The organism is Limnoraphis robusta CS-951 (assembly GCF_000972705.2).
In genome coordinates this window covers 1-54,546 of the sequence record NZ_LATL02000252.1, presented here as the reverse complement: position 1 = coordinate 54,546, position 54,546 = coordinate 1, and the positions used below count along the sequence as shown (strand labels likewise).

The window sequence follows — 54,546 nt, the reverse complement described above, 5'->3', positions numbered from 1 at the left end:
ATCGTCTGTGTTTCAATCCCTAATAGGGATTCTTGTTAATTGTAACGATGTGATCTTACAATTTAGCGATCGCCAGGGGAACTCAGTTTCAATCCCTAATAGGGATTCTTGTTAATTGTAACCACTTCGTTAGTTCCTTTAGTTCGTTCAATAATTAGTTTCAATCCCTAATAGGGATTCTTGTTAATTGTAACGTATAGGTAAGGAAACTAACTGGCTAGACAATCTGTTTCAATCCCTAATAGGGATTCTTGTTAATTGTAACTCTGATACAGTTGCGATCGCACCTTATCGAGTTCCCCTGTTTCAATCCCTAATAGGGATTCTTGTTAATTGTAACAAGAAGCTGAGGAAGATCTCTCACCTTATGCCGATATTGTTTCAATCCCTAATAGGGATTCTTGTTAATTGTAACTTAAATATTGGTTTTGATGTAGAAGGGAACCTTAGTTTCAATCCCTAATAGGGATTCTTGTTAATTGTAACTCAGAATAATACTCCCGATACCCTAATGCAAGGTGTACGTTTCAATCCCTAATAGGGATTCTTGTTAATTGTAACAATTTTGTGTAATGGTTCTAAAAGTGGTATACTCAAGTTTCAATCCCTAATAGGGATTCTTGTTAATTGTAACATGGAAGCGCATGAGTTTAATGGTTATCGATGGAGTTTCAATCCCTAATAGGGATTCTTGTTAATTGTAACAACAACAGGATTATTAACAAACTCAGAAGGAAGTTGTTTCAATCCCTAATAGGGATTCTTGTTAATTGTAACAATTTCCTTTTCAAGTAGGATGTGCTAATTGGCGAGTTTCAATCCCTAATAGGGATTCTTGTTAATTGTAACAGTTCCTGTTTTTCTCTATTTAGCGTTCAATTTAGTTTCAATCCCTAATAGGGATTCTTGTTAATTGTAACTTTCTGAAGTGATTCTCTGCTCTGGCAGAACTACCGGGTTTCAATCCCTAATAGGGATTCTTGTTAATTGTAACGGACTGCTTGCAACAGTTTCCCCTCACTCTCCCTCGTTTCAATCCCTAATAGGGATTCTTGTTAATTGTAACCTTAGAAAATGCAACTGCTTTACTTGCATATTTAGTTTCAATCCCTAATAGGGATTCTTGTTAATTGTAACAGAGAATCAGGGTTTTAGCCTTCCTATTTTCCCTGTTTCAATCCCTAATAGGGATTCTTGTTAATTGTAACTTGCGATCGCTTCCCTTACAAGAAATAGTACGAGTTTCAATCCCTAATAGGGATTCTTGTTAATTGTAACCATCCAAGCGGTCTACTCCCACGAGGTTGCTACTGTTTCAATCCCTAATAGGGATTCTTGTTAATTGTAACCTGAGATTGGAAAGTCCGCGATCGCTAGAGCAAAGTTTCAATCCCTAATAGGGATTCTTGTTAATTGTAACTCGCTTCTGTATCGTTAACCCTCCCAGTTGCTTTGTTTCAATCCCTAATAGGGATTCTTGTTAATTGTAACATGAGTTGCTGTTCAAAACTAGAGAAGAAACTAGGTTTAGTTTCAATCCCTAATAGGGATTCTTGTTAATTGTAACACCGGTATCGCCCTTGTCTCCCTTAACTCCCGGTAGGTTTCAATCCCTAATAGGGATTCTTGTTAATTGTAACAGATATTATCTTAGCGAAGCTAATGGAAGCTGCGTTTCAATCCCTAATAGGGATTCTTGTTAATTGTAACCTTTTTCGTTGGTTGGAGTGATTCAACTTGCTCTCCGTTTCAATCCCTAATAGGGATTCTTGTTAATTGTAACCCGTATTTCTTCCCCAACGACCAAGAAAGAGTAAGGAGTTTCAATCCCTAATAGGGATTCTTGTTAATTGTAACTTTGATGTATTTAGCGTATACATACTGGGTTACTTCGTTTCAATCCCTAATAGGGATTCTTGTTAATTGTAACCTTTGAGCTAGGTGGGTTAGGCTTGCGCCGCTTTGGCTTTGGTTTCAATCCCTAATAGGGATTCTTGTTAATTGTAACTGTTGGGACTCCTTCCGATATGATGGCATATTCTCGTTTCAATCCCTAATAGGGATTCTTGTTAATTGTAACTCTTTCTATAGCGCCCACCTGTTAGAGCTTGCTGGTTTCAATCCCTAATAGGGATTCTTGTTAATTGTAACCAACCCAGCCTTTACCTTCACTTGCCAAACGTTTAGTTTCAATCCCTAATAGGGATTCTTGTTAATTGTAACCCAATTCTGTCAAAGGCGTTTTATCGTGATTTTGTTTCAATCCCTAATAGGGATTCTTGTTAATTGTAACTTTTATTCAATACGGGAAATCTCTGGAATTACTTAGTTTCAATCCCTAATAGGGATTCTTGTTAATTGTAACGGTTTGTGGGTGGCGTGCAGAGAGTCTGGAATTTCGTTTCAATCCCTAATAGGGATTCTTGTTAATTGTAACAAATTGCATCAAGCGGTGAATTGATAGGCGTTCCGTTTCAATCCCTAATAGGGATTCTTGTTAATTGTAACAATCGGCTAAAAAATATAATCCCGGTAATTTTGGCGTGTTTCAATCCCTAATAGGGATTCTTGTTAATTGTAACCCACATTCGCCAACATAATAATCCTTCTGAGTCCGGTTTCAATCCCTAATAGGGATTCTTGTTAATTGTAACGATACCTTTTTAGTTGAAAATCATGTATAATGTTATTGTTTCAATCCCTAATAGGGATTCTTGTTAATTGTAACTGCGTATTTCCACGTTTTACACACGACTATAGTAGTTTCAATCCCTAATAGGGATTCTTGTTAATTGTAACCACAACCTCCACTACTACGGATATTGTTGTAAAAGTTTCAATCCCTAATAGGGATTCTTGTTAATTGTAACATTTGATTATGATCCATCAAACTTTCGATGGGAAGTTTCAATCCCTAATAGGGATTCTTGTTAATTGTAACTAGATCTTTCAGTAGGATCGCCGATAATTATCTGGTTTCAATCCCTAATAGGGATTCTTGTTAATTGTAACGTGTCGTTATAGGGAGTGCCTGGCTTTTTAGCGTTTCAATCCCTAATAGGGATTCTTGTTAATTGTAACTTCGACAACTGTTCCACCGGGGAGGATTTCAGGGGTTTCAATCCCTAATAGGGATTCTTGTTAATTGTAACTAATTTTACTCCTGATTACGCCACAGGAAGTCACGTTTCAATCCCTAATAGGGATTCTTGTTAATTGTAACTTCTCGAGTTCAAACTGATGCTCAGAATGTAGTTGGTTTCAATCCCTAATAGGGATTCTTGTTAATTGTAACCTTAGACATCTATTGGCATCGCTTTGAGTTGCAATTAAAAGTTTCAATCCCTAATAGGGATTCTTGTTAATTGTAACCCTTCTGGTACGGCGGCGGGCAAACGCAAGCCTAAGTTTCAATCCCTAATAGGGATTCTTGTTAATTGTAACTCGTTCGTCAGGATGTGGCGATTAGTTACAAGTGTTTCAATCCCTAATAGGGATTCTTGTTAATTGTAACCGGTTCAGCAACGATCTACTGTCAAGTTTCCTTGCGTTTCAATCCCTAATAGGGATTCTTGTTAATTGTAACTTTCCGGTTGTTTGCGATTTTTACCAAAACGGCGTTTCAATCCCTAATAGGGATTCTTGTTAATTGTAACTGTCTAGAGCGGGTTTCAGCGTCTGCTATTGTCGGTTTCAATCCCTAATAGGGATTCTTGTTAATTGTAACTGGGGAAGCGTTCCCCGTTCCTCCTAGTTACTTTGGTGTTGTTTCAATCCCTAATAGGGATTCTTGTTAATTGTAACCAATATAGTTTCCCCATGTCGTAGCGCTCGTTTGAGTTTCAATCCCTAATAGGGATTCTTGTTAATTGTAACAAAAACAGGGCAAGAATCTCGCTACAACGGTTATGTTTCAATCCCTAATAGGGATTCTTGTTAATTGTAACTGCCAAGTTTGATAAACGCGCGTTCATAGCCTATAGTTTCAATCCCTAATAGGGATTCTTGTTAATTGTAACCGGATTGCTTCGGGTGATTGACTGGCCGCAAACTGTTTCAATCCCTAATAGGGATTCTTGTTAATTGTAACATGATCTAATAAACTGGGAGCAAATATTCTTGAGTTTCAATCCCTAATAGGGATTCTTGTTAATTGTAACTGGAGCGCCGCGAAGGAACTGGACTATCTGAATTGTTTCAATCCCTAATAGGGATTCTTGTTAATTGTAACAAAATTAAGTTTTTTTACTAGAGAGTAAACTGGAGTGTTTCAATCCCTAATAGGGATTCTTGTTAATTGTAACTTTATTCATTGCCAAACAGTGGCTTATATTGATGTTTCAATCCCTAATAGGGATTCTTGTTAATTGTAACTTTACGTCCTGCGGTGTCTCTCTCAAACAAGTCGTTTCAATCCCTAATAGGGATTCTTGTTAATTGTAACCATCCCGAAAAATAGGGTGAGAGACTCGCTACAAGGGTGATGTTTCAATCCCTAATAGGGATTCTTGTTAATTGTAACTGTCCAGTTTCAGAGATCACCCCTACCATGTCTTTGTTTCAATCCCTAATAGGGATTCTTGTTAATTGTAACTTGGGAATTGCCTATATTCTCGTCAATCAAACCGTTTCAATCCCTAATAGGGATTCTTGTTAATTGTAACGGTGACTTTTCTCTGGCAAAATCAGCTTTTTTCTCGTTTCAATCCCTAATAGGGATTCTTGTTAATTGTAACATTAAATAATGGAAGTCACGCAAGTTGAAAAGAGTTTCAATCCCTAATAGGGATTCTTGTTAATTGTAACTTGGTGAGCCTGTTCCTAAAATGATAAATATAAAGTTTCAATCCCTAATAGGGATTCTTGTTAATTGTAACCTTTCCCGGGTTAACCATCCTGCTCAACACAGTCCCGTTTCAATCCCTAATAGGGATTCTTGTTAATTGTAACAATTATTTACCTAGTAGTCATTTTGGCTGGTAGTGTTTCAATCCCTAATAGGGATTCTTGTTAATTGTAACCCTTGAATGGATTCAAAGCCGCAAGAAATCCTTTCGTTTCAATCCCTAATAGGGATTCTTGTTAATTGTAACTCCGATTTGGCGGCGAGATGAATTGCGAGTCAAAGTTTCAATCCCTAATAGGGATTCTTGTTAATTGTAACCTTGTCCTCAAGACTTAGGAATGATTGGTCAACTCCCAGTTTCAATCCCTAATAGGGATTCTTGTTAATTGTAACAGTTGTGCAACTTTGAATCCCTGAAAGGGATTGAGTTTCAATCCCTAATAGGGATTCTTGTTAATTGTAACTAGGAAGCCTGGTGAGCAGTTCACACCGGGAGCAAAGTTTCAATCCCTAATAGGGATTCTTGTTAATTGTAACTCAAGAATTGATATCGCCAAATAAGAAAGCATAAGTTTCAATCCCTAATAGGGATTCTTGTTAATTGTAACCCCTATTCGGTGGATTCGCCAAATGCTCGGTGGTTTCAATCCCTAATAGGGATTCTTGTTAATTGTAACCCAAGATTGACAAACTCACCCGCCGTTAATTTTACGCTGTTTCAATCCCTAATAGGGATTCTTGTTAATTGTAACGGTGTTGGCGGCCCTAATCTATCTCTTTTCACTGTTTCAATCCCTAATAGGGATTCTTGTTAATTGTAACCGAAAGTTCAGCAGAGAAACCCGAGTCTAGCACCCGCGTTAGTTTCAATCCCTAATAGGGATTCTTGTTAATTGTAACTGTTTATAATCAGGCTTTAAAAGCTATTTGTAAGTTTCAATCCCTAATAGGGATTCTTGTTAATTGTAACGTTTATACGAACCCGCCGGGGAATTCCTTGGCAGTTTCAATCCCTAATAGGGATTCTTGTTAATTGTAACTATTTAGGAGGGTTCCAAATGGGACTGAACTTTTAAAGTTTCAATCCCTAATAGGGATTCTTGTTAATTGTAACATGGATGAATCTAATAAACTATCTACATAATATTTACAAGTTTCAATCCCTAATAGGGATTCTTGTTAATTGTAACATTGGGCAGCTCCCGAACCTTGCAGCAAAGCTCATAGAGGGTTTCAATCCCTAATAGGGATTCTTGTTAATTGTAACTATCCTGGGTTTAGTCTTCACATTAATTCCTCAGCTGTTTCAATCCCTAATAGGGATTCTTGTTAATTGTAACCTTTTACCTCTTTCCTTGTCTCTACATTCATTATGTTTCAATCCCTAATAGGGATTCTTGTTAATTGTAACATACTGGCGCTCTGGAGTTGGTCGGCACTTTTATGTTTCAATCCCTAATAGGGATTCTTGTTAATTGTAACTTTTGCATTAGCCATGATAATTAAAATTATCAAAGTTTCAATCCCTAATAGGGATTCTTGTTAATTGTAACTGGGTAGAAGTTTTAATGTTTGTCTGAGTGGATAATCAAGTTTCAATCCCTAATAGGGATTCTTGTTAATTGTAACAATTGGAGATTTTGTTATTTGTGCATGGAGAATGCCAAGTTTCAATCCCTAATAGGGATTCTTGTTAATTGTAACATTCAGCCCCTTCCTATTCCTGGTCAATATTGGCGTTTCAATCCCTAATAGGGATTCTTGTTAATTGTAACCAAAGAGCGAGAGAAGAAGCCGAGGGAATTCAAAGTTTCAATCCCTAATAGGGATTCTTGTTAATTGTAACAAATGCCATCGCCTCTGCATTTCTCGCCGTGAAAAATCTCGTTTCAATCCCTAATAGGGATTCTTGTTAATTGTAACCTTCCTGATAACGTACCGGATGAAGCTTGGGATACTATCCGTTTCAATCCCTAATAGGGATTCTTGTTAATTGTAACACTTTCTGTAAGAATAAAACCGCTCCCCAAACTTGTTTCAATCCCTAATAGGGATTCTTGTTAATTGTAACTGTGAATCTAAAGAGTATTTTTTAATATCACGAAGGTTTCAATCCCTAATAGGGATTCTTGTTAATTGTAACTTGTCGTCGTTGGTTCTGCATTTACTAAACTTCCGTTTCAATCCCTAATAGGGATTCTTGTTAATTGTAACTTGAATTCAGTTGGGAACCCATCCCCCAGAAACCAGAACCCAAGTTTCAATCCCTAATAGGGATTCTTGTTAATTGTAACCTGCTGCAAAAGTGTTCAAAACTCTCGTTCTTTTCGTTTCAATCCCTAATAGGGATTCTTGTTAATTGTAACTCTGAAGATTCTAATCCTGATTTTATTGGTCGTAGTTTCAATCCCTAATAGGGATTCTTGTTAATTGTAACCTTTCTATAATCTTGGATTTGTTCTAGCTTTTCTTCAGGGTTTCAATCCCTAATAGGGATTCTTGTTAATTGTAACTAAGCAGCATTATTTGTTTAAACGAAATAAATATGTTTCAATCCCTAATAGGGATTCTTGTTAATTGTAACTCTAGTTCAATGCGTTGCTCTATCTCACGTTCAAGTGTTTCAATCCCTAATAGGGATTCTTGTTAATTGTAACACTGCTTATGATCACGTTCCGGTTTTGTCAGAGCAGTTTCAATCCCTAATAGGGATTCTTGTTAATTGTAACAGAATTTAATTATATTTCTGGCTTGTATGAATATCGAATGTTTCAATCCCTAATAGGGATTCTTGTTAATTGTAACAATAAATAAATGATAAACTCTGCTACAACTCCCCGTTTCAATCCCTAATAGGGATTCTTGTTAATTGTAACAATATTGCTGTATCTTCCGAATGTCCCAAGTTGTTTCAATCCCTAATAGGGATTCTTGTTAATTGTAACTCAATGCAGACAGGCTTTCCCCCGTAAACGATCCGTTTCAATCCCTAATAGGGATTCTTGTTAATTGTAACATAAGAGGAAATTCTGATGGGACTGTGTACGATACGTTTCAATCCCTAATAGGGATTCTTGTTAATTGTAACGAGAACAGAAAGATACCTAGACGAATGCCGATAGCTGTTTCAATCCCTAATAGGGATTCTTGTTAATTGTAACCCGATTGAATGATTCAATCCGATGGAGAAGTTCTCTTGTTTCAATCCCTAATAGGGATTCTTGTTAATTGTAACCATTTAGTTTACTTCCCCCTTCTAGCTGGAGGTTTAGGTTTCAATCCCTAATAGGGATTCTTGTTAATTGTAACGGGGAAGTTTCTCCTACTTTCCTGGAAGACTTAAGTTTCAATCCCTAATAGGGATTCTTGTTAATTGTAACCTTGCTTGTTTCTCGGGTTGGCGTGGAAAGCATTGTTTCAATCCCTAATAGGGATTCTTGTTAATTGTAACGTTATCAGAATAAAGTCGCTTGCTGTCTCTATCTGGTTTCAATCCCTAATAGGGATTCTTGTTAATTGTAACAATTGATGAGATCGAACGAGCAATAGAATCACTCGGTTTCAATCCCTAATAGGGATTCTTGTTAATTGTAACTTGGATAATTTCGTAAGCAATCGCAGGGATAAATGAAGCTGCGTTTCAATCCCTAATAGGGATTCTTGTTAATTGTAACGATTGTGTTCCATATCTTTTAATCTGTCAGATAAGGTTTCAATCCCTAATAGGGATTCTTGTTAATTGTAACAATGAACTCAAAACCCTATTATTACCACTTCTACGATGAGGTTTCAATCCCTAATAGGGATTCTTGTTAATTGTAACTATCGCTTCCACTAGCATCATCAAGATTTATGTTGTTTCAATCCCTAATAGGGATTCTTGTTAATTGTAACTTAAATGATGACTGCATTATCAGTGCTTTCAGAAAGTTTCAATCCCTAATAGGGATTCTTGTTAATTGTAACAACAAATCTTGCCAATAAACTCAATCTAACTGTCGTTTCAATCCCTAATAGGGATTCTTGTTAATTGTAACTGAGTACAGTTTTGAGCAATTCCAAACCGGAATCAGTTTCAATCCCTAATAGGGATTCTTGTTAATTGTAACCTTCGGCGGTCAAATTATTTCTGAAAAAATCATCGCGTTTCAATCCCTAATAGGGATTCTTGTTAATTGTAACGTTGCGATCGCTGTAAGCTGTTCTCCAATTGCCCGTTTCAATCCCTAATAGGGATTCTTGTTAATTGTAACTGTTGCGGCAAAAATGAACGTCAGGGAAAATGAAGTTTCAATCCCTAATAGGGATTCTTGTTAATTGTAACGTTGCCCGGTGCGGTTTACATTGATCTCTACGATGTTTCAATCCCTAATAGGGATTCTTGTTAATTGTAACACCAAAAGAGCTTTACCAAGTCTGGCAACAAGGCTTGTTTCAATCCCTAATAGGGATTCTTGTTAATTGTAACCTGGCGTTCAATGACACCCGAGTACCAGCGCGAAGAAGATGTTTCAATCCCTAATAGGGATTCTTGTTAATTGTAACTCTGCTCAGAGATTGAGCTATTTTAACTATCTTAAAGTTTCAATCCCTAATAGGGATTCTTGTTAATTGTAACCATTCCTGCCGCTACACTACCAAAAATTTTTGTAAGTTTCAATCCCTAATAGGGATTCTTGTTAATTGTAACCTGGGACAAATGCGAGGCACGACAGCCATCCACGTTTCAATCCCTAATAGGGATTCTTGTTAATTGTAACTCTCACTCGCTATCGGACTGGGTGCTTACTTTCTCAGAGGTTTCAATCCCTAATAGGGATTCTTGTTAATTGTAACTGGGCTTTCCATCTAACCCACGTTCTTTTTCATAGTTTCAATCCCTAATAGGGATTCTTGTTAATTGTAACACGGAGACAAGATTATCGCTGTCGTTCCATACAGAAATGTTTCAATCCCTAATAGGGATTCTTGTTAATTGTAACAATAGAGCTAGCCAAGAAAGTGCTGGAAGTTCAAGTTTCAATCCCTAATAGGGATTCTTGTTAATTGTAACGGATGATCGACCCATCCCCCACACTCACCGACTCGTTTCAATCCCTAATAGGGATTCTTGTTAATTGTAACGGGGAATACTTTCTTTTGAATTCAATAGCTTTATTTTGTTTCAATCCCTAATAGGGATTCTTGTTAATTGTAACTTATTTCCTGTTCCGCCACCTTTGTAAGCCCCGCGAACTTCCAAGTTTCAATCCCTAATAGGGATTCTTGTTAATTGTAACCTCACCTCCGGTTTCTAGTTTGTAAGTAATCGCCACATCTTGTTTCAATCCCTAATAGGGATTCTTGTTAATTGTAACAACTGATCGCGAATTACTTTCACCCAATCTTTCTGGTTTCAATCCCTAATAGGGATTCTTGTTAATTGTAACACTTACTCCTTAATTTTACACACAGGAAATACTTGTTTCAATCCCTAATAGGGATTCTTGTTAATTGTAACTTTGGTTGCGGTGTAACTCTGGAGTTACAGGTCGGGGTTTCAATCCCTAATAGGGATTCTTGTTAATTGTAACGCAACTGTCGGGATATTGTGCCACTGAGGTTTTTTCGTTTCAATCCCTAATAGGGATTCTTGTTAATTGTAACCTGAGGTGCCTTCTAGTACCTGTTGGATGGACGTGTTTCAATCCCTAATAGGGATTCTTGTTAATTGTAACATCAGGTATCGGCGATCAGAATATCTTATAAGTTGTTTCAATCCCTAATAGGGATTCTTGTTAATTGTAACAATTAATAGTTGGGGCAGTACAACACAAAACCCCGTTTCAATCCCTAATAGGGATTCTTGTTAATTGTAACATATATGAATCATCCATTTTTAGGGTATATTGTGTTTCAATCCCTAATAGGGATTCTTGTTAATTGTAACCGATTTCTCAGGTTCAATCGCTGAAAATTAACTTCAACTGTTTCAATCCCTAATAGGGATTCTTGTTAATTGTAACTTATCTCGAACTTGTATAAAGGCGGGTTTGGGACGTTTCAATCCCTAATAGGGATTCTTGTTAATTGTAACATTTCATGGTTGAAGGAAGGGGGAAAATTCCCCCGTTTCAATCCCTAATAGGGATTCTTGTTAATTGTAACTTAAGCCCTTTGTCGATGGTTCTGTGTGCATGATTTTAGTTTCAATCCCTAATAGGGATTCTTGTTAATTGTAACATAAATCCTGCGGTTGTTGATGCCCAGTTCTTGGTTTCAATCCCTAATAGGGATTCTTGTTAATTGTAACTTCTCACAGTTGGATCAACCTGGCGGAAGCATTTGTTTCAATCCCTAATAGGGATTCTTGTTAATTGTAACGACAAATGGAATGCTCTTTGGAGAGAATTGCAAAATGTTTCAATCCCTAATAGGGATTCTTGTTAATTGTAACTTCCATGTCCTCAACGCAGGTCGGCACGTAGTCAGGTTTCAATCCCTAATAGGGATTCTTGTTAATTGTAACAGATTTTATGGCAGTGGAGAATACAGCCCGAAAGGTTTCAATCCCTAATAGGGATTCTTGTTAATTGTAACATGGTTTTTCCGAAAAACTTTAGCCTAAAAATTCCCCGTTTCAATCCCTAATAGGGATTCTTGTTAATTGTAACAAACCCCCTTTTTATGTTAGCTAATCAGACTTAGTTTCAATCCCTAATAGGGATTCTTGTTAATTGTAACACACCAGCAGAAACAACGAGGCAAATTCAAATCAGTTTCAATCCCTAATAGGGATTCTTGTTAATTGTAACCTGTGCTGGTGTATAATCCCATTGGGACAAAGCTAAGTTTCAATCCCTAATAGGGATTCTTGTTAATTGTAACATGAAAATATTCGAGAGGAATTGGTTGATGCCATGTTTCAATCCCTAATAGGGATTCTTGTTAATTGTAACCCGTCTTTGCCCAAATGTTGCTGTCGGAATCCCCAGTTTCAATCCCTAATAGGGATTCTTGTTAATTGTAACAAAAATTGCCGTCGCCGTTTCGAAATCTACCTCGTCTTTTGGTTTCAATCCCTAATAGGGATTCTTGTTAATTGTAACCTGCATACCAAATTTGATGCCGAAGCAACCGCACGTTTCAATCCCTAATAGGGATTCTTGTTAATTGTAACTTGAGTAAAGGCGATACCCAATCGGGTAAAAGTTGTTTCAATCCCTAATAGGGATTCTTGTTAATTGTAACCTAAATAAATCTCTATCTGCGCAAATCAAAGGTTTCAATCCCTAATAGGGATTCTTGTTAATTGTAACCTAAGCGGATTCACGACGAGGATGAAAGGGCAAGTGTTTCAATCCCTAATAGGGATTCTTGTTAATTGTAACTAAATTTCTTCGTGCGGTCTGAGATTAGATCGAGGTTTCAATCCCTAATAGGGATTCTTGTTAATTGTAACAATCAGTTTGTTGATCGCTGATTAAAATTTTGATGTTTCAATCCCTAATAGGGATTCTTGTTAATTGTAACCCACGTACTCCCCGCATTGGTCGAGGAGTTCTTGGTTTCAATCCCTAATAGGGATTCTTGTTAATTGTAACATTTTAACAATGCTGCCATTCCTACACCAATAGCCCCGTTTCAATCCCTAATAGGGATTCTTGTTAATTGTAACTATTGAGAAGGTGTACTCGGCATCAGTATTATGATTCGAGTTTCAATCCCTAATAGGGATTCTTGTTAATTGTAACCATTTATAAATATTCCAACGTCCTGAATCCCATCGGTTTCAATCCCTAATAGGGATTCTTGTTAATTGTAACTTCGTGTAGTTTATCTGTCGAAGATCAACGAATAGCTGTAGGTTTCAATCCCTAATAGGGATTCTTGTTAATTGTAACAAGCCTACAGCCAGCGCTACTTAATAGCTATGAAAGTTTCAATCCCTAATAGGGATTCTTGTTAATTGTAACAGCTTGATTTTGATATCAGAGTTAGTGGAGGAAGTTTCAATCCCTAATAGGGATTCTTGTTAATTGTAACTCGGCAGTGTCCAAGAGGGGGGAATTCTTGAATGTTAGGTTGTTTCAATCCCTAATAGGGATTCTTGTTAATTGTAACAAGGTTATTTCTGCCTTTGTAGGGGGTGTTACGGTATTGCGTTTCAATCCCTAATAGGGATTCTTGTTAATTGTAACCTTAAAACTGAATAATTAAGGTGTAAATTTATTTTGTTTCAATCCCTAATAGGGATTCTTGTTAATTGTAACTATGGCTATGGTCTCGATTTCCCAGGTTTTCCGTTCCCTGTGTTTCAATCCCTAATAGGGATTCTTGTTAATTGTAACGCTTGAATCTATTTATAGTTGGATTAAGTTTGGGTTTCAATCCCTAATAGGGATTCTTGTTAATTGTAACTCTGGATTTTGGCGACTTCCCCTGGGTTGCCTGCGCCAATGTTTCAATCCCTAATAGGGATTCTTGTTAATTGTAACTATGGCTATCCTTGCTCCGAGGCTTGTGATAGTATGTTTCAATCCCTAATAGGGATTCTTGTTAATTGTAACCTTCGAGAATTGTCCCTCGCCCCAGTCTCATTTTAGTTTCAATCCCTAATAGGGATTCTTGTTAATTGTAACGTGATCATCAACATCGACGATATCGAACTGAGAGTTTCAATCCCTAATAGGGATTCTTGTTAATTGTAACCTTTCTGACCTGCTCTATGATAAGGTTCTGCTTCCTGTTTCAATCCCTAATAGGGATTCTTGTTAATTGTAACCAGTTAAAGGTTTAGAGTCAGTTAAGTCTGTTTTGTTTCAATCCCTAATAGGGATTCTTGTTAATTGTAACCATCGGTACTGGTGAGATGAAATTCTCACTAATAAGTTTCAATCCCTAATAGGGATTCTTGTTAATTGTAACCAGCTTTCCGATCAAAAATCTGTGACAGTTTTGCGACTTCTGTTTCAATCCCTAATAGGGATTCTTGTTAATTGTAACGTGAAGGAGGATAGACGGCTATCCTCAAAACCTTGTTTCAATCCCTAATAGGGATTCTTGTTAATTGTAACCTGGTAAAACAAAAATCAACTATCTTTTCAACTTGTTTCAATCCCTAATAGGGATTCTTGTTAATTGTAACCTGGTTTTCGGAGTGGAAGATTTATCGGGTCTTCGTTTCAATCCCTAATAGGGATTCTTGTTAATTGTAACACTATACAGATGAAAAAGGAAATCGTTGGCGCGGGTTTCAATCCCTAATAGGGATTCTTGTTAATTGTAACAATACAATCAGTTGGCTGAAGAAATTAGCTGTTTTCGTTTCAATCCCTAATAGGGATTCTTGTTAATTGTAACGCTAGGGGCTGTTTGCTTGGTTTGTATTCGTTAAGTTTCAATCCCTAATAGGGATTCTTGTTAATTGTAACTTGAGTAGTTTAATGTCATGCTCAGGACTGAGTTGTTGTTTCAATCCCTAATAGGGATTCTTGTTAATTGTAACCATCGAAGGCTTACTGTTCCGAGAGAGAAGTTAAGTTTCAATCCCTAATAGGGATTCTTGTTAATTGTAACGCTTGCTAGGTGTTAGAAATAACGGCTATCGAAGTTTCAATCCCTAATAGGGATTCTTGTTAATTGTAACTGGTCAGCTATTCACGAAAGAGCGCTCGGAAGGTGGCGTTTCAATCCCTAATAGGGATTCTTGTTAATTGTAACTCGGTTTACTACCTTTGGTATTACAGTTATACTGTTTCAATCCCTAATAGGGATTCTTGTTAATTGTAACAAGACCCAAGCAGAATGGGCTAGGCAATCTGGAATGAGTTTCAATCCCTAATAGGGATTCTTGTTAATTGTAACGAGTATCAATAAAGGTAAAGGTTTGCTAGGAATCAGAAGTGTTTCAATCCCTAATAGGGATTCTTGTTAATTGTAACATTGCGCCACATCCTTAAACATTCGCTGCCTTCAAAATTTGGTTTCAATCCCTAATAGGGATTCTTGTTAATTGTAACTACACAGAGCGGGTTTGAGCAGTTGCAATTGGTGGTTTCAATCCCTAATAGGGATTCTTGTTAATTGTAACTTTAGATCGTTATGATTCTACCCAAACTGAATGTGTTTCAATCCCTAATAGGGATTCTTGTTAATTGTAACTCTTCCATAGCCACAGAATTGTCTGTAGATTTTGTTTCAATCCCTAATAGGGATTCTTGTTAATTGTAACGCGAGAGCGCCCAACAGACTTAATAAATGCAATTGATTTGTTTCAATCCCTAATAGGGATTCTTGTTAATTGTAACACTATTAATAGTATTAGCACTTTGGTCATGAGTAGTTTCAATCCCTAATAGGGATTCTTGTTAATTGTAACAATGCCCTGCGTAGACATAGTAATAAAGATGAGGTTTCAATCCCTAATAGGGATTCTTGTTAATTGTAACCTTTGTCGATGTTTCTGTGTGCATGATTTTAGTTTCAATCCCTAATAGGGATTCTTGTTAATTGTAACAAGAGAAGAAAAGTTAATCAAAACTCTTTTTGACGTTTCAATCCCTAATAGGGATTCTTGTTAATTGTAACTTAGAAGTTCAACTGTATCTATCCTTAAGTCGGATGTTTCAATCCCTAATAGGGATTCTTGTTAATTGTAACTCTCTCACCAATCGGTCTAATCCAGCGTTGAACCTGTTTCAATCCCTAATAGGGATTCTTGTTAATTGTAACGCATTTATTATTGATCGTAAAATCCCCTACAGTGCAGTTTCAATCCCTAATAGGGATTCTTGTTAATTGTAACTCGAATGGCAGACCCGCTACCAGACTGTTCTTGGGTTTCAATCCCTAATAGGGATTCTTGTTAATTGTAACAATTATCTAATTGTGCAAGTATGTCTAGAAGGTACTGGTTTCAATCCCTAATAGGGATTCTTGTTAATTGTAACAATTAGAGGCGGATCTTCGGGAGGTGGGCAAGGATCAGGTTTCAATCCCTAATAGGGATTCTTGTTAATTGTAACCCTTCAAGAAAGGTTAAAAATAGTTGTTTAGTTGTTTCAATCCCTAATAGGGATTCTTGTTAATTGTAACATCCTCGATCTGCTTACTCACAGCTTGGATCATTGTTTCAATCCCTAATAGGGATTCTTGTTAATTGTAACAGCGCTGCAATCTGAAGCAATATTGCTGATTCAAGTTTCAATCCCTAATAGGGATTCTTGTTAATTGTAACTTCTCACAATGCGACTTTTGATTTTAGCTTTGCCGTTTCAATCCCTAATAGGGATTCTTGTTAATTGTAACACGGAAATTTGTGCGGCGAAGCCCTCCCAAGACGTTTCAATCCCTAATAGGGATTCTTGTTAATTGTAACCGAACTGGCTTACTATCAATATCAGGTTTTTAAAGTTTCAATCCCTAATAGGGATTCTTGTTAATTGTAACCGGTGGGATTCAGGACGGTGGAATATTTACAAATGGTTTCAATCCCTAATAGGGATTCTTGTTAATTGTAACAATCACAATACGTTATATTCAACCCTTTCTCATAATCACGTTTCAATCCCTAATAGGGATTCTTGTTAATTGTAACTTATTTATAATTTTGAATGGCAAGAAAGCGATATTTCTATCGTTTCAATCCCTAATAGGGATTCTTGTTAATTGTAACTGTTTATAGATCCTCTGTGATAGAATATACAGAGAGTTTCAATCCCTAATAGGGATTCTTGTTAATTGTAACCCTGAGCAGCTCCCAGCAAAGCTATCTGCTGTTAATCTTCCGTTTCAATCCCTAATAGGGATTCTTGTTAATTGTAACGTAACAAGAATCAACGAAGCCAAGTCTATTCCAGAGTTTCAATCCCTAATAGGGATTCTTGTTAATTGTAACCTTCGTAAATAGTCTTTTCTGTTTGAACTTCTTGGTTTCAATCCCTAATAGGGATTCTTGTTAATTGTAACAATAGAATATTTATTGGCAGTGACAAATCTAATAAAGTGTTTCAATCCCTAATAGGGATTCTTGTTAATTGTAACCAGTTACCAAATTTAGCGGAGAAACTTATCGAAGGTTTCAATCCCTAATAGGGATTCTTGTTAATTGTAACCTTGAAAGGCGAGTTCGCCATCGTTCATCCCCCGGTTTCAATCCCTAATAGGGATTCTTGTTAATTGTAACCTGATAGGTGTAACTCGTTTCACCTTCTAATCTGTTTCAATCCCTAATAGGGATTCTTGTTAATTGTAACTCTATCGCAATTTCCCCATCATTTCCCCAATCCTTGTTTCAATCCCTAATAGGGATTCTTGTTAATTGTAACACTTGGGGTCTGAAGATGTTGCAACAGCTCCGTAAACAGTAACTCCAGTTTCAATCCCTAATAGGGATTCTTGTTAATTGTAACATTCCCCCAACGGGACTGGGATTAATTCCCTTAGGTTTCAATCCCTAATAGGGATTCTTGTTAATTGTAACAAGTTGAGTTATCATCTGGAGGTGCAATCCAGTAGTTTCAATCCCTAATAGGGATTCTTGTTAATTGTAACGATCTGCTAATAGCATAGGTCGAGCGTTTCAAATCCGTTTCAATCCCTAATAGGGATTCTTGTTAATTGTAACGCTAGACGAACGAGCGATCCAAAATCCCCGGCTGAAAAGTTTCAATCCCTAATAGGGATTCTTGTTAATTGTAACCATGGAAGTTTTGTCAAAAAGAATAGAGGAAATTCCTGAAGTTTCAATCCCTAATAGGGATTCTTGTTAATTGTAACTATTTACACCCGCAACTGGGATGGTTGGGAACTAGTTTCAATCCCTAATAGGGATTCTTGTTAATTGTAACTGTGCGATCGCATTCCGATCTCAGTTACTCCCTCGTTTCAATCCCTAATAGGGATTCTTGTTAATTGTAACCTTGCAAAAATGCGGTTAACTTATGATACCAAGTCTTGTTTCAATCCCTAATAGGGATTCTTGTTAATTGTAACTGGGGTTTCCCGAGATTGAATATGAGTCCTGATGTTTCAATCCCTAATAGGGATTCTTGTTAATTGTAACTATAAACACTTTGCCACGAAAAATGAATGAACCAAAGTTTCAATCCCTAATAGGGATTCTTGTTAATTGTAACAAGACTGGGAGAAGTTTGTCGAGTGGCTCAAAACCGTTTCAATCCCTAATAGGGATTCTTGTTAATTGTAACTAGAAACGCTTTTGATTATGAACCAGTGATAATTGTTTCAATCCCTAATAGGGATTCTTGTTAATTGTAACTAGGACTTGCTCAATAATGCAAGGCGGATGGGTTATACCTAGTTTCAATCCCTAATAGGGATTCTTGTTAATTGTAACCATAATAGGGTATCGATTGAGGTTATATTATGAATGTTTCAATCCCTAATAGGGATTCTTGTTAATTGTAACGTTGAACGATATGATCGCCGTTTCTGGATCAAGGATCGTAGCGAGTTTCAATCCCTAATAGGGATTCTTGTTAATTGTAACTAATATAAACATTGCCTGAATCCGTCGTTGAACTGTTTCAATCCCTAATAGGGATTCTTGTTAATTGTAACGTGAGTTAGTTGTTGGGTGGGATCGTGACTCCCGTTTCAATCCCTAATAGGGATTCTTGTTAATTGTAACGTTATCCAAAAGTTGGGCTAAAACTTCTGCGAAGTTTCAATCCCTAATAGGGATTCTTGTTAATTGTAACCATCGCATAACTTGTTACATTACACGCGCCTGTTGGGTTAGTTTCAATCCCTAATAGGGATTCTTGTTAATTGTAACGAGAATTACCTGACGGACAAACTCAAACGGCATCACCTTGTTTCAATCCCTAATAGGGATTCTTGTTAATTGTAACAGGATAAGCAATTTAGCTTAGTGAATGGTCAGTTTGTTTCAATCCCTAATAGGGATTCTTGTTAATTGTAACTTTATGAGCGGATGAAATTTCTAAGAATTACTCCGTTTCAATCCCTAATAGGGATTCTTGTTAATTGTAACTTGTGGGGGAATAAATCCCCCTATTCAACTAAATTTAAGTTTCAATCCCTAATAGGGATTCTTGTTAATTGTAACCAACCCGAAGCTGTGCAACCTAATACGTTCCCTCGTTTCAATCCCTAATAGGGATTCTTGTTAATTGTAACGTCGCTGCCTTGCGGTAATTGTTGCTGTTTAGCGGAAGGTTCAAGTTTCAATCCCTAATAGGGATTCTTGTTAATTGTAACTCGGGAGATTTTCCGCGCTAAGGGCTGATACTGGAACTTATGTTTCAATCCCTAATAGGGATTCTTGTTAATTGTAACATGATGGAATTTGTCGGCGAACATTGTTGCTTTGTGATGCGTTTCAATCCCTAATAGGGATTCTTGTTAATTGTAACGTGTATGTCGAATCAATTGAGCCATCATCCTAATTTCTGTTTCAATCCCTAATAGGGATTCTTGTTAATTGTAACTCCACTCGCTCAAAATTCTAAATCTCGATTTTTCCTCGTTTCAATCCCTAATAGGGATTCTTGTTAATTGTAACAAGAGATGCCAATGCACGCGGATGGAAGCTAAACGTTTCAATCCCTAATAGGGATTCTTGTTAATTGTAACGTAAGCTTCTAGGGCTAATGGAAATGCCTATTTTGTGTTTCAATCCCTAATAGGGATTCTTGTTAATTGTAACGATAACGAATTAAAATCCACCTTGAAAATATGGTGGTTTCAATCCCTAATAGGGATTCTTGTTAATTGTAACTGATGATTGAACAGGCTGAAAAAATCGTCTCATTGTTTCAATCCCTAATAGGGATTCTTGTTAATTGTAACATCAACTGGTGGACAAAACCCACCAAAGTGCTGTGTTTCAATCCCTAATAGGGATTCTTGTTAATTGTAACCTTAGACAAATTCTTGCAATCCTTTGGGATACTCAGTTTCAATCCCTAATAGGGATTCTTGTTAATTGTAACCAAGGATAACTACATCGGGTTCTAATGCTAAGAGCATTTTTGTTTCAATCCCTAATAGGGATTCTTGTTAATTGTAACCATCACCTTGAAATACTCCCTTGGCGATCAATTGGTTTCAATCCCTAATAGGGATTCTTGTTAATTGTAACGGGGATCAAGGCTATTTCTACCTTGGTTCCTGTAAGTTTCAATCCCTAATAGGGATTCTTGTTAATTGTAACTCGTAAGGGTGTGAACTACAAAGGTGAAGAGATTGTTTCAATCCCTAATAGGGATTCTTGTTAATTGTAACGGTGAACGGCATATTATCACAGGATATCTAGTGTTTCAATCCCTAATAGGGATTCTTGTTAATTGTAACAATGGGAGCTTGAGTAGCGAATTCAGTCATTACGTTTCAATCCCTAATAGGGATTCTTGTTAATTGTAACCGGAAATTTGTGACAAAGTTGAGACGAATGTGTTATTGTAGTTTCAATCCCTAATAGGGATTCTTGTTAATTGTAACATTTGCTCGTCATTATAATAAGCTCGCTCAAACTGGTTTCAATCCCTAATAGGGATTCTTGTTAATTGTAACAGTTTGGTTGTTCTAAGTAATACGGTTCTGAAGTTTCAATCCCTAATAGGGATTCTTGTTAATTGTAACCCCAACTTCTAATCGAATTCTAGTGTTACTATCGTTTCAATCCCTAATAGGGATTCTTGTTAATTGTAACCAAACCCGACTAATCCCGATTGCTTCAGGAATTCCCGGTTTCAATCCCTAATAGGGATTCTTGTTAATTGTAACTATTTCTGATGTCCTTGTGGCCCATCAGCTTTTGGTTTCAATCCCTAATAGGGATTCTTGTTAATTGTAACGATCGACAAATATCAAGAGTCTATGAAAGTATTTATTGTTTCAATCCCTAATAGGGATTCTTGTTAATTGTAACACCCTTCTTGTTCAGCTCCCAACAGTTACCCGTAACCTGTTTCAATCCCTAATAGGGATTCTTGTTAATTGTAACTCGATTGAATGGGGTGTTGAAGATCGTAAGGATAATAAGTTTCAATCCCTAATAGGGATTCTTGTTAATTGTAACAGTATCAGATAATAGGGCTTCTAGTCGGGCAACTTGTTTCAATCCCTAATAGGGATTCTTGTTAATTGTAACCAGGTTTGCCAGATGAATTTAAGCAAAAGCTTCTCGTTTCAATCCCTAATAGGGATTCTTGTTAATTGTAACTCGACTGGTAAAACATTTAATGGAAGTGCTAATGTTTCTTGGTTTCAATCCCTAATAGGGATTCTTGTTAATTGTAACCTCAACGGCAAACCTCTTTACCCGATAGAAATTGGTTTCAATCCCTAATAGGGATTCTTGTTAATTGTAACTGCTGAGTTGTTCCCGCTTCATCTTCTTACTAAGGTTTCAATCCCTAATAGGGATTCTTGTTAATTGTAACATGGTACAATAAGATTGAATGGTGTCTTCTGTGTTGATTGTTTCAATCCCTAATAGGGATTCTTGTTAATTGTAACCTAACTTTTGCCTTAGCCGGAAACTCATAGCTTAGGCGTTGTTTGTTTCAATCCCTAATAGGGATTCTTGTTAATTGTAACAATCAGGCACAGCGCGATCACTGCGGCGTTGGATGTTTCAATCCCTAATAGGGATTCTTGTTAATTGTAACCAGTTGTCAGAGAAGTTAGACGAGATTAAATCTGAGTTTCAATCCCTAATAGGGATTCTTGTTAATTGTAACTCCTATACAACTTTGAATGGCAGGAAACGGATCAGGTTTCAATCCCTAATAGGGATTCTTGTTAATTGTAACTCCTTTACCTCCCCCTCCCCGGTGAGGGGGATTCTAATCAGTTTCAATCCCTAATAGGGATTCTTGTTAATTGTAACAGATGAAAGAAGCGATCGCCAGAGCAGAAATCCGAGTTTCAATCCCTAATAGGGATTCTTGTTAATTGTAACAGAGCCTATGATCCATATTGCGATCGCTGAGTTGTTTCAATCCCTAATAGGGATTCTTGTTAATTGTAACTTGGCGATCTCTAAACAGCAATTTTCAGAGGTTCATCTGTTGTTTCAATCCCTAATAGGGATTCTTGTTAATTGTAACAGTCGGGACTTCGTGAGAAGTAAGCGCGATCGCTTTAAAGAGTTTCAATCCCTAATAGGGATTCTTGTTAATTGTAACAATGCTCGTTTGATATTCAATCTTTTTTCGTTGGTTTCAATCCCTAATAGGGATTCTTGTTAATTGTAACCTGACTAAATTAACAACCGCCCACTTCTTACCTTTGGTTTCAATCCCTAATAGGGATTCTTGTTAATTGTAACGAGGCAATCAAAGTGATCGGTCAACAATGGAGTTGTTTCAATCCCTAATAGGGATTCTTGTTAATTGTAACTTTCGTTTGATGGCTTGGGGATTATCAGGCAATCGTTTCAATCCCTAATAGGGATTCTTGTTAATTGTAACATTAAATGAGTTGAATATTGCTTTGTCTCTAGCGAGTTTCAATCCCTAATAGGGATTCTTGTTAATTGTAACGGGTGCAATTCCCCCCAACGGGACTGGGTTAAACACCCTTAGGTTTCAATCCCTAATAGGGATTCTTGTTAATTGTAACCGCAGTAGCCCAAAGTGCTTGAATTATTTGGTTTTCGAGGTTCAGTTGCGCGGATGAGAGTAAGTATACCATAGAAACTGAAAGAGATGTCAAGTTGCTCAATCCTATTTTTGGCTAAAACCCTTATCCAGTAAGCTTTTCAGAAGTTGCGCGGAAGAAGTAAGCCGATCAGATGTTCAGAAGCATTGCTGATAGAGGTATTCAGCCTGTTTTTGGGAGATGCTCTGCTATGATACCTACCCTACCGCGCAGAAGTCCAAGGTTAGACAAAGAAAATCGAGTAGTCGCAGGGCATTTCACCGCCAATGCGTTCTATCTTACCGTGACAGCAGGCGCAGAGAAAATAGAAGCGGATGCTATCGGCTTGGTTATTTATCAGTTTAGCAAGTCGGCGACGCAATTTAGCATATTGAGTTGCAGTCAGGTCACATTCAAACACACTATATTGTACCCATTGACCGTAGGATTTGAGAATATTGTGTATTTTGGTGCGGCGTTTGTCTTCAGAAATATCGTAGCTGATGATTACAAACATTGAAAACTCCTGTTGAGTCTGATTGACAAGTTCTGAATTTTTATCTCAAAACTAACGGGGGATATTGGTTGGTTTCTTCCATCAAATATTTTGCTAGGAGTCGCGCCTGAATTTCAAAGGATTCTTGATAAGTACACTGACGCTTGAGAACAGGATGCGTGAATTTTGATTGTTTTTTATGTTCGTACAGTTGCAAGAATATTTTCAAACCTTCGGGTGTGAGAGAGACAGCATGACTTAAGGGTTCAGTGATAAAATGTTCGGGGTTCAATAGCTTTTTGTTCAGGGTACTGAGAACAACTGAATCAACAATTAAGGGACGAAATTCTTCCATTAAATCTAATGCTAAAGAAGGACGACCATAGCGTTCAACATGAAGATAACCCAAGTAAGGATCAAAACCCACAATATTGACTGCACTCTGAACATCATTTCGTAATAAAGCATAACCCAAACTCAGTAGAGAATTGACGGGATCGAGAGGCGGACGACGGTTGCGAGTTTGAAAGAAAAATGCACTGTTATTAATTAATTCATTGAAACATCCGAAATAAGCAGCACTTCCTGCCCCTTCTAAACCTCGTAAACTGTTGATGTTTTCGGTCTTATTAATGGGGGCGATCGCTTGTTCGATTTGGGTGATTTTTGTTTGTAAATCGAGTTCGGAATATTCTCGACTTCGGCGGAGTAGAGTATTGCGATAGTTCTTCAGTTTTCCGCGTACAAAACCTCGAACGGCATGAACCGCTTGGGGAGATTCTCCGGCGGCTAACCATTGGGATTTTCGCACAAAAATATTTTTAGTTACTTCGGGTTCTAAGCGACCGAGATAGCGTCCAGTTTTCGTTAAGAATGTGATGGGGATATGACGTTGTAGGAGTTCAGCGACAACAGCCGGAGAAACAGTTGCACGACCTAAAATAACAATTCCTTCGACTTTGATTAATGGAACATCAATGTGTTTTTCTTTGCCGACTTTTACGATCAGGCGTTCGTCTGTTTTACCAATGAAAGCGTCTTCTTGAATGATGTAGATAGTACCCATTTTAGTTTCCTTATTTGAGTTGAATAGATTGAAATTTTGCCCAGATTTTTAGTGTGTTAATCGCTTTCTTTATATCCTCCTACTTTTTTAGAAGCTTGGGGTAAACAGCGAGAATAAAGACTGCAACCTTTGCAGCGTTGGGTGTAAACTGGTTTTGGCATTATTCCCGTATTAAATAACAGTTGAACCGCTTCTATTGTGGCGATCGCATTTTGGCGTAATGTTGTGGAAATTTCGACGGGTTGGCGTTGATGAGAATGGGCATAATAAATATAACCAATATCTACAGTTTTTCCCATCATTTCTTCCAAACACAAAGCTTGGGCGCAGACTTGCAACTCATCATTATCCCATTCTCCCCGTTTTCCACGCTTATATTCAACCGGATAAACTTGTCCTGATTCTAATTCAATTAAATCTGATTTTCCGATGAGTTGATAGCGTTCGGATTTTAACCAAATAGCGCGAATTTGTTCAAGTTCTACCCGCAGTTCTTGACTAACAGTATGAACACGTTCATGTAAACTTGTTCCTTCAATGGTGTATTCATTATCCTCAAATTCACCTGCACAAAACATTCGCCAACAGCGATGAGAACAATAAGCATATTGGTTCAGTGCAGCAATTGGAATGTAATCGCTAGGTGACAGGTGACAGGTTACAGGGGACAGATAATTGTTCATAGTAGGTGAGAAATTCATTGATTTTTACTTTGAAGAATTCGGTTTTGAAGCGTGGTTAGCATTTTGCTGATTTCAGTAATTAGAGATAAAGTTTCATGGGTTTGATTTGCAGATAAATAACTTAATCGAATAGCCAACATTAAAAAAGTTTCTGTTTTCATCAGTGATCCTTTAGCAATTGCTAAAAAATGAGCATAATCTTTACCTATTTCTCGTGCATGACCTTCTGCAATATTGGCTGGAACTGACGCTGCTGACCTTGTAATTTGCGCTGTGAGTCGATAGATTTCTGTACTGGAAAAATGTGCTGACAATTTATAAATTTGCACAACCATATCATCGACTTTTGCCAAACAATTAAATCTCGATGTGATTGAATTCCAGTCATATTTCCTCCCCTAAAATCTATCCCCTATAACCTTCTTAAACTTTCTGTCCCCTCCTTATGTAACCTTCTTAACATTCCCATTCCCATCGGTGTTTTCCGCCCAACCCCACAATAAAATGCAAAGTCAGCGAGGGTATTAATTTGTTGAATGATCTCCGGTTCAACGTCTCCAAATAACCGATAATTTACTTTTCCAACACAGCCAATAAATTTACTGCGGGAGTCAGCAATCATTTCAGTTTGGATATTGAAAAAACTGGGAAAAAGAGAACTGAGGGGGAGTTCTTTAAATTCAATCCCACTGTGTTTATTCCACCGACTTAAAAGGCTGTTAAAAATTAATTCACCAGTGGGGAGAGAAGTGTCAAATTTTCCTTGACGAAAGGCTGCGGGAGTCGCAAAAATCAGCGTAAATGAGCGATCGCTATTAGAGGCTTGCTGGTATAATTGAGAGTAGGAAGAAGTATTCGCCCAAGGTTGCGTTGATTGTGGTGTTGCCAGAATACTGGTAATCTTTAAATTAGCCGATCCTAAATGCCAGGGTTGATCAGAATTGAGGTTTAACCACAGTTGAGTCAGCTTGCTAAATAAACTTTCATCCAGTAAAGAAATACGCCACCAACAGGGTGTTCCCACAGAAATTTGTTGAGAATGTTCCCATTGCAAAGTTTGTCTAAAGTGTTGGTTTTTGGCACAAGTTTGTAGGGGACTTAGCGTGAAGGATTTTTCTGATTGAGACTGATGTAAATAATCCCCTAATGGTTTATCAACCGAACTAACAAGGGTTAGAAATAAGGCGTGTAAATGTCTTCCACTTAGAAAGTTTGGGGAGATGGGAGACAGAGGAATAAGGTTCAAAACAAGGCTATAAGGCATGGTAAATACACTCTTTAAGAAAAGCCTAAAATTGAGCTTAATTATTGCTAGTTGACTCTAAAGTGATATTCCATCTTGGCTGGAATTTTAAGTTTTATCGGTTCGTTAATTTGATAATATTCTCCTTGCAATTTTACATTTTTAATCAGGCTAACAGGCGGCATATTAACCACATCGTAGCTAATCACTTGATGAGTAAACATCACATCCAAAGGGTTCAGTGGATAGGGGAAAGTTAATAAACCTTCTGCTTTTTTGGGTTTAGCTAATTCTTGAACCCTTAACTCAGCTTTACTCGCCCATTTTCCTAAACGAATCCATTTGGGAAGTTTTAGAGATTTTTCCGAGAGGATGAAGAATTCAAAAATACTCTCCGGTGAAATCTCTTTTGTACGTCCAAAACTAGGAATATTTTTCTGGGTTTTCTCCATTTCTACATGATAGTTATTATTGGCATATTTCCAAGTATTGAGAACCGCAGCATGGGAAACTGCACGGGCGGGAGTTACATAAATTCCCTGTTGGTTTAAGGGCGTTAAATGGGCTTCGTATTGGGGAACTTGTTCGGCACAAAAATAGCGATAGGAATGTTCTTCTGAAACCGTTGTTGCATGAGTTTCACTATCAATTAAACCCAGTGCGTAACAAAGGGCGTAGTTATGAATGATGGGTTCTGTTTCATAAAGCCGCCCAATTTCACGAGTCGCAAAATACAGACTATCATGCAGTTCAATTTGACATTGATAGATCGTTTTCATGGATTACAATTACTTCGACTTGCTAGATGATTTATTTTTTTGGGTGCTAGGTTCCGATTTTTTCTTGATGTGTTTACCCGCATAATCTTTTGCGTCTGTATCCGCTTGTCGCAAGATTTGTAAAATACCATCTTCGGTGCGAGTCAGGGCTTTAACTTCAGTTAATAAGGGTGTAAATCCATCCCCAATAAAGTCAGTATGAACGATAAATTCTTCAGTCATTAGCATTTGAATTGTACTTGTTGCAGCTTCTATTACATCATTTTCATCCAAAGGATCAAGAGAACCAAGCTTATTTTCAGTTTTTAATTGATCATAAATAGCTTGAGTCCAACGCAGATTACTCACAATTTCACCATCGGCAAAAACAACCCCAATCAGTTCATTTCTTAAGCGTCCCGTGCGGGTAGTTTGTGCGCCATAGTGACGGGTTCTCATAATATTATTAAAGACATACAGAAAACTCGCTTCTGTTGGATCTTTTAAGGTGACAATACTCGGAAAGAAAACTTGAGGTTTGATGTGATCTTGTTGGTTAATTCGGCTTGTAACTTCACCCGGTTTTGAACCTTTCTCACCTTTAGAAGCCATTGTTCCATTTTCAAAGGGAGCATTAAGGGTAAATGTTTCGTGAGATTCATCAAAAGCGGTAATCGAAAATGCTGTATCTACAACAACTTTTGATTTTTCTGAACCCGAATCACCAATCGCAAAACCATAAATAATACAGTCGGGATTATCCATTGCAAAAGAGACATTATATTCACATTCTTCTGCGGTCATAAACTCATATTTTCTCAACAGTTCTCGACCTGCTAAACGTTCAGGGGTTGATTGTTTACGCTTAAACATAGTCAACCGACTGATGGGAGTTCGGTCTTGAATACCTGCACGAATTCGGGCTTTATTGAGTTCGCTATCGGTTTGAAATAGGGGATAGGATTCGGTGACTCGAATGGTTAGAAAGTGAACATATTTTCCCATCGGTTTGTAGGGAATTTCGGTGTGAAAGTGTTTAGCATCAACTGTTTTCAGAATAGACATGGTAGTTTCTCCAAAGTAATAGTAAGGTGGATAAATTGAAAGCGAGTTTGAGGGTGAAAAGATTTATTCTTCTTCAGTTTTAGCAGGTTTATCAGTAGATTCATTCGCAGATTGTTTGTTTTCTTTGTCATCTTCTAAGCGATAAAGAAACTCACAAGTATCTCGAATCAGGTTAATTTGACGCCCTGCTAAACGTGCGCGATCGCCTTTAAAAGAACCATAAAAAACATCCTCAACAAAATATCGTGCAAACTCTAAAACCGCTTGACGTTCTTCTTCTCGTTTGCTGAAAACCCAGCGTCCTTCTGCGGTTGAAGCATGAACCCGATCCATTAATTTAAAGATTTCTGCTGCAACAGCATTCACTAAAGCTTCACCGTGAAAAACACTAGATTCAGCTTTTAAAATTGTCTCCGCAGAAATATCAATCGGTTTCAAAACAGCATTTGATTTAGGATTATATCGCTTACTGGCTCGATAAAACTTGCGATAAAGTTCTGTTAGTTTTTTCGGATGATTCAAGGGTGATTTTTCTTCCACAATTAAGTCCTCCAAGTCGGGTTTATAAGTAACATAAGGGTCGAAACAAGGATAAAAATCATAGGCATAGAGTTTAATTTTTTCTATTCTTGCTGTTTCCACTCCCTGACGGCGAATCCATTCTTTCAGTGAACTAAATACCGACAACGAACTCGTTTCAATATTATTAGCTAATTCGGTTAATTTTCCCCAGTTGGCATCATAACCGGATTTTCCTTGTCTGGCATTAACATCAAGATGAATCGCATAAGCTGCGGTTAAAACATTTAAGGGTGCAGAATAAGATTGACCGGACTCGATCCAACCTTCTAAGATATAGTCTAACCGAAATCTATCCCGTTTTGTGAGTATTCTAAAAGCTTGAGGCGCACTATCTAAAAATACAGTTTCTTCAAATTCTGCACCATCATTAAATGGGGGAATAGGCGACTCAGAAACAACCGTTTTTACATCTAAAATCATCGGAAATGCAAAGGCTAACCAAGTCGGCATTACCCAAGATTCCGTATCTGTTCCGTCTCGTCCTGGCGGTAAAGCCATAAAGTAAAACGTTAACGGTTGGTCTTCTGGATAAGAGAGTTTGAAGGTTCGATCTATCTTTCGATTTGGGTCATCTTCGGGTAAATTTTTCTTTGTTTGTAAGTCTTCATCAATGATGAAACTATCTACACTTTGATACTTTTCTCGTTCAAAATTGGCTTTTAAATCCTCACTAATAAAATGATTCCGAATACCTGCATTAAACCGAGTTTGGGCAATATTACTATAAGCCTTTTGTAAAAACTTGTTTGTTTCCGGCGTAAAGTAATAGGTCGGATAAAAGTAAATATAGCGGTATTTACCATCCTCAAATCGTTTCCCAACTGCTTGAGTTTGATTCATTAAAATTTGCCTCAACATCATTTCTGTTCCCGCAATGCTGGAAATATTTCGTTTCGCGTTTGAACCCCCTAACATTTGTTTATTGGTGTAAACTTGCGGCGTAAATAAAACAGCAGATTCCATTTGTTCGGTGACGGTATAAGCTGAATGAGAAATCGAACAAATAAGCTGTCGTCCTCGTCCTGACTTTTTCGCCAGTTGATAGCGTTCCAGTTCATCTAAAAAGATTTGAGTTTGTTGAGAGTTAACTTGATTTTCTTCTGTTGTTTTTTCGGGTAACATCACCACTCGGTTAACCCAGAGTTTTAAATCCTCCCAACCATCAGAAAGTTGATACTTTTCGACTATTGGTTGAATCAATTCTGCGATATATTGAATAAGTTCTTCACAGTTTTCTCGCACATCTTCAATTCCGGGATTTTTCTGGATGTATTTTGCAGCCAAATAATACCATTCATAGGGAACACCGCCTGTATTTCCTTTCAGTTTCTTCTCTTTGAGACTTTCGTTAATTCGTTGAATTTCTCGAACTTGGCGTAAATATTCCGTGAGGTTCCAATATTCAGCAACTTTGATCACTAAGTCGTCTGGTTTTAACGTTACCGCAGGAAGTACAGGAAGATCTTTATTTTTCTTGCATTCAAGATTTCTTTCTTTAATCAAATCCTCAATCTGATTTACTTTCTCTCCCCAAACCTTGCGGCTAATAACATCACAAAATTCAGCAATTTGATCGATACGAATATCATCTGCAAAGCTAAAATCATAATCTTGAGAGAGAACTTCCCGACGCTGAAATTGAATTAAATTCTCACTGCGACTTTTAGCAACAGAAGCTTTCTTGGGGTGTAAAATACGCAGAGTAGCTTTCAAAGCAACTTTCATTAACCCAACTTCATCAAAAAACTGTTCATAATATTCTGCATATTTCATTCCTTTTCCATCTCGACCAAAACCTGTTTGTGTGTCTAATAGTCGTTGAGAACACAGCTTTTTAATATTATCAACAATTCGGTTTGATAATTCTTTAATAGAAACAGGGGGTGCTTCTCGATGTTTGAGATAAATGACACCTGTGGGAAGATACAACAGAGGTTCATAGTAAATAATATCCTCTGTATTTAAGTTTTTATGAATTTCCATCAGTGCATTATTAACAACATTGGTGAGAACGCCTCGGTTTTCAGAAATGCTGTGGTAGGTAAACTTAAGTTGTCCATCACTAAGGCTATGAAGCAGTTCATTTAGTTTAGTATGTTCTGCGTCTTGGGGATGTTTAATCACCGAAGCTAACAAGTCTGCTAAACGGGTTAAATCAATGAGTTGTCTAAGTTTTCTGTCACTCAAAATGACATTTAATCCATGTTCTGACAGATTTAAATTTGTATCATTTCGTTCTTGAGCGTTATAGGCGATAAACAGTAAATCATCAATATATTCACGCCAACTTTCGGGGTTTTCTGGACAGATAAACCGATCTAATCTTAACTCTAATACAATCACCTCAATAATTTCTCGATGATCTTCAACCGATAATTTTCTAATATCTTTATCGAAATCTTGACGAATTTCTTGATATTTTTCGGGCATTGATGGAAATAGCCGATAATTAAACTTCTCAAAATCATGGAGAATAAACCCCGCCACACCTAAGCGACGTTCTTTTTCTTTGATAACTCGCTTAACGGTTGTATCGAGTTTTTCTAGTCGTTGTTCGATTAAATTTGCGGGAAATAAACCATTTAAAAGATGAGTATTTAAAGACTGATCGCCTGCATTATCTCGACGAACATTTTCCCGTCCTCTGCGGCGATCTAGTTCATCAAAAAATTTCCCTCCTTTAGCGGTTACTCCGATTGCAACCCGCAACAAATTCGGAAGAACATATTCAGCAAAATCTCCCATGACAACATCATCTGAATTTTGCGCTTGTATGGCTTCTTTCAGTAGCTTTAGAGATAGAAGTTCTGAAGTGATTTCAATTGTGCGATCTGAAAATTCAAAGTTTAAACCAAATTCTTCATTTTCCAACCAGCTATCATCTTCATCTATTTCTGTATTGATAACTTGCGGTTGATCAAATAGAGAAAGTTGTTGTCCTTCGGGATCTGATTTTTGACGTTTTTTAGCCATGACTTACTTCCTAATAGAGTTCATAAATTATGTGACTTGTTGAATATACAGCTAAAATGATTCTTAAGTTTACAGAAGGAAAGGAAGACTAAAATTAAATTGGCTTTTTTAGGCTTTGTTCTCAGTAATAGAGACTTAACCAACCGTTTACTCATTTTTGAGCGTTCGGGGGTGAAGACGACCTACGTTTGAACTTAATACCGAAAGCTACTTAGTAGTCTTTCTACTCCTTCCGTCTAGGGAGTTTCTAAGGTTAAAAAAACTCCCTACAAAAGCTATCGGGTATGTTACGCTGCTAATCGGTACTCATATTGGTTATGACCTACTTTTCGCTTTTGAATTTCGTAGCCTTTTTTTCGGGCTTCATAGACTGTATGCCCAAAACGCCAGCTTACCTTCCCAGCCAGTTCATCAGCAGAATGCCATTGATGATCCCGGAGAACTGCCAGCAATTTTTCAAGGTTGGTTACTTTCAGATACATTTTGGCCTCCTTGGGCAATTAAAGGATATAGGCATATCGCTTTCATATTCTAGGTTTCAGCGATCTGCACACTCTTATGCTATTGATTGCGATAGCTTGAGTCAATACATAATCATGGCATTTAAGATCAGACTATATTCAACAGTTATTAGTATCTGAGCTATTCAACCCAAAGTTTTATGTGATACCCTAAAGTATGTGGAACAATAAAGCTTGGCGTTCGTTACCGAATCCCTATGAGGGATTGAAACGAATAGGTCTGTACTTAATGCCGCAAGCTGCTTCCTCATCACCAGATTGAAAACTCCCAAAATCCCTATGAGGGATCGAAACGCTAAACCATCCATATCTCACCCCCCTGGCTTTTCACCCAACCTGTTAACGTGTCGAGTAACAAAGCCGACTGTCCAAAAGCAATAGAATAGGGCGCTGGTGCGTGAACAGCATCCGACTCGCTGATCGGATAAATTTGAAAGTGCATGGGTAAACGCAACCGCATTCGCGCCTCAGCAACGGGAAGCCGCAACACATAACACACCAAAACTTGTTTTTTCAGACGTTTATTAATCTCTTTGATCCACAGATTTTCCGGTTGCCAAACTTCTATTTCTGCTAATATTTGCACATTCCAACTATCAACAAAAGACTGTAAATTGGGATGAATAAACCGCCAGTTTAAGCGTTCTTCTCGGTAGCAATGCAATTTCATAAACCCCAAACAATATTCAAATCTGCCTTTAGCAATAGGAGTATTGGTTTGAGTTGCTGTTTCTTTGAGCGATCGCATAAACCCTACTTTAGTCATCGGTTCAATCTCTAAATTGCTTAAAATTCCCGGTAAATCGTAGGTTTTGAAGCGTTCGACTTCGTTGGGTTCAGTTAAATCATATAACCCACATTGCAACGGACTTGAACCCCGAAAACTTGTTGCTTCTTCTACGATAGGATTTCCCTGATTTTTTCCTGAAAATTCTTGCCAATCTTTCTGATAGTCTTTAATTCTTCTTATTACTGTTCCAAAATGGGTTTCAAAGACTTTTTGACAATCTTGTTTAAAAGCTTCTTGACTTCCTTGATATTGTTGTTTAAGTTGACCTAAATTCCAAGATAACATCACAGACTGCATCGCACCCCAATGGCGATAATATCCGCGAAAATCGTTAATCTTTCGATATTGTTCAAAGATCTGATTTTGCAGAAATACCCGGTTATAAACTCCCTCAGATTCTAGAACGGGTGAATCTCCGTGAAATAATCGTTCAATCAGGAAGTTGGGAACCAACGAATAAGCGATAAACTGTTGAAATTTAATCTGTTTTCCCTCCTGTTCATAACCTTCATGTCTTCCCAATCTTCCCAAGCGTTGAATAAAGTTTCCCGCATCGGAAGATTCAAAAATCAGCAAGTTAATTTTGAAGTCTACCCCAACATCAATCGTACTGGTTCCCAACACTAAATCGGCTAAGAGAGATTGTGCTTTTTCTATCTTCCCCGATAAGCCTGTATTCTCCCCCACTGTTAACCCCTGCGGTTCAAAAATACTGCGGAAAAATGGCACTAATCGCTTGACAGATGCGATAGAATTGAGAATAATCGCGCCTTTACTGCCGGGGTTTTCTTGAAAGAACTTTAAAAGGCGCTCGCTATTTTCTTTTAACCAAATTTCAGATGTCCCCGAAGTCGTTTCTAGGGGAACAAAATTAAGTTTAACGGTTCGCGTAACTTGTCGCCATCCTTGAAACTCTAACTGTTGACATTCCGCTACTGTTTCGGGGAATTTATATTTATTTTCGGCAACCGGATCGATTATTTTTATGTTAAAATTAGCTTGATCTAATCTTTCAATTAACTGATTGTCTTGAGTCGCCGAGAGAAATACAAACTTTTTCTGGCGATTTGTCTGTTTGATTAACAGTGAAGTATTGATAAGACTGGCAAACTGAGGCGCAGAAAAAATATGAGTTTCATCCATAATAAACAGGTTAAAATCTTTATCAATCCGTCCCCAAAGCAGATCGGGGTTATCATGTTTCCGTAAATAAGCACCCCGATGAAGATAATGAAAAATATCGGGGTTTGTGACTAATATTTCCGATTGACTTGCACGAGTTAAAATAGCGGCAGATTTTTTAATTTGTTCATTTTCGGCATAAATTTCTAATTCTTGTCCGCTCAAACGCACGATGCGAGGTTCACTTTCTGGTTTAAAATATTCAATATAATGGCGAATTTGGATTTCTTGATCTCGCGCTAGTTCATTGGTTGGATACAAACCCATTGCCGAGGTTTCTGACTCAAAGGTTTCTATATAAGCAGGTAAGGTTTTACCATCTCCGGTTAACGCACTATTAGCAACAATATCAATTTTAGAATTACGAATAGCTTTAATCGTTTCTGCTTGATGCCAAGACAGTCGCCAACCGGGAGGAAGTTTGATATCGGGGGGGTTCTCATCTGCGGGACAAGAATAAACAGGTTTAAGTATAATACTGTAATTGGACTTATCCATATTTTGTGTCCGTGTATCGTTGATATTATCCATATTACTCTGCAAAATAGAGAGAATGAAAAAGTATACAGATAAAGTGTCCGTACATTTATGAGTCGCAAAGGCCAATCGATCACCCTGTCTCTGTCAGAACGAGAGAAAACCGAATTAGAAGTCCTAGCGTTGGACTTGGGGATGACCTGGGGAGAGCGCCCCAATATTTCTAAACTGGTGAAAGCGATCGCCCGTCGTCAGCTTCAGATCGCCCCCAATAATAATTGGTCGGATGCTCGGATCGAAGTTTTGGAACGAATACGAAACTATTTAATTGATGGGGGAAAAATGGAAGAAGCCATTGCGATCGCCCATTTATTGCAAGAACGCAGCGAATTGTCTATCCCTCTGCGGGGTAAAATTGAAGAATTTTTAGACAATCCTCCTCCCGCTTGGCGATTAGAAATTAACCGACTGATTAAACGTCAGCAACCGTTTCAACTATTCTATCAAGATGCAACCGGACGTCCGTGGGAATTTACTGTGCGTTATGCCGAGTTTGCCACTCATGAAGAAAGGGAATATTTAGACTGTTGGTGTGAAGAAACCGCAGGTAATCTTGATATTGAACCCCTGCAACATAACTGGAGTTTACGTCTAGATCGAATTCCTGAAGCTGCGGTGATACCGATTAAACAACTATGGGTTTCAGGCTTTGATCGAGTCCCCGTTGAAATACACTTATTCAACCGTTTAGCTTTTGCTTATCAAATCAAAACCAATGAAGATGAAATCGTAGAATGGTTAACAGATCAACCCAGAGTGAAACGTGTTATTCGGTCAATTTATAATACTTATTGGTTTGGGCGAGAAGTTCTCCAAAATGCACCCGATATCGTTGTGATTTCGCCTCAAAATATTCGTCAAAGACTGCGGGAAAAACTGCTATTAGCCTGTGAGAAATTTGATTAACAATGGTTATTCAAAACCTAATCTTCTAAATCTTTTTTTTCGCTTTCCAAGTTCCCCCATAAACATAATTAGCGATTTTTTGACTCTTCGACCGCAATTAGAACAGTCTTGAGAAGTATAGTTAGGAGCAACAGCTACGACTTGCTTTTCAAAGAGTTGAGCGAAATATTCTAAACATTCTCGAAACTGAGTCCAACCTGCATCAGATATTGACTTTGCTAAACAGTGGTGTACAGCATCACTGTTCACTTGGTCTTTGTTACAAAATATCGACGCCAAATCCTCAATGAAGCTATGATACAGAGGTTGGGGGAAGTTTTTAGATCAGTCGCACAAAAATGGGATTCTCAGCTTATAGAATTTAACGGGGAATCAGACCATGTTCATTTACTACTTAGCTATCCTCCACACAAACCCGCGACGCAACTTAATCGCTAATCTAAAAGCCACAGCATCTAAAACACTGTGGCGAGAGTTTGAAGCTGAACTTGCTCAAACTTACGGGAAACGAGTTCTATGGACAGGTTCTTATTTTGTTGCGAGTTGTGGTGGCGTTACAATTGAACAACTTAAAGTCTATGTTCAAAATCAAGATTGTCCGGATTCATCCCATCATTAAAAGTGAGGGTCTTCTCCGGACGGCAGATAATTGTTTAGCGAGGCTCAGGAAAAATGGCTGTATTGACGGAATTTCGTTGGGAGCCTCGATAGAACATTCCGTAAGGATTTCAGCGATTTACTTGGGCGAACGTGAGGCAAAAATTCTCTTGATTTTCTTCAGCCTCGTAAACCCCCTCTAGACATCCGACTGAATAAGGGTTTTAATAGAGAGGAGTCGCTATTCTTCGGAATAGTGGAATTAATGGAAACAGATCCGTAATATCGTGATCTTGACTCATTTCTTCTAAGTCGCTATTCTTCGGAATAGTGGAATTAATGGAAACATGGCTAACATGAGAGCTTCTATTTTTCGCACATCTGGTCGCTATTCTTCGGAGTAGTGGAATTAATGGAAACCTGATTTCTGATTTGATGAACCGACTCCCTCCTGGGAACTTGTCGCTATTCTTCGGAGTAGTGGAATTAATGGAAACGGGAAAAGATCGGCGTTAGATGCCGATCTAGCTTAGTCGCTATTCTTCGGAGTAGTGGAATTAATGGAAACAAAATACCCTGTCTCATCAACCAATTTACGACTCGTGTCGCTATTCTTCGGAGTAGTGGAATTAATGGAAACTTGTTGGCGTTCATGTTGCTTTGATCTGTGACATACCTAGTCGCTATTCTTCGGAGTAGTGGAATTAATGGAAACGAGAAATAAGCCGAATGTCAATATTCAAGAAGCTTGAGATGTCGCTATTCTTCGGAGTAGTGGAATTAATGGAAACTAGAATCGTAAAACCCAGCCAATCAAACTTTACTTTTTTCTCGTCGCTATTCTTCGGAGTAGTGGAATTAATGGAAACATCATAAAGAAGATGAAGCCAGTCAGGGTGATTTTCTTTGTCGCTATTCTTCGGAGTAGTGGAATTAATGGAAACTTGTTGGCGTTCATGTTGCTTTGATCTGTGACATACCTAGTCGCTATTCTTCGGAGTAGTGGAATTAATGGAAACCACTTGAACCACTCACGGCTCGGGTTCTGCTCTATTGGTTGCTATTCTTCGGAATAGTGGAATTAATGGAAACATATCACCATTAGCAAAACCCAACAATGCGTCAAGAATTGTCGCTATTCTTCGGAGTAGTGGAATTAATGGAAACCAACAACAGTTAAAATGTCCCCTTCTTTAAACAATTGATGTCGCTATTCTTCGGAATAGTGGAATTAATGGAAACTCTATACAGATACCTCCGTACTCCTCTTTAAACCAGGTCGCTATTCTTCGGAATAGTGGAATTAATGGAAACTATCCTAGCCAGCTTTTCATCGGGGAGCCGCAAGCCCAGTGTCGCTATTCTTCGGAATAGTGGAATTAATGGAAACTTGCCGGACAGCACGCCCCTGGATAATCCCCGTAAATAGTCGCTATTCTTCGGAATAGTGGAATTAATGGAAACTTATTTTTTACTCGGTCAAGCTTCATCACCAGTTTTTCATAGTCGCTATTCTTCGGAATAGTGGAATTAATGGAAACTAGGCTTCTTTTGTTCGCTCAACTGCCTTCTGAATAGTCGCTATTCTTCGGAATAGTGGAATTAATGGAAACATCTCTTTAGTCTTGGGGTCGATTAAAACTTCAAGTCCGTTGGTCGCTATTCTTCGGAATAGTGGAATTAATGGAAACAAATCTTGCATCAAACAGACGCAGGATTTGGATAGATCCCAGTCGCTATTCTTCGGAATAGTGGAATTAATGGAAACTAGGGAGGAGGTTTTCGTTGTGACGTTGTAAACAACGTCGCTATTCTTCGGAATAGTGGAATTAATGGAAACTCTTTGTGTTTTGCACCGAAAACGCTAAAAGAGGAAGTCGCTATTCTTCGGAATAGTGGAATTAATGGAAACGTTAAATCGAAACTGTCAAAATATGAGCAGATTTTCTCGTAGTCGCTATTCTTCGGAATAGTGGAATTAATGGAAACTTTGTAATCTGCTTTCACATACAACGTGTATTTTTTCGATGTCGCTATTCTTCGGAATAGTGGAATTAATGGAAACCAACCCCTAGCAGTGCAATTGTGGGGACGCCGTGAGAAGTAGTCGCTATTCTTCGGAATAGTGGAATTAATGGAAACTTGATTTTTCAGCCCAAACCTAAACGGCTTCATTGCCGTCGCTATTCTTCGGAATAGTGGAATTAATGGAAACTTCCACTTCCAATAGGCGATTGATGATATCTAGAAGTAAGGTCGCTATTCTTCGGAATAGTGGAATTAATGGAAACATTCTAGTAATGGAGTTAATTTGACACAGAGCGAAGGAGGGGCGGTCGCTATTCTTCGGAATAGTGGAATTAATGGAAACCTGAATTTTTCTTGAAGTCATCAAACCAAACACAGTTTGTCGCTATTCTTCGGAATAGTGGAATTAATGGAAACGTCATCAAAGCGGATCTAGGATCTCCAAAAGCAGAGATCGTCGCTATTCTTCGGAATAGTGGAATTAATGGAAACCTGCCGTTGCAGCAACGATGTACAATTCGATTGAAGTCGCTATTCTTCGGAATAGTGGAATTAATGGAAACTCGTTGTTCGCATCAAAAGTCTTCTCTATCCTCAAAAAATAGTTCATCCTAATATAAGAAAACTAATATCAGGGAGAACAAAGTTGGACGGAGTAGGATTAGCGATCGCAGTGGTTTTATTAATGTCATTCTTTTGGCCATCACCTCCAAAACCCTCACCGCCTCCGCGCAGATTTTATGCGAATCGTATTGAGTTAAAGCGCAGAACTAATGAGGAACCCGTAGACTGGGGAAGTCCCTATGATGACTAAAAAAATCACGCAAAAATAGCTAATTTCCCCCTCTCTTATCCAGAAAGGGGGTTTAATTTTAATAAGTAGTTTAAAGAGCCAACTTGGGGGTGAGGCTTAAGAAAAATATGCTCAAAACTTAGGGATTATAAATCCTATAAATTTGTTCACCCATCGTTTGAATTTTTAGAATCAATTCTGGAGGTTGGATTACCTTAACATGACCTCCAAACCCTACAATCCACCGATTCAAATCAATATCATTCAAACACCAACGCGGAAAAGTTGCCTGTAATTGATTAGGAAACTGAGGATCTTTAGTTTTTTGTAGAGAAAACAAACGAGACTTAGAAACGTTCAAACTTCCCGTTTGGGGAGGAGACATTTTCATCTTAGCTTTGGGAAACCGCTTGGTTTTCTCACAAATAAAAGGATAAATAGCATCATTAAACCACAATTCAACCGTCACTTCTACTGATTTCCGTTCGGTTTTAGAAAGAAACTGTTGTTGTTCGCGGACATGGTTTCCCAAAAACATTCCCACACTCGCATCCAAAAGCTGATGCAACCGTTTTAAAGCCAATTCTTGAACTTCCAAAGAACGAGATTTTTGCTGAGGGATACCCCAGGCGAGGCGGTCTAAACGTTCAAACCGCAGCAGTCCTGCTTCCGTTCCTCCCTCCTGTTCGTAGCCGAGATACCAAGCGGAATGATGAAAAACAATTTGTAACGGCCATATTAGCAACATTCCTTCAATATCACCGGGAAACTTCCCACGCCCTTTTAAACGGCTGACTTCCAATAAGTCGCAGTTAGCGATCGCTTCTTCAACCTGTTTAATTTTACGATATAAAGTAGACTCATGCAATAATCGTTCATCTATCATCAAACGATGGGCAATAGCACGGGCTGGATAGGGTTTTTCCGCCAATAGCCCGCTAAAAGCCATGCGTTCTTTAAACGTTTCATAGATTTCCAAACTAATGGGGTCTTGAATACTGTTGGCTTGAGTTTGCAAAACAGAAAAAACCTGTTTGAGTTCGAGTGCCGATAAAATTCCCGTCCCCGCAAAATAACCTGCTTTTAAAGAAAAACTGGGCAAAATATTAAACGGCTTGAGAATATTTTCAATATCTTTTCTCAATTTATTATAACAATCTCCTTCAGTTTCCAGTTCTTCAAAGATAGCTTGGGCAAGAGTTCTTAAACTTCCTTGTCCCTGATTTTGAAGAAAAGGCTTTGTAAGAATAAGGCGAATTGTTGTCATCAAACGCTTAAATGGTTTGAGGTCTGAATAAGCGTGAGTTGTCCCGGTAAAATCGGAAAGTTCAACTTGAATAGGGTGGGGTTCTCGAAATTCTAGCAACCCTTCCTCACCAATTAAATCGTTAGTTTGTAGCCATTTCAAATCATAAGCTAAAGCCTCTCGGTCAGCATAGATATCTCCTTTAACCTGCTTCATCACTTCGGTAATTTCTGCCAAACTATCTGAAAAAACGGGAACAGTCCCCAAGATTTCTTGAAGTTGTTCGGGGTGAGTCTCCTGTAAATTTCCCAAACCTGGATAATGAATAAACAGCGAAATTAAGTGCAGCAAACGGTCAAAATTCAATAAATGAGAATAAGAATGAAAGTGAACTGTTGAGTTTTGAGTCCGATTTTGGCGGTTGATACAATTTCGACTTAAGGAATTAATGGTTTCCTCAACAAAATGGCGGTCAAACTCGCTATCTTTTAGAGAAACAACTTTAACAAACCCTTCGGCAGTAACGGGGGGAAAGCTTTGAAGTGCTTGATAAAATTGGGTGATAATTTGTTCGGGAACAGTTCTCAGTCGTTGTTGATTCCGTTGCAAACAAACATCCAAAGGCGTTTGCAGATACCAAGCCATCCACCGAATTTCCATTGTCAATTGTTGGGAAAGCTTCATCAGAAGTCCCATCCGCCAAGCACGTCTAGCGTTGGTTGCATCGTAAATAATCGGCTTCCGAATTGCCAAACTTTCCTCGATTTGCCGAAAAATTTCCGCCTCTATTTCATCCCAATTTCCCTGAATTGTTTCATCGCCGTAAAGTTGGAGGCGAATGTCATCGTTGGCAATAATTTTACATCCAGTTAAGGCAGAAAGTTTACCCGCAAAAGTTGACTTTCCCGCCCCTGGTACGCCAACCATTATATGGCAGAGTTGTCGATTATTCATTTTGTTAACTTAAAGAATCCGCCAATTTTTCCAAGGTTTGTCTGAGTTTTTCTTTGGTATACGGGAGTTTAAACAGATTAATCGCCTTAACAAAAGGTTCTTTCACGTTCTCGTTATAGACTTTCATAACATCTTCTTGAATTTCTGAAGGTTTATATCCAAGTAAATATTGAATCACGTCATTTTTTTCCATTCCTAGTAGATTATGCACAAGCTGATTTCTTAAATCATCTTCTCGGATTTTGTAATAATTACAAGACCATTTAAGAACCGCCCAAGGTTGAAACTTAGGTTCGAGTTTACATAGCCAGTCGAGCATTTTATCGTTATTATTGGTTTTTGTGAATTTTTTATCATCCGAAACAGGGTTTTTTACCGGGAAAAGTAACTGTTTTAAAATATCATTTTTTTCTGAGATGGTTTTCTGCTGCATCTGGTTACTTAAAAGCAAGCCTTCGTGATTCCATTTTAAAACTTCTGTTCCCGAAAAAGACTGTTGAGATAGAGTAACTGTTAGTTGACTAACTTTAGACAAAATAGCAACTTTTAAAAACGTTTCCTGTGCCGCAGATAATAAAGTAATCCCTTGCAAGTAGTTTTCTTGATTAAAGAAAATCCCAATTAAATCCAAAGCATCAACAATTCGTTGAGTTGCGGATTCAATCTCAAATTCACTTTGATTGGGTTCGAGGGAGCGGTTAAGATTAAAAAAGTCAACAAAATTTTGTAACTCTTCTAGGCGTTTGGGTTCAATATTATCCAACCCATTTAACATTTTTTTCGCCGCACCCGGAGAGGTGTAAATTAAACTTTTTGCTTGTTCGATTTTAATTCCTCGTAGATACTGAGAACTTTCTATGATTTCGGCAGAATTAAGTTCATATTCATTGCTGACAAGAAACTTAACTTGTTTGCCATATTGTGCCAAACTTAAAAATTGTAAAGCCGAAGAAATAGCTGGCGTTCCCGCCTGATGACTGACATAAATTGTGGTGGATTTGTTATAATTAAACTGAGATAAGTTTTCGCGAACTACATCCAACGTGCTGTTCCAATCATCCATTCCTTTTAGTTTTTCAGATTGATTTTTTTTCGGATACAAAATACAAGGCTTTAATTTGGCTTTGGGAAATTTAGCCTTGAGATAGTGTTCGATAATGGGTTGAAGTGTGCAGGTATCTTTCCAACACGGAGATTGATTGAACGATAAATAATCGGGAAAAATGTTGGCTTGGTCTGTCATTAAATAAACGATTTCATCAGGAGTTTCTTTCTTATTATCATTAAAATAAGAATAAAAATTATCCAATAAAGGAAAGTATAAATCCTCGAAGTCTGTATCCAAATGGCGTTGATAAATCATCCCCAAAACTCTAGCAGGTGCAACCCAAGTTTCTTGATGTTGATTATCTGAAGGGGTGAGAGTAAAATCATCGTAATTTAATTCATCGGCAATCTCATCACGGAATGTTGGCCAGTTATCTTCGATTAACAGTTGAACATCGCTGTTTCCAATGGTAATAATCCAAACATTCATGGTTTTATTTCCTTTAAATTTGTTAGAGTTGATTGACGGAATAGAAAGGGTGAAATTGTATCAAATTATTGTCCGTTTTTTGAACACAAAATCCAATTGTTGACGCAGTTCATTTAATTAGGCCAAAGCAATTCAAAATCACTGCGTTCATCTAAAAATGCTAAAAAGTCTTTAGTTGTCTCAGAATCATCAGAAAAAATCGTCAGTAATTCCACATATTCTTGAGTTTCCTTAAGCTTGTTATCCTCTAGAATATATCGAGGATACATTCGATGCCAGATGCGACCAATTTTGCTAATTTTGCCTGTCAAGTCAGAATTTTTAATCGTTTTCTGTCCCTGATAATTCCCATGAAACCAATAAACTGCATCGCTATCAAAAGAATTTTCAGCAATTCGTCCCCAAACTTGTACTCGCTTAGGATGCCATGCTTCTCGCCAGTTACTTCCATCGGCTTTCAGACTCTTTTTGTTCAGTTTTACCCATTTTTTTATCCGATTATGTAAACTGTCCAAAAACTCGGTAATATCACTTAATTCATTGACAGGAAATCGTAAGTTTTGAGACGGTTTTAAAAGTTCCCAATGGCAACCAATCATCGGTTTATTTGCCTGTCTAAAATAATCCAGGTAAAATAAACGGTGGTCAACCCGACGCCAGGATTTACCAAACCCGCCAAACATGACAGAAAATTTAATCAGTTGTTTGAGAAAAATAATCAGATTTTTTTGTCTTTCTTCTGACAAATTTTGCATCGCTACCAAGTCGAGTTTCCCCTGTGTTAAATCATAAGTTGGCATTTCAATTGGATCTTTGCTCAGAGAATAAGTAAAATTATCTATCTCTAAATTGCCTTGAAATCGAATGCCTAACTGTCCAACAATTGCCCCATTTTTACCGTTAAACCCTCCCCAAAGTTGTTTGGTTAGAAATTCTGCCGTTAACTCATCTGTGACACCTCCGAGCAAACGCAACGTATGACCGCGCAGCGCCGCCTTAAACATATTGGGGCGGAATTCACCTGTTTTGTTAATTAATTGAGAAGCCAACCCTTGACCCTTCAAATAAACGCTTAACAAGGTATTATCGGTATTAATTTGAGGTTGACCGTAGCCCGCACTTACGCGAGAACCAATCCCATATCCAATTGCTTTTTCCCAAATTTTCCAAATTTCTTCCCATTCGGAACCGTCAAGTTCTTTTGTACTGGAAATCCCAAATACCAATCGGGGTTTATAGAGAGAAATTTGAATAAAAGCGCTATGTTTTGCATTGTTATCTTTAACTTGCCAACCTTCCTGGGGGTGGACAACATCAACTAAATTTTTCTCTCGCCAGGTATTATCTTTAGGATAACCGCCATGAAATCGCAGAATACCGGGTTTAGTTTCATCCCCTACTTTTCCGCCACAATAATCAATTTGTTTTTCTTGTGGACAAACTCGCAAAAAAGCCCCTTTCATACTTGAACCTGGATAAAAAGGACACCCTTTTGCACCAATAACTGGACGAATTACTCCTTCATCTTGTCCGCTATTCGTAATAAACCGCCAGGTAATAGCATACTCTTTGGTTTTAACGTTTTCTCGAAATTGAGGCACATTTCGAGCCGCCCCATCAACCCATTCTTGTGTCCAATCATCCGCTTGTTCTCCGGGTCTTTGAATTTGACAACGACCTTCAATTTGAGCGCGAAACATCATTGGAACTTGTCGAAGTTTAGGCATTTTCTTTGCGTCCTCCATTACCTTTATAACGTTGTGTCCACCAAACCATACTGTCGCAAAGTTGAATCAAAACGGCGAGGGCAACTTTGCGTTGATTTTGGTCAAAATTCCAAAGTTTTTCCGCCATTGCTTTGATTTTTTCAGTGTCGTTACCGACATCATCATTGGGAATTTTAACTTTGGCTTTTGCCATGATTTTTACCAAAGCTTCCCAGGTATCTTTCCAGTAAGCTTTTTGATCGCCTTCCAAGCGGATTTGTTCGCCCCAAAATCGTTCTAAACCGTAAGCTGCGGTCATTCGCATTTTATGAGCTTGATTGAGAACATCTTTGTTGTTATCCCGATGTTTCAAGACCAAATCGTGAGCGTATTGATCGAGTTTATAAGATTCCCAAGCCATCGTTAGATTCCTTGAATTATAATATGACAGTGACCGAAACCAATTGATTCTAAACCCCCCAAATAAACTTCGGCGTTATTGCCCTCACTAAAAGGTTGCCAAGTGTTTCCTTTGGAATCGTCGCGAAGCGCAATTGCAAAAATTAAAAAGCTTCCTTCGGGCAGTGCTTCCGTATTGAAAAACGCACCTTTTTTAACCTTTTTCTCCTGCTTATCCAAAGCCACTCGACTTTGACGATATAATGCCATATCGTGAATCATAGCAATTTCATCATCCCCAACAACAATGGCGGGTAACTGTTCGCCCAATGGAAACCAGGATGTTAAATTTTCAGTCTTTTCAACGGTTAAAAAGCCGAAGTTAAAAAACAACATATTATCCCCTTCAACATTGAGGGATTTCAGCGTTTGAGAAGCGGTATAGGGTTTGGGAAGTTTATCGGAAATTCCGGTAATTCGTTGATAGCGTTTTAACAAACGGGGACTACTGACCCAAACAATAGGCTGTCCGGGACAAAAAACAGGCAACCAAACAATGGAAGCGTATTCAAATTTTACGAATGATTCGCTAGTGCTATCGGGTTGTCCGGGTTCGGCTTCGGCACCATACCAAAGATTAGCAGTTTCTTCACCTCGTTCTTGTCGAATTTCCGAACGAAAACGACCTCGAATAGAACTTCCCGGAACAATACCAGTTTGTGTGAATTGGTCGCGGAAAATTAGGCTTAAATTCCCGCTTTCTTCTCCTGCGGTTGCGCCGACATGAAGGGGTGCGAGAGTTTCGATAATTCCGTAAGCTTTTTTGTACATTATTCTAGTCCTTGAATTGTTAAAGGTAAACACAAACCACAGCCCAACTTTTTGAGACTAAATCCTTCTTGGGGAAACCATTCTTCTGGCCAATCCCACCAGGATTTATTCAGGGGCTTTTCGAGAACATACACACTACCCGCCCCCACCGCATAGCGTCCCCGTCCTAGCTGTCCTCCCACTCGATATTCTTTAGAATCTTGAGGATTGTCGCTGGCTCCCCGACGGTAACGAAAGGGAATTGCTTTGTCGGTTAGCATCAGTTGAGACTCGGGAAAATCGGGATGTTGGGGATGACGATAAGACAATCGATTAGACCCCCAAATTGCGGGAGTAATTAAAGCAAAAGCTTGTTTAATGTCTTTTTTAAGTAGTGTAATTATTGGATGATTTTCTGGAAGTTCAATGCTTTTAATTTCTACAACATGATTTTCGCCTCCAAACCGATACCAACCTTCGGGAAGTTCATGAGTTGAAAGGTAAGCAAGATATACATCATCGGGTAGTTGTACCGCATATTCCAGAAATAAGCCATCTTCGTCTTTTACATGGCGCTCCTCAAGTTTCATTTTGGGATGCAGAATTGAAACAAATTTCCAAGGACTAGCCGCCGCTGCATCTTTATTACTTTTAATTTTTTTTGCCGAATAATCCCAACTATTGACTCGTTGCCAACTGTAACTATCCTTAAAGTCTTCTTCTCGCAGTTGTCGTTCCCATTGACCATTTTTGAGCGTCCATTCATCGACCTCTTTTTGAGTCACAAGTTTTGTTCGAGGAATAGGCACATAAAAGTTCATCAAATTGTTTTCTAATGTCCAAAAAGGGCCTGCTACATGAAGTTCTTGGTTCAAATCTTCGTGAGTGGTAAAAGATTTGACTTTATTGGTGCTGAAAAAGAGTCCTGAGAGGGTTGCCGCATCCGGGGGAAACTTCGCACGGGAACGTCCAACTAAGTTTTCTGGAGAAAGAAAGCCTCCTGAACTACCGTACATAAACCCGAGGGGCTGAATCAGAATTAAATACTTGAACATTTTGAGAGGTTTATCAAAGTTTGTTGAGTGTTGATGAGACTGACACTGAATATTTTTCATTAGTTAATCATTTTGTGAATATAGCTGCCAACCCACATTGATTAAATCATTTGTCCAGTTTAAATAAGCATTTTCAGACGAATCATTTTTATCAACAATATCCCGGCGATTTTCCCACACATAATTTCCCTCATCATTAAAGTAAATATTCATTAATGAACAGGCAAGTCGATAATCTACTTGTCCGGTAACAGGATTAAAATCAATTGCATGACGGGCTTTTAATTGGGCAAAGTCGTTGTAAATATGACCCCAATTTTTTCCCCCATCGCGATCACAATATTTTTGTAAAATAGATAAGTAATTCCAGGGGCAAGTCCACTGTACAAATTGCCCACTGTTGAAAACAACCCGCAAGGTAAGGCGATTTCGTCCCAGAGATTTTGATTGCTGTTCTGCCTCGCGGCAATGTTGTAAAATATCCCGTTGGGGAACGCTATGACCCGCCCAAACAAAACCCAAACTCAAAGTAATGTTTTCTCCGTGTGTTTCCCATTCTTCGGGAAGTTTCATCAACCAATCTATAACTTGATTAGATTTGATGGGTTCGCCCGGATTTTTGCTATAAATTACCCCTAAAAAATCATCGCCACCAGCATAAATAACCCGACCAAAATCTTGGGGGAATTTTTTCATAAAAATTTTTCCCCAATTTCGCATTGCTTCGCTAAACTTACGAATTTCTTGATCGCCATCTTCACTTGCAGCTAAGTTTTTTAGGTGTTTACCAACTTGATCTCCATCTCCCATAAACCAACCCGTCCATTGTCCCGGTGTATTAGTTTCTGGGTTTGGTTTTCTAACCAAATCTGTAAAACGATCCAAATGAGGTATATTTTTCAGGGGTTTACGAATATCATCCCGTGTAATTAAACGTTTGACTAGCTCGGGAATACTTAAGCGTTCGTTTGGATCTAAAAACTTACCTTCTGGTTCTTCTATTGTTTCAGAACTTTGACCGGGTTTGGTTTCTAAAATTCTTGATAAATTTTCATAAAAACTGGCGATTTTCTGTTTTTCTTGACTGGGTTTTAAATATTTGGGATTGCGGGTTCCTTTTCCCAAACCCGGCCAAGCAATTGCATCAGTTCCAGTAATACTTGAACTCTCTCCAATCCAATTAACTCCTGTCCAATTTCGACCAAGTTTATTATTCTCTAAATTGTCCATTGCTTCAACAATGGTATTCCCAACTCCAGAAAAAACTTCCCAAGTGTGATTTTTCCATAAATCCCAATCCCGCTCCCAATGATAAAATTTATTGGAGTTGGATTCGGGAATTTTAGTTTCAATCCAGGTTTTACAATGATTGCAGATGTTTTTCCAACCTGTTAACAAGGTGTCTCTAACCCACTGATTGAGTTCTTCTAGCCTGAAATTTCCATTATTGTTTTTTAGTAAAATTCTATTGGGCATTCCCTGAGCCGTATTAACTAAACCCGGAGAAATTACATCAATTCCTGGAGAAATCACATCAACTCCTGAAATCGTTTTAGCCTCTTGAGCAATATATTGACTGAGATAGGATAAAATAATAGATGCTCCATACAAATCTCTTAGCTTACGAGTTTTTTCAATAAAACCTTGAACGGGAGAGAAAGTAATTGCTGCGTATTGATACATACACTCATCAAATATTTGCTCAGACAATTTTAATTTACCTCGACTTTTGAAAACTGGGATACATTTTCATGCGAATGACGAAACGTGAGTGGGTTTTCCAAGTCTGCTTGAAGAACTCTACTTTCAAGATTAAGCATTTTCTTACAGAAAGTCATCAGTAACCCTACGGAACTTTGTAATTTTGATGTGTACGATTAATTGGGTCAGTCTCCGTAATTTCACGGTTTATTCAATGTACTACTCAAGAAGAATCAAGGTTTCAGTCACCACCTTGACCTCTGACTCCAAAAAAATATTTGAGCAACCCGCCAAGTTATATTATGTCCGGTTGATTAATTCTGTTATGGGGTGGGGCGGGTTTATCTCAATCTCGGAGTAGTGCTAAAGATATTGTAGAACCCGCCCCTACAGAATCATTATTGATTAGTCGGACATGATATTAGCACACAAAAAAACCCCGGAGATGCCGGGGCTATCACTTTGCCCGAAAAAATTAAAATTAAACGTTATCCTCCTAATGCCTTTAAAAATAGAATAATGGCTTCCGTACACAACACAACTAACAATCCTATCCCTAGAAGAAAAGCGACCGGGATTAACAAAGGAATAATAAAAACTAGCACCACTATGAGAAAAATTTCAACAAACATCGGTAAAATTTCCATAATGATTCTCCCCCAGTTTGACTCGAATAGTAAAAAAAGAAGAACTTCATATTACCTATTTAGTGGAAACCATATCCATTAACCGAAACCCAGAATAGTTTAGAATTTCACGGATTGACAATTTCAACTGGCAGTTTTCGTTAAATTCTGCTGTAAGGAGTAAGCAGAGTGAAGCTAGACAATATCTCAGTTCGATTAATAAGGGACAAGAGGCTCACTACGCCGAAGAAAGTAGATTTGGGACTAGCATTAGAGAATTAGGAATTGGAATCAAAGCCGAAACAGAAAATTATATTTATCAGATTGTTGTGGGAGCAGACCAACGAAACGCAATAGCAACAGCAACATCAAAACACTCGGACTTAACCAGTTTTACTGCGGTTATATTTGTTATGAATCAAAACGGCTCAGAGACCACCGTTACTCAAATTTGTGAAACAGAAGAACCTTCAAAGCTTCCTCCGCCGACTCCGAAATCTCCGACAGATAATGATGAAATTGAATGTCCATCTGGTTCCCGTTCGCTGTAGGAAAGAAATTATTGTGAACTTTGTTTATTCTTAATTTCAGAAGCCCATCCAGTTGTCCATGTAGCTCCAAAAATAGTTCCATCATTACCATTGCCTGATTGATCCTTGACAATATTGCCAGAACCTTCATTAAAAGACCAATAACTCAGCAGTCCTGATTCATTTCCTTGAATAGATTTCAGCAGTTCTGACTGTATCTCTGCATCACTTAATGCCCGATTCCAAATACTGACTTCATCAATTTTTCCTTGGAAATGTGTAGCAGATGAATTAGCCCGATCCCAACCAATTAAGAGAGGCTGCGAAGAGGCAATATTGTAGTCTTCAAGTATAGACCTTGTAAAAGATACAATGATTTTTCCATCGGCAAAATAGGTGAGATTATTTCCTTGTTTACGAGCCACAAAGTGATGCCATTTATTATCAAGAAGGTTCGGCTGATTCGGATAGTCAATCCAATTTGTCTGATTATATTGAACAAAAGGAATTTTATTCTGGCTTCCTCTCCAATGACTATGAAACCCAAAGAGAAATCCATTTTGTTCATTAGCGCGATTAGACAGAATTTGAGGATGAAGACGTTGTTCACTTTCTAAGCCATTAACCATTGCTGAAAACGTAAAATCACCACTACCAATTGTGTTAATCGTATTATGGGTTTGAATCTGAACATAGTCATCAACTCCATCAAACAAGAGTGCAAAACTTGTTGTTTGATTATGAGAAGTTTCCGCTCTAACTAAAGTGATTAAGACAATTCCGATAACAATTAGAGCAATTCCGATACTAATTAAAGCAGCAGAGATTATGAGAAGTAGCCACTTCTGTAAGTCTTCGGTCATAATGGTTGATAATCAAAGAGAGCTAATTAACCATTGTATTCACTATTCGCGCAGAACAAAACTGACCGCCCCCACAACGAACGAGGTCAGTCTATTCTGTAGAAAGAGTAAACCCCGATTTCTCGCAAACGAGCGCGATCGCTATGAAACCACAAACAATTATTCAGGGTTTAGTTGCCGTTGCCGTTTTGGGAGTTGCAACTGCCGTTTTCTTTCGTCCCCAGTCCCAATATCAAACGGTTATGGCTAGCCGTGACCCCGACGTTTCGGTGAGTGAAAACTGGGAGGTTAAGGAAGTCGTTAATGGCACAACCTTAAAAGCATCGAAGAGTTAGAATTAGAGACTGTTCCTAAAGAAAAAATAAAGAAAAGTGCCAACTCAAATCTCCCGTACCTTTTATGATAAGCAAGGCTTATTTAAAAAGACAGGCTAATATCCCTCTTCTGTCACTCTCCGAAACTAACAAGTAGTAAATCCTGAAGCTATCCATCGCGAAGAAAAGGGGAAAATTGACCGACCACGGCAATTAACTCGTTATCGGTGTCATTAAACCCCAATGCAAGTGTTTAAAACACTCATAGCTTCTCACTTCGGGAAATAACTCTTTGTAGCGATCGCAATACTCATCTACGAAGGGTACGGTGCGACAGGCATCTCTAGGCAAATGTTTGAAGATCTGTAACTCTACATCCATGATGTTCCCTGGCTTTTACGCTATTTTACCTCTCTATTTCTTCCTCCTTGATTTCGGAGAGTGACAGAAGAGGGATATAGCAATCAAAAATGATTTGTGAGAAATCTAAAAGCTGATAAAAAGCCTGAAACGACTTTCCCTCCTGCCTCTTGCAAGATTGCATGATTGCATGATTGCAAGAAGATATTACACAGAACTCGGAACGGACTGCTATATTTGACCCCATTTGACGGAGAGATCCCTTTTTTGAGAAGAGTAGAATTGGTGATTAAAGAAGTTTTAAAAAATCTTCAGGAATCAACCCCTGTTTTTTACATTTCTAGGGGTTTTGTGAAGCAGTTAGAGGGTTCAGCTTTAAAAAACCCCCCCTTTTGTAAAGCTTGAGTTGGCCCCAAAAAAAAGCGATCACCTCAACTCTTGAAGAATCAAAGCGATCAGGGGTTAAAGCTGTTCTTGAGGCTCGGAGATTAGTCTGAGTCAGGGTCTTTGGAATGCTGCTTTTTCAAAAGCGCACCCATTCCTAACACAACTAGATAGCCCCAAATTGTTATCGGTTCAGGAACCGAGCGAATTTCCACATTATCAAGCAACAAACCTGATGGGAAGAAATCGTTACTATCTTCCGCATCTAAAACCCCAATTCCTAAGAGATAGGTTCCGGCTTCGGCAAATGTATAGGAAAAGGTTCGATATCCAGATTCCGTATCAAACTGCGTATTCGATGAACCTACTAAGTCAAAAGTATCACCAATTTTTTGGAGTGAACCAATTGACACAAAAGCTAAGTCATTGAAGGTCGTTGGTTGATCATCAAACAAGGTTTCATTAGAGAGGAAATTCCAAGAAAAACTCAGGCGATCTCCGGCTCGAACAGTCAGGGTTTGTTTGAGAGCTGAACCTTCAACAACTCCTTCCGGTAATAAAGTATCTAGACTCCCTGAAGGTAACGCTAGAAAAGATTCCAAACAAACTGGATAAAATCTTGAACAACTATCCCGAACTGAACCGCTTCTGGTTGTAATTAAAGCTTGAAAGCTTCCCTCAACAGGGGTTACACCATAGGCCTCTGTTACAATTCTAGCGTCGCCGATTGGTATCCATCCATCAGAAAAATCACCCGTCTCAAAACCACCATTGAGGACGATAGCTTGAGCCGAACTCTCCAATCCAATCAGGGTTAAAAAACTGATTAAACTGGCAAGACCTGCGGTTAAGGTTGAGTGGTAAATAAACGGTATGGGATTGAACATGAAACTGATTTCTCCATGAGTTAAATCCTAGCTTTAATCGACCGGAAAGAATCTCTTTTCGGGTGACTCAGAAGGAGGGGTAGCGGATTTAATTCAAAACATTAAATCAGATTTTTGAGCAAATCGGCGACTTCTCTCTCTTGGAGTCTACATTGTATCCGGAACTTAAGTTTGTCTTGTCCATTTTACAGGAATTGTCATTATTCTCAGGACAAAATAGGATCAGCTTACACAAACTTATTATTAAGTTACTGAAATAAAAAACAACTCAAAAATACCTCCTAATTGACAAAGTAAAGTTGAAAAGATAACTCCGATAGAGTAAATTGGTCTTCCCCTATTCGGTAGATATCTAACCCCGATTCAATAGAACTCCCCCATCCAACTTACCATCAGTTACAATAATCGTAAAATGGCAAATCTATGAAAAAGTTCCAGGATAAACGATCACCCTAGCGTTGGATTATTTAGCCTTGCTCAATTCTACATTCTATTTCTGATTGGCTTGATTCCAGTCCAACTGGCGATCGCTGATGATCAAACCCTCAACCTCAAGCAATTCTCACCATTTTTAATTGATCACAGCAGAAATCTACATCGAACAGAGTAGTTGGATTGCTGGGAGAGTGGTGAGCGGGCCAGGAGTTAGAATGGGTCAGCGTGCAGTTTTAGGGTTAGGAAGTGTAACCGGACATTCTCTGGAAGTCATAACCATTTATGCAGGAAATCCTGCTCAACCGATTAAAAAATGGACAATTTGAGAAGCGGTTACAAAAATCATCAATAAAAGTTCCGAATCTGTTACCCCCAATTAGAAATTCTCAGCCACTTGGTTATCCGGATCTGAAATAACATTGCTGTATAGGGGAATGGAAAACGCGCAACCTTGATGATCTTCAGTCCCCTACACTATGGTATTTTTTTATCCTTATGGGGTTGCCTTCATTATTTCTATCCTCCTCGTTCTCTTCAGCACACCCCTGGTCAAAACAATCGGTCTGAATAGGGGATATTTTGATCATCCAGGAGAACGAAAAATCCACGACAAACCCATTGTTCGTTTGGGTGGAATAGCAATCTGTTTGGCAACTCTGACTAGCTGTTTAATCGTTGGATTATTTAGTGATTTTACCAGTTTACCCTCAGCAAAAATTTTAGAGTTTTGGGGGGTAATTGTCGGAAGTTTCTTGTTTTTTCTAATTGGATTAACCGATGATTTATTCGATTTATCCCCCTTGACTCGATTAATATTACAACTAGGTGTCGCGAGTTTAGTCTGGATAGTCGGCGTGAGAATAGAATTTCTTCCGATTCCAGGATTTGGATTAATTCCACTTGGTATTTTCAGTTTACCCATCACCGTTATTTGGTTAGCTGGCGTTGTCAATGCCATTAACTGGATGGATGGTTTAGACGGATTAGCGGCGGGAATCTCTGGAATATCTGCCAGTATCCTGCTTGTCGTTTGTCTATCGATTCATCAACCCACCGCAGCTTTAATTGCTGCTGCTTTGATGGCTTCAACAATAGGATTTCTCCGCTATAACTTTCATCCCGCTCAAATTTTTATGGGAGATGGAGGGTCTTATTTTATCGGATTTACCCTGGCGAGTCTGGCTGTTATTGGTTTAATGAAAACACCAGATTTTAGTCTAGTGATACTCCCCTTTTTGGTTTTAGCTGTGCCAATTTTAGATATGTGCATTGTGATTTTAGCTCGACTTTCCGATGGAAAATCCCCCTTTTATGCAGATCGCCGTCATTTGCATCACCGACTTCTCAATCGAGGTTTATCCCAACGCTTAACAGTGCTATTTATCTACAGCTTAACATTAGGAGTGGCTAGTTGGGCAATGGTAATTATTGGGGTGACGGGTGGGATTTTTTATGGCCTCGGAGCAAGCGGATTAATGCTTTACATGAGTCAATACTTAGGGAAAAAAAATAACTAAATTCGGTCTAGCATTAAACCGTTACAAGGCTATTGATCTAAAAAAAATTAGAAATTGTCCGAGCAACGAATACCCAGACTGAAAGTTGGATATTTTGTAGGCATCACTGATCATATTAATGGCATTAAAAAGAAAAATTTTCAGTTTCAGTTCCTTCTCTAGCTTGGGATAAACTCGAACATAGTCCGATTCAATTAAGTCTGTGGTCGGCTTGACTCGATTTTTAAAACTCCTGAAATCTTAGACTTATTTAGCTCGTTTGAGCTATTTTTTTGTTGAAATTCACTCATCTCAAATTTGCTAAAGTCTATAGCCAGAGGAATGGCTACTTTTACGGAATTTATTCCTCTCTCAGCCGTGAAACTTCTCGGCGATCCCTCAACGAATAAGTCTTCAAGCCAATCTGTCTATCTTCAGAATGATTTTTAGATCTGATCACAGCCTTAAATGCTATAATTAGCTTTAACTTAAATTAATCAATAAAAATTAATGGATTAACATAAGTTTACAAACTTCACAGAAGTAATCATCTATAACTAATCT

General features: G+C 38.2%; 28 protein-coding genes, 1 pseudogene and 2 CRISPR repeat arrays. Of the genes and pseudogenes, 8 read left to right on the top strand and 21 right to left on the bottom strand.

What is annotated here, in order from left to right:
• Nucleotides 1–9: 9 nt before the first annotated feature.
• A CRISPR array of direct repeats spans nucleotides 10–22,441; the repeat unit is 37 nt; unit sequence GTTTCAATCCCTAATAGGGATTCTTGTTAATTGTAAC.
• Nucleotides 22,442–22,703: 262 nt separating this feature from the next.
• From cas2 to cas3, 10 genes are all read right to left on the bottom strand, one after another.
• Nucleotides 22,704–22,976 (bottom strand): CRISPR-associated endonuclease Cas2, encoded by a 273-nt coding sequence (gene cas2, locus WN50_RS32615; protein ID WP_072075626.1) that lies wholly within the window; start codon nucleotides 22,974–22,976, stop codon nucleotides 22,704–22,706.
• A 40-nt stretch (nucleotides 22,977–23,016) separates the two neighbouring features.
• On the bottom strand, nucleotides 23,017–24,021 hold the full coding sequence (gene cas1d, locus WN50_RS21375) for a type I-D CRISPR-associated endonuclease Cas1d (protein WP_046276755.1): 1,005 nt from the start codon (nucleotides 24,019–24,021) through the stop codon (nucleotides 23,017–23,019).
• 56 nt (nucleotides 24,022–24,077) lie between these two features.
• A complete protein-coding gene (gene cas4 / locus WN50_RS21370; RefSeq protein WP_152964892.1) occupies nucleotides 24,078–24,704 on the bottom strand; it encodes a CRISPR-associated protein Cas4 in 627 nt (208 codons plus the stop codon).
• A gap of 14 nt (nucleotides 24,705–24,718) precedes the next feature.
• Entirely contained in the window at nucleotides 24,719–25,057 is a 339-nt protein-coding gene (locus WN50_RS21365; protein ID WP_200906333.1) for a four helix bundle protein, read from the bottom strand.
• 59 nt (nucleotides 25,058–25,116) lie between these two features.
• Nucleotides 25,117–25,968 carry a CRISPR-associated endoribonuclease Cas6 gene (gene cas6 / locus WN50_RS21360; RefSeq protein WP_046276752.1) on the bottom strand — a complete coding sequence of 284 codons (852 nt, stop codon included), beginning with the start codon at nucleotides 25,966–25,968 and terminating at the stop codon, nucleotides 25,117–25,119.
• A 47-nt stretch (nucleotides 25,969–26,015) separates the two neighbouring features.
• Nucleotides 26,016–26,726 carry a type I-D CRISPR-associated protein Cas5/Csc1 gene (gene cas5d / locus WN50_RS21355; RefSeq protein ID WP_046276751.1) on the bottom strand — a complete coding sequence of 237 codons (711 nt, stop codon included), beginning with the start codon at nucleotides 26,724–26,726 and terminating at the stop codon, nucleotides 26,016–26,018.
• Nucleotides 26,727–26,735: 9 nt separating this feature from the next.
• On the bottom strand, nucleotides 26,736–27,770 hold the full coding sequence (gene cas7d / locus WN50_RS21350) for a type I-D CRISPR-associated protein Cas7/Csc2 (protein WP_046276750.1): 1,035 nt from the start codon (nucleotides 27,768–27,770) through the stop codon (nucleotides 26,736–26,738).
• Nucleotides 27,771–27,833: 63 nt separating this feature from the next.
• Complete coding sequence (cas10d, locus tag WN50_RS21345; protein WP_046276749.1) at nucleotides 27,834–31,325, bottom strand: type I-D CRISPR-associated protein Cas10d/Csc3; 3,492 nt, start codon at nucleotides 31,323–31,325, stop codon at nucleotides 27,834–27,836.
• A gap of 287 nt (nucleotides 31,326–31,612) precedes the next feature.
• Nucleotides 31,613–31,807, bottom strand: a complete 195-nt coding sequence (locus WN50_RS21340; RefSeq protein WP_046276748.1) for a hypothetical protein — start codon at nucleotides 31,805–31,807, stop codon at nucleotides 31,613–31,615.
• Between the two features lie 334 nt (nucleotides 31,808–32,141).
• Nucleotides 32,142–34,316: a type I-D CRISPR-associated helicase Cas3' gene (gene cas3 / locus WN50_RS21335; RefSeq protein WP_046276758.1), complete on the bottom strand. Its 2,175-nt coding sequence runs from the start codon at nucleotides 34,314–34,316 to the stop codon at nucleotides 32,142–32,144.
• A gap of 90 nt (nucleotides 34,317–34,406) precedes the next feature.
• Here cas3 and WN50_RS21330 point away from each other — a divergent pair, with 90 nt between their 5' ends.
• Entirely contained in the window at nucleotides 34,407–35,261 is an 855-nt protein-coding gene (locus WN50_RS21330; protein WP_046276747.1) for a WYL domain-containing protein, read from the top strand.
• A gap of 6 nt (nucleotides 35,262–35,267) precedes the next feature.
• Here WN50_RS21330 and WN50_RS34245 read toward each other — a convergent pair whose 3' ends face one another.
• A complete protein-coding gene (locus tag WN50_RS34245; RefSeq protein WP_049560669.1) occupies nucleotides 35,268–35,510 on the bottom strand; it encodes a zinc ribbon domain-containing protein in 243 nt (80 codons plus the stop codon).
• Between WN50_RS34245 and tnpA the strand changes: the two genes are divergently transcribed.
• The 3 genes from tnpA (at nucleotide 35,487) to WN50_RS34790 (ending at nucleotide 38,700) form a co-directional block, all read left to right on the top strand.
• Entirely contained in the window at nucleotides 35,487–35,699 is a 213-nt protein-coding gene (gene tnpA, locus WN50_RS36975) for an IS200/IS605 family transposase (RefSeq protein WP_342586775.1), read from the top strand. The two genes, WN50_RS34245 and tnpA, sit on opposite strands and share 24 nt — an antisense overlap.
• Complete coding sequence (locus WN50_RS36970) at nucleotides 35,641–35,880, top strand: transposase (protein ID WP_281062901.1); 240 nt, start codon at nucleotides 35,641–35,643, stop codon at nucleotides 35,878–35,880. The genes tnpA and WN50_RS36970 overlap by 59 nt, the downstream gene beginning before the upstream one ends.
• Before the next feature lie 215 nt (nucleotides 35,881–36,095).
• Nucleotides 36,096–38,449: direct repeats of the CRISPR family, unit length 36 nt; unit sequence GTCGCTATTCTTCGGAATAGTGGAATTAATGGAAAC.
• A gap of 83 nt (nucleotides 38,450–38,532) precedes the next feature.
• The gene (locus tag WN50_RS34790; protein ID WP_160315420.1) at nucleotides 38,533–38,700 is read left to right on the top strand and encodes a hypothetical protein; all 168 of its coding nucleotides are present in this window, start codon (nucleotides 38,533–38,535) and stop codon (nucleotides 38,698–38,700) included.
• 118 nt (nucleotides 38,701–38,818) lie between these two features.
• Here the strand turns inward: WN50_RS34790 and WN50_RS21315 are convergent, their stop codons facing one another.
• From WN50_RS21315 to WN50_RS21285, 7 genes are all read right to left on the bottom strand, one after another.
• A complete protein-coding gene (locus WN50_RS21315) occupies nucleotides 38,819–40,879 on the bottom strand; it encodes a WYL domain-containing protein (RefSeq protein WP_046276746.1) in 2,061 nt (686 codons plus the stop codon).
• Between the two features lie 4 nt (nucleotides 40,880–40,883).
• Complete coding sequence (locus tag WN50_RS21310; protein WP_046276745.1) at nucleotides 40,884–42,416, bottom strand: hypothetical protein; 1,533 nt, start codon at nucleotides 42,414–42,416, stop codon at nucleotides 40,884–40,886.
• A 113-nt stretch (nucleotides 42,417–42,529) separates the two neighbouring features.
• Nucleotides 42,530–44,143: a hypothetical protein gene (locus tag WN50_RS21305; protein WP_046276744.1), complete on the bottom strand. Its 1,614-nt coding sequence runs from the start codon at nucleotides 44,141–44,143 to the stop codon at nucleotides 42,530–42,532.
• On the bottom strand, nucleotides 44,136–44,543 hold the full coding sequence (locus tag WN50_RS21300; RefSeq protein WP_046276743.1) for a hypothetical protein: 408 nt from the start codon (nucleotides 44,541–44,543) through the stop codon (nucleotides 44,136–44,138). Before WN50_RS21300 ends, WN50_RS21305 begins: the two co-directional genes overlap by 8 nt.
• 2 nt (nucleotides 44,544–44,545) lie before the next feature.
• A complete protein-coding gene (locus WN50_RS21295) occupies nucleotides 44,546–45,352 on the bottom strand; it encodes an RAMP superfamily CRISPR-associated protein (protein WP_046276742.1) in 807 nt (268 codons plus the stop codon).
• Nucleotides 45,352–46,446 carry a CRISPR-associated protein gene (locus tag WN50_RS21290; RefSeq protein WP_342586774.1) on the bottom strand — a complete coding sequence of 365 codons (1,095 nt, stop codon included), beginning with the start codon at nucleotides 46,444–46,446 and terminating at the stop codon, nucleotides 45,352–45,354. The genes WN50_RS21295 and WN50_RS21290 overlap by 1 nt, the downstream gene beginning before the upstream one ends.
• A 3-nt stretch (nucleotides 46,447–46,449) precedes the next feature.
• The gene (locus WN50_RS21285; RefSeq protein WP_281062900.1) at nucleotides 46,450–48,096 is read right to left on the bottom strand and encodes a Cas10/Cmr2 second palm domain-containing protein; all 1,647 of its coding nucleotides are present in this window, start codon (nucleotides 48,094–48,096) and stop codon (nucleotides 46,450–46,452) included.
• 742 nt (nucleotides 48,097–48,838) lie between these two features.
• Here WN50_RS21285 and WN50_RS33500 point away from each other — a divergent pair.
• Nucleotides 48,839–49,264: a type IV pilin-like G/H family protein gene (locus WN50_RS33500; protein WP_082172515.1), complete on the top strand. Its 426-nt coding sequence runs from the start codon at nucleotides 48,839–48,841 to the stop codon at nucleotides 49,262–49,264.
• An 8-nt stretch (nucleotides 49,265–49,272) separates the two neighbouring features.
• On the opposite strand, the gene WN50_RS21275 is transcribed toward WN50_RS33500, so the two are convergent.
• Complete coding sequence (locus WN50_RS21275) at nucleotides 49,273–50,106, bottom strand: LamG domain-containing protein (protein ID WP_046277137.1); 834 nt, start codon at nucleotides 50,104–50,106, stop codon at nucleotides 49,273–49,275.
• A 143-nt stretch (nucleotides 50,107–50,249) separates the two neighbouring features.
• Here WN50_RS21275 and WN50_RS21270 point away from each other — a divergent pair, with 143 nt between their 5' ends.
• Nucleotides 50,250–50,441: a hypothetical protein gene (locus WN50_RS21270; protein ID WP_046277136.1), complete on the top strand. Its 192-nt coding sequence runs from the start codon at nucleotides 50,250–50,252 to the stop codon at nucleotides 50,439–50,441.
• 201 nt (nucleotides 50,442–50,642) lie between these two features.
• Here the strand turns inward: WN50_RS21270 and WN50_RS34785 are convergent.
• Together WN50_RS34785 and WN50_RS21265 are read right to left on the bottom strand one after the other, a co-directional pair.
• Nucleotides 50,643–50,801: pseudogene (locus WN50_RS34785) on the bottom strand (IS701 family transposase); the annotation flags it as partial.
• Nucleotides 50,802–51,268: 467 nt separating this feature from the next.
• A complete protein-coding gene (locus WN50_RS21265) occupies nucleotides 51,269–52,051 on the bottom strand; it encodes a PEP-CTERM sorting domain-containing protein (RefSeq protein WP_049560665.1) in 783 nt (260 codons plus the stop codon).
• Between the two features lie 575 nt (nucleotides 52,052–52,626).
• Here WN50_RS21265 and WN50_RS36485 point away from each other — a divergent pair.
• Nucleotides 52,627–52,812, top strand: coding sequence for an LbetaH domain-containing protein (locus tag WN50_RS36485; protein ID WP_235441064.1), 186 nt, complete (start codon nucleotides 52,627–52,629; stop codon nucleotides 52,810–52,812).
• Nucleotides 52,813–52,962: 150 nt separating this feature from the next.
• Entirely contained in the window at nucleotides 52,963–54,003 is a 1,041-nt protein-coding gene (locus tag WN50_RS21255) for a glycosyltransferase family 4 protein (protein ID WP_046277135.1), read from the top strand.
• Nucleotides 54,004–54,546 lie beyond the last annotated feature (543 nt).

What these genes read in the sequence shown, in the direction of transcription:
- cas2 (WP_072075626.1), bottom strand. Translation starts at nt 22,976, where the DNA reads ATGTTTGTAATCATCAGCTACGATATTTCTGAAGACAAACGCCGCACC.
- cas1d (WP_046276755.1), bottom strand. Translation starts at nt 24,021, where the DNA reads ATGGGTACTATCTACATCATTCAAGAAGACGCTTTCATTGGTAAAACA.
- cas4 (WP_152964892.1), bottom strand. Translation starts at nt 24,704, where the DNA reads ATGAACAATTATCTGTCCCCTGTAACCTGTCACCTGTCACCTAGCGAT.
- cas6 (WP_046276752.1), bottom strand. Translation starts at nt 25,968, where the DNA reads ATGCCTTATAGCCTTGTTTTGAACCTTATTCCTCTGTCTCCCATCTCC.
- cas5d (WP_046276751.1), bottom strand. Translation starts at nt 26,726, where the DNA reads ATGAAAACGATCTATCAATGTCAAATTGAACTGCATGATAGTCTGTAT.
- cas7d (WP_046276750.1), bottom strand. Translation starts at nt 27,770, where the DNA reads ATGTCTATTCTGAAAACAGTTGATGCTAAACACTTTCACACCGAAATT.
- cas10d (WP_046276749.1), bottom strand. Translation starts at nt 31,325, where the DNA reads ATGGCTAAAAAACGTCAAAAATCAGATCCCGAAGGACAACAACTTTCT.
- WN50_RS21340 (WP_046276748.1), bottom strand. Translation starts at nt 31,807, where the DNA reads ATGTATCTGAAAGTAACCAACCTTGAAAAATTGCTGGCAGTTCTCCGG.
- cas3 (WP_046276758.1), bottom strand. Translation starts at nt 34,316, where the DNA reads ATGGATAAGTCCAATTACAGTATTATACTTAAACCTGTTTATTCTTGT.
- WN50_RS21330 (WP_046276747.1), top strand. Translation starts at nt 34,407, where the DNA reads ATGAGTCGCAAAGGCCAATCGATCACCCTGTCTCTGTCAGAACGAGAG.
- WN50_RS36970 (WP_281062901.1), top strand. Translation starts at nt 35,641, where the DNA reads ATGTTCATTTACTACTTAGCTATCCTCCACACAAACCCGCGACGCAAC.
- WN50_RS21315 (WP_046276746.1), bottom strand. Translation starts at nt 40,879, where the DNA reads ATGAATAATCGACAACTCTGCCATATAATGGTTGGCGTACCAGGGGCG.
- WN50_RS21310 (WP_046276745.1), bottom strand. Translation starts at nt 42,416, where the DNA reads ATGAATGTTTGGATTATTACCATTGGAAACAGCGATGTTCAACTGTTA.
- WN50_RS21305 (WP_046276744.1), bottom strand. Translation starts at nt 44,143, where the DNA reads ATGCCTAAACTTCGACAAGTTCCAATGATGTTTCGCGCTCAAATTGAA.
- WN50_RS21300 (WP_046276743.1), bottom strand. Translation starts at nt 44,543, where the DNA reads ATGGCTTGGGAATCTTATAAACTCGATCAATACGCTCACGATTTGGTC.
- WN50_RS21295 (WP_046276742.1), bottom strand. Translation starts at nt 45,352, where the DNA reads ATGTACAAAAAAGCTTACGGAATTATCGAAACTCTCGCACCCCTTCAT.
- WN50_RS21290 (WP_342586774.1), bottom strand. Translation starts at nt 46,446, where the DNA reads ATGAAAAATATTCAGTGTCAGTCTCATCAACACTCAACAAACTTTGAT.
- WN50_RS21275 (WP_046277137.1), bottom strand. Translation starts at nt 50,106, where the DNA reads ATGACCGAAGACTTACAGAAGTGGCTACTTCTCATAATCTCTGCTGCT.
- WN50_RS21270 (WP_046277136.1), top strand. Translation starts at nt 50,250, where the DNA reads ATGAAACCACAAACAATTATTCAGGGTTTAGTTGCCGTTGCCGTTTTG.
- WN50_RS21265 (WP_049560665.1), bottom strand. Translation starts at nt 52,051, where the DNA reads ATGTTCAATCCCATACCGTTTATTTACCACTCAACCTTAACCGCAGGT.
- WN50_RS21255 (WP_046277135.1), top strand. Translation starts at nt 52,963, where the DNA reads ATGGTATTTTTTTATCCTTATGGGGTTGCCTTCATTATTTCTATCCTC.